Here is a 57,671-nt window from a genome sequence, read left to right on the forward strand (position 1 = left end):
GAAAGTGCAATTCATATTGAGAGAAAAGGTAGAATCCAGACTTTTTTTGCGAAAATATGATATAGTGAAAAGAGTACGGTACACACAAAAAAGGAAAGAAAAGGATTTGTGTATATCTCAATTTTATGTTTTGTGCAGGAGGTATATCGATTGAAGAAATTATTGCGTATCGTAATGATTACATTTTTAATTTTAGCTGTTGATTTATACGGGAAATTACTCGTTTCACAATATATATTAACCCCATCTCAATCAAAGCAAGAAAATAAAATCGTGAAAAAGAAAAAACAAGTAAATGAAGACTCTTCCGATACTGTTTTAAATATGATTGGTGGGGACTCTGAAAATTTATTAGCAAAATGGGGCGAACCATCTCGAATAGAGCCATCTGCTTACGGATATGAATGGTGGGTATATAATCAAGATTTAACTAAGTATGTGCAATTTGGAGTTGCAGAACGAAAAGTTGTAACGGCGTATGTCGCTGGTGAGCAAGTTAAGGTGCCGCCTTATTATATAAATGAAAAGTATGAAGAAGTGTATAAAAAGAATCCACTCTCGCATGAGATTTCGTTAAAAAGAGGGAAAAATAGTTATCAATTTGAGTTATCTGACACGGAAGTGATGGAACAACCATTAATACCTGTAGAAGATGGCTGGGCACAATTATATTTTGATCATTTTACACATGAGCTTGTTGGTGTTCGTTATATGGATGATGAAACGTTATTACGCCAAAGACCGTATCAGCTTGTTTATTCGGGTGAATTACTAGCTGAACAACCATTGACTCCAGATAAAATGAAACAAATAGAGAATGGGAATATGCAACAAATTTTTGATTTAACAAATATTATTCGAAGTCGCCATAAGTTACCGCTGTTAGCTTGGGATCAACAAACAGCAGAGGTGGCTATAGGGCATAGTAAAGATATGAAGGATAATAATTACTTTTCACACGATTCACCTACACTAGGTACGTTAGGAGATCGTTTACAGCGCGGGAAAGTCGGGTTTCAACTTGCTGGTGAGAACATAGCGGCGCAACATAGTGATGGAATTGCGGCGGTGCAAGGTTGGTTAAATAGTGAAGGGCATAGAAAGAATGTATTAAATGAACAATTTACAGGATTAGGTGTTGGGGTATACGATAAGTTTTATACACAAAACTTTATTCGAAAATAAAGTGAAATTTTAAGTTGTGTAGGGGACACCTCACGTTTAAGTACTTCGTATTCACTGAAGTGTAGGTCGGAATCTTACCGTATGCAAATAGCAGGATAAAAAGGTGCATGAATCGTCTAAAAATAGGCGAACCATGTGCCTTTTTTTTCTTACTATATAGTAGATATACATGAAGAGGTGAGGATTATGCCAACAACAAAAGGGCCGTTACATCCATCGGTTCAACAGTTTAAAGAGTTTGTAAACCATCACCCTAAAATGGTTCATGAGGTTAGAAGTGGTCACAAAACTTGGCAACAGTTTTATGAAGAATGGTACTTACTTGGTGAAGAAGATCCGATATGGGCAACTTTTAGGCCTGATGGAGCACCAGCTTTTTCTTCGGTAAAAGAAAATAAACAAGAAAAAGAAAAAGAAAAAGAAAAAGAAAAAGATAATCGAACTGAAGAGGAAAAAACTGCTGATGTGATGGGACAAATGCTTTCTTTCTTTAAAAAGCTAGATGTGGAACAGATGCAACACCATTTAGCTAATGTGACGAGTGCTATTGGTAGTGTGCAACAAGTTTTTCAACAATTTCAAGGGAAGCCCGCGCGGCAAGAAGAAAGTACTTCCGAAAATAATCCATTTTTCTTTCAGAAGGATTAGGGGGAAAGCGGATGAGAGCAGAAATTATGGAGTTTATAAAGGCTGATGAGGATTTATCTCGCTATATTAGGGAGCAACCGTACTGGTATAGAAAACTAACGCGAAACCCTGAAGAAAAAGAGGCATTTGAGTTAGCGGCTATGCAGCATTTCAAAAAAACGATACCAGATAAAGTTGAGAAATTTCAAAACCAATTGGCAGTTGCCTCCATTATGATCGATATGTTTCAGTATATGAAGCAGCAAAATACAACATAATTGGAAGGGAAAACTATGTCCGTCATGCAGAACTTTTGATACAATAGAAGCGGATTATTTAAAAAGGAGTTGCAGCATGAGCATGACGGAAATTTGTTTAGTACGACATGGACAAACTGATTGGAATTTTCAAGAGATTATTCAGGGACGTGAAGATATTCCACTTAATGAAGTGGGAAAGAAGCAAGCAAGTCAAAGTGCAGTTGCTTTGCAAGCGGAAGCATGGGATGTAATTATAAGTAGCCCATTAATTAGAGCGCACGAAACAGCTAAGGAAATTGCAGGGGCTGCAGGATTGCAATCGATTTTATTAGATGAGCGATTTGTTGAACGTAATTTTGGGGAAGCTTCTGGGAAGCCGGTTGCGACTGTTAGGGAGCTAATTGCAGAAGGTAAAGTAGAAGGTATGGAGCAAGATGACGAGATTGTAACTCGTTGCTTTGCTGCTATAAAAGATGTTGCAGAAACTCATTCTGGCAAACGTATTATCATTGTAGCTCATTCACATGCGATAAAAGCAATTTTACATGCAATTGCACCGGAAGATATTTCCTTTAAGACACCATTAAAAAATGCATGTATTAGTTATGTGAAAGAAAATAGTGGGAAATGGGATGTTCTGAAATATAATATTGCGGAACATATTAATGTATAAGTATGTGCTAGGGTTATACGGAAAATAGTTAGAGTGATATCTTTCTGTTTAGTGAGACACTTCAATTAGTAGTTCTATTCTAAATGTGGTATGATGAATACTCGGAGGTGTCTCTCATGATTGTAGCGACGCTGGAAAGCGTATTGATATTAGATAAGGCAGAGCAGCTTGCAAAAGCGATTATCTGTTCAGATATAGCAGAAGACTATCGTAAGTGTTATAAAGAATTGCATGAAGATATGGAAGTTCAGACGTTAATTCAGCAATTTACAGCGATGAAAGAACGATATGAAGAAGTGCAACGTTTCGGTAAATACCATCCTGATTATACTTTCGTTTCGACGAAAATGAGGGAGTTAAAGCGTTCTGTAGACTTACATGATAAGGTTGCAGCTTTTAAACGAGTAGAAACAGCTTTGCAAAAGTTGTTAGATGAAGTTAGTGTAGCAATCGGTTCTGAGGTGTCTTCTTCCATCAAAGTTCCAACAGGAAATCCATTTTTTGATGCTGGTGGCTGTGGTGGCGGTTGTGGTACCGGCGGAGGTTGTGGCTGTAAAACGGGGTAAATTACCCCGTTTTTTAGAAGATAGAAGAAAACGTATACAGAGTTTGTCCTGTAATGTCATAAATTTCTGATTGGTTTTCATAAAATATAAAATATATGTTTTTAAAAGGAGAAGATGGAGAAGATTATGTTCGGGCAACGACAAAGTATGATTGTTTATTTACATTCATTGAAACATGCCAAGATTTTAAGGAAATATGGTAACATACATTACATATCAAAACGCTTAAAATACGCAGTAGTATATTGTGATATGGAACAAATTGAGCATATGATGCAAAAGTTGAACAAACTTCCTTTTGTGAAGAAGATAGAACAGTCGTACCGCCCGTATTTAAAAACGGAATTTGAAAATTCACGTCCTGATCGGGCAAAAGAATACGATTATAGTTAATAGAAAAAATCCCCTGCTAATTTTAGTAGGGGATTTTTTTACTTGAAATAACACTTTATTTCATTGGAGGAATGAAATTATTCATTCGTAAAATACCAATTAAATGATTGAAAAACAGTTCTTTTTCTGGGAAAGTTGTGGATGGTTTTACCGTAAAGGTAGTCACTTTTCTTCCTAGTTGTTCTGCCGTTTCTTCAAATAAAATGACGCGTTTACTTTTTTTATTTTCAAGTACAGGAATGCCTTCACGACATATGTATAATGGTTGGAAATCACCAGTAGTAGTTGGTTTTAATATTACAACAAGTGAGCACACTTTTTTTTCATTTTTAATCGTTTCAAATTGTAACATATGTGTTATACGTTCTTGATTTGCTTTGGCAATTTCAAGTAATTCATATAAATCAGAGTAGCCTTCTCCGAGTTCTATAAAGCGTTGAATCATATTTTTTCCTCCTCTTTCTTTTATTTACTGTACCATCTCACTTTTTAAATGAAAAGTAGACAAAGAAAAAAAACCCTGCAAAGCAGGGCCCTTCTTATACTAGCATGTACTAGTAAGAAGGCAAAGGGAGAGGAGAAACCGGAGGAAGAACTTATGGGGAAACGTAAGTCTTCTCCGCGGTTGGCAACAACATCGAAGGTGATGTTGTTATAATTATTTATGTCCAATCTAAATGAAGATATACATCATGAAATTAAATTTTATGTTTGGCTTTTTATTTTTCTTTTTTTTATTTTATGATAGGATAAAAAAGATAAAGTGAAACGAATATACATAATGGGTTCGTGTTAGCGCATAGTGAGATGAATACATAAAAATGCAGAGCGGTTATTTTAAGCCAAAGTTCTCCTATTGTTCGTTGAGAAATGAATGGAAAATTTCATGGAATAGTATAGTTTGGTAGCGGTTACCGAATGGAGAAAGGTTTTCTATAATTGCTCGATAGATTGAAATAAAGGTAGTGACAACAGATGAGAGTAGTTTCAGGAAAATGTAAAGGGCATCCACTAAAAGCGGTGCCAGGTAATACAACACGTCCAACGACAGATAAAGTAAAAGAATCAATCTTTAATATGATAGGTCCTTATTTTGATGGTGGTATCGCTCTTGATTTATTTGGCGGTAGTGGTGGTCTTGGAATCGAGGCTATAAGTAGAGGGATTGATAAAGCAATTTTTGTTGATCGAGATAATAAAGCGATAAAAGTAATCCATCAAAATTTAGAAAGTTGTCGAATACAGGAACAAGCTGAAGTATATCGAAATGATGCAGAACGTGCGGTAAAGGCTCTTATAAAACGTGAAATATCATTCGATCTTATATTAATTGATCCTCCATATAAAGATCAAAAAATTGTATCTTTAATTAGTGTGATGGATCAACATGGATTGCTACATAGAGATGGATTAATTATGTCAGAGCATGGTAATGATGTAGTTTTACCTGATTCTATAGGGAGTCTTGTAAAAGTAAGAGCTGAAAATTATGGGATTACAGCAATATCGATTTATAAGTATGAAGGTGAGGGGACGGAATGACTAGTATAGCTATTTCTTCGGGAAGTTTTGATCCAATTACCCTTGGGCATCTGGATATTATTAAAAGGGGAGCAAAAGTATTTGATGAGGTATACGTAGTAGTTTTAAACAACTCGTCAAAAAAACCGTTCTTTTCAGTTGAAGAGCGCTTAGATTTAATTCGAGAAGCAACAAAGGATATCCCGAATGTAAAAGTAGATTCACATAGTGGACTACTAGTGGAGTATGCGAAAATGCGTAATGCAAACGCGATTTTGCGTGGGTTACGAGCGGTTTCTGATTTTGAATATGAGATGCAAATTACTTCTATGAATCGAAAATTAGATGAAAGTATTGAAACCTTTTTTATTATGACAAATAACCAATATTCATTTTTAAGCTCGAGCATTGTAAAAGAAGTTGCGAGATATGGAGGAAGCGTAGTAGATCTTGTACCTCCTGTTGTAGAACGTGCTTTAAAAGAAAAGTTTCAAACCCCGTTAAAGTGAACGGGGTTTTTCTTTGTTGCTACGAAAAAATAATAAGATAACATATACATATAAACAAAATAAAGTAAAGATCGGTCCATAGTGTACAAAAGATGTCCAAATTTCTTGCAGTATAGAAGAATGATTCGATAAAAATACGGGGATATCTTTTTGCATAGGTGAAAAAGAGCTTACTTTTTCATAAAATGGTTTCCAAAATATAAAAGTAAAAATAGGAGCCAGAATACTTTGGATAATTCGTGCGAAAAAATAGGGCTTAAATCGGATGTCTGTTTCAGCTAATATGCTAGCAACTTGTGCCTGAATAGAAAGGCCGCTAAACGCTAAAATAAAGCTTGTTACCATAGCTTGCTGCAGGAGGGGTGTTTCATTTATTTGACTAATCATTTGGCTACCGAGTGTCATTTCAAAAATGCCTGATAAGATTGGAATACTAAATTCTGTAGTTAATTGGAAGAATGATAAAATATGTTGCATAATAAAAGAAAGTGCTGCTGTAATATGAAATACAGTAATCATTTTATTTAAAACAGAGAATAAAATAATAAATCCACCAATCATAAGTAACGTTTGAATAGAAGAAACGATAGCGTCCCCAAGTAATTTTCCTAATGGTCTTTTCTCTTGCATGCGCGTCTCGTGTAGGACTGAAAAAGGGTTTTGAAAAGGACGTTTTTTAGTAGGATGTTGATCCTTCGTGGAAATATTGTTATTGCCGTAAAAACGCATCAATAACCCGACGGCAAAGTTACTTAAATAATGTGCAGCAGCTAATACGATTCCTAATTTTGGATTATTGAAAAAACCGATAGAAACAGCTCCAAAAATAAAAAGTGGATTAGATGAGTTTGTAAAAGATACGAGGCGTTCTGCTTCGATTTGTGTTAGCTGATTACTTTTACGTAGTCTAGCGCTTAATTTGGCGCCAGCAGGGAATCCAGAAGCCATTCCCATTGCCCAAACAAATCCGCCTATCCCTGGAACGCGAAAAAGTGGTCGCATGAGTGGTTCTAATATAACACCTATAAATTTTACAACACCAATACTAATTAGAAGTTCCGCAATGATGAAAAACGGTAAAAGTGAAGGGAATACAACTTCCCACCATATATTTAACCCTCGAATGGAAGCTTGCAAAGCAGCTTGGGGGTGAAGTACAAGAGAAAAGGTTAAAAACAGTGTTGATATGGTAAGAAAAGCCGTTTTCCATTTTTCATACATGTAAGTAAATCCCCCTTTGTCCCAAAAAACGTTCATTTCAGTATACGTAGATATGTAGTGTATTTAGACCATAAGTATGAAAAAGGAATGAAAAAAATTAAAGGGTGAGAAAAATGAAAGAACCGAAAATTGGTTTAGCTCTTGGATCTGGGGGCGCAAAAGGGTTTGCGCATATTGGTGTTATAAAAGTTTTAAGAGAAAATGGTATACCGATTCATATGATTGCAGGAAGTAGTATGGGGGCTTTAGTAGGTACGTTTTATGCAGCTAGCTCAAACGTTGAAAGGTTGTATAAACTGGCAAATGTTTTTAAGAGGAAATATTATTTAGATTTTACAGTTCCGAAAATGGGATTTATTGCTGGAAAACGTGTCAAAGATATGATTAAAATGTTTACATATAATAAAAATTTAGAAGAGTTAGATATCCCGACGGCTGTTGTGGCTACTGACATCTTGAAGGGGGAAAAAGTAGTTTTTACAAGTGGTCCTGTTGCAGAGGCTGTGAGAGCTAGCATATCTGTACCTGGAGTGTTTGTACCAGAAAAAATAGATGGACGATTATTGGTGGATGGCGGAGTGATTGATCGCATTCCAGTATCGGTTGTGAAAGAGTTAGGTGCCGATATTGTTATTGCTGTTGATGTATCGCCGATTAAAGTGAATGGAGAGGTTACGTCTATTTATGATGTAATTATGCAGAGTATTGAAATTATGCAACATGAGCTGGTGATGAATCGACAAATTGCATCGGATTTAATGATGCGACCAGCTGTAGAACAATTTAGTTCACGTGCTTTTACAAACATTGAAGACATTATTCGAGTTGGAGAAGTAGAGGCGGAAAAACATGTTGCAAATATTTATTTATTAATTGAGCAGTGGAAGGAGAAACATAATGTTTAAGCGTTTTCGGTTTATATATGCAATTTTAATAGGGGTTATATTGGCGATGTTACTTGTTTACGTACGTTTACCATACTATGTAACAAAACCAGGAATGGCGGCCAAATTAGAGCCTTACGTTCAAGTTGAGGGTGGAACGAAAGAATCCGGTGATTTTATGCTTGTTACGGTTTCAATGGGACCAGCAAATGTGGTGAATTTAATAGCAGCACAGTTTAATAAATATACACATATTTCGAAAGCGGAAGAAATATTGCAAAAAGGTGAGAGTGATGAAGAATATCAATTTCGCCAAAATTATGCGATGAAAGATTCGCAAAATGCAGCAATCTATAATGCGTATAAACGTGCAAACCGTACTGTTTCTTTTGAAAATAAAGGTGTATTGGTTGCAGGAGTAGCGAAAGGGATGCCGTCAGAAGGAAAGCTTAAGCTTGGAGATGTCATCATAGCTGTCGACGGAAAAACATTTGAAAAGACGGAGCAATTTATTGAATATATGACAGGGAAAAAAGAAGGGGAAGCAGTAAATATTGAGTACAAGAGAAATGGAAAACAGTTAAAAGAAAATTTAAATGTAAAGACCATTCCGAATGGAAATGGGCGTGTTGGTATAGGGGTTTCTATCGTTACTGAAAGAGAATTAGTGGTAGATCCGAAAGTGAAAATTGATTCTCATGAAATAGGCGGACCATCGGCAGGCCTAATGTTTACATTAGAAATATATAATCAACTTGTGGAAGATGATTTAACAAGAGGGCATGAAATAGCTGGAACAGGGACGATAAATGAAAAGGGAGAAATTGGCCCGATTGGTGGTATTCAGCAAAAAGTGGTTGCTGCAAGTGATGCTGGTGCTGAAGTGTTCTTTGCGCCAAATGAAAAAGGTGCGGAGAAATCGAATTATAAAGATGCGCTTGAGGCTGCGAAAGATATTAAAACAAAAATGAAAGTTGTACCAGTTGATACGCTGGATGATGCATTGCTGTATTTGGAAAAAATGGGCGAGAAAAAATAAACCTCTCTGAAAAAGAGAGGTTTTTTTATAGAAATTTTGCAGTTGTTTCATCATAACGAATTGGATGGTGTGTTGCATCTTGTTTTAGTAGTTGTGTTCGTAATGGTTCTTGCATGATGGAGAAATATACAGAATTGGCTTTTCGCTCTATATGTAAAGTAGGATGGTCAAATGTTTTTGTATGGGTAAGGATAGGAAGTTCTATTTTTTTCTTGTTTTTTGAAAGGTAAGTTTGTCCTTTTTGTGACATGCCTAGTAGACGAATGTACGGTGCATGCTGCTCTATATTTGCGCTATGTATTTCTTCTTTTGTTGTATTTGTTAAAATGTGTGTACAAGCTCTTTGTAATCTAGTCCATGTATAACGTTTCGTTTTTAATGCTTCCATGAATGAATGGAAGGAGGAACTGTTTTGTATTTTTGATAAAATACGATGCTCTAAACCTTCTTCTATTTCATATATATGTCGTAAGTCTTCTGGAGACATCGTCATGAGTTTGTATTTGAAAAATGAAAAGTATTGTTCCCAATTATGTAATATCCCGTAGTTTTGTTTGTAACTTGCTAAAAGAGAAGCAGTCGCTTTTGGGATAAAAGGCTCAATTTCTGTAAAAGAACTATTTTCGCTAAAAAGTTGTTTACGAATACTAGTTGCGCTTGCAATATGTTGGTCGCTAAATGTTTCATCATGATAATGAGATGCGAATCTTTTTATCGTTTGTGCTTGCATAGAACTATTTTGTAAGAAAATTGATTTCATGTATTGGAATCCTAATATGTTATTCGGTTGTGACATGTCTATGTTTTTTTCGGATGGTAAAATGTGTAGGAAGGCTTCAGATGTAGCTTTTGCGTAACTGTTACCTGCATTCATAAATTGCTTTACAAGATGATTAAAAGTATCTTCTTCATTTTTTTGCACAGAGATGGTGTTATGAAAATTTTCAATCTGCCCATCTTCACTACCGAAACAAATTTCAGAAACACGCAGGGCGTTTAAAATAGAAATAGCGCCATTTGCAAAGGTTTCAGCCTTTTGTGTTGAGAAGGCGTATGGAAGCTCTACAACAAGGTCTACACCGCATGATAAGGCCATTTTGGTACGATACCATTTGGATATGAGTGCTGGCTCACCACGCTGTAAAAAAGGGCCACTCATAACAGCGATTGTAATATCGGCGTGTGTTAACTTTTTTGTTTGTTGCACATGATAATCATGACCGTTATGAAAAGGGTTATATTCAACAACAATACCACTGGCTTTTATGGTAATCTCTCCTTTCGATGTAGCATCTTTTTCAAAAACGTGATACTCTATATATTATTTACTATGATGACTTCATTATAGTGTAAAGAAAAAACATTGACAAATATAAAATGGCTAGCTATAATTTTGTTTGTTGCCTTGAGGTGATATGATATGAAATGGTCCATCCATCAATTGAATAAATTGAGAAATAAAGGATTGACATTGGATGAGATGGTAGATGTAAGTGAGCTACAAGAGGTCGAGAAAGATATTCGTGAAATTAATCCTGCTCATGTAACAGGAAGAGTTGATTTTGGCTCCGGTAAGTTTACGTTCCATCTACATATAACTGGAAGCATGGTTTTACCATGTTCTCGCTCTTTAGTAGATGTGACATTACCATTTGACATTAAAACAACTGAGGTGTTCCAAACTTCACAAGAAGAATTTGAAACTGAAGCTGAAATTCATTGTTTAGAAGGAGAAGTACTTGACTTACTGCCCGTAATCAAGGAAAATATACTTTTGGAGATTCCAATGCAAATTTTCAGTGATGATGTTTCTGGTGGAGCACCGATGCAAGGTCAAGACTGGCAAGTGATTTCGGAAGAAAACAAAGAAAAGACTGTTGATCCACGATTAGCAGGACTTGCAAAGTTTTTTGACAAATAATCGGAAGACTGGTTTAGGCCTTCATATGAAAATAACTATTTCTTTTAAGGAGGTGGGAAGAATGGCTGTACCTTTTAGAAGAACTTCTAAAACAGTAAAAAGAAAGCGTCGTACGCATTTCAAATTATCAGTACCTGGTATGGTAGAGTGCCCAAGCTGTGGTGAAGCGAAATTAGCTCACCGTGTATGTAAAGCATGCGGTACTTACAAAGGTAAAGAAGTAATCAGCAAGTAATTGCGGGAAAATAAACGTAGAAGATATCTTCTGCGTTTATTTTTTTTGTCTTATTCTTTATTTGTTGTATTCTATCTTTTCTAGTAACTGCATATGCTTAATAAAAAATGCATAGGGAGGACTAGAGAGATGGCGACAACAAGACAAGATGCTTGGACTGATGATGAAGATTTGCTTCTGGCAGAAGTAGTACTCCGGCATATTCGAGAAGGTGGAACGCAATTATCTGCCTTTAAAGAAGTGGGAAGACATTTATCTCGTACACCAGCAGCATGTGGCTTTAGATGGAATTCTTACGTTAGAAAGCAATACAAAGAACGTATTGAAGAAGCGAAGCAACTACGTAAAGTAGAAAATTATGAAGTAAAAGAGACAAAGGTAGTAGAGCATACGTCAATTACATTGAATGATGTTATTGATTTCTTGCAAAATTATAAAGATGAAAACTCTTTAATGGTGTTGCAACAGCAAATTGAATCGTTACAAACAGAGAGAGAGAGTCTTTTGGAGCGATTATCAGTATATGAGGAAGAGTATAGAACATTGCTTGATTATATCGACCAAAAAAGAAGTGTAATGGTAGCGGAAAGAAATAGCGCTCGTTCGAATGGGAAATTAGAAAAGTTAAAGAAATAAAAAAACAGCTGCTATGTAGCTGTTTTTTTATTTCTTATGCAGACTCTTCGTTTGTAACCGTATTCAAATTTGTTTCTGGGTTCCAAACATAAAAATCACCATCAGGTACTGATACAGGCTGGAAATTTAATTTATCCCAAAAACCAGCTGAATGGATACGTGCGATCGTTTTAATTGGGAACTGTAGCCCCTTCGCATAATTTACAAGCATTTCTCCGAATCCTTGTTTTTGGAAAGTTGGTAACACTTCAAGTTTATAGAGTTCTAGGTAAGTACCTGTAATTTCGAATGGTTCCCCGCCGTGCCTTTTCATATATAGACTCATACGTGCAATTAGTGATCCGCCATAATAAATACCGTAAAATGGAGATTCACTATCGTTTTCAATAATGTTTGCCTGTAATTCTTCTAACATGGATAGTTCTTGAGCTCCGCAACCTTTAAATTTTTTAAATTCGTCTAATGTTTTATAATTGATGAGCAAGCGCTCAACTTTTGGGAATCCCATAACATCACATCCTTTTCTTGTCTCGTTGAATGCAGAAAAGTAAAAATATTTATAATAATATTATAACTCATTTTTTTATTTTTATGAAGAAGATAGTATATTTCTTTTATTATTTTTTTGAGGATTTGCTAAACTAAGAGTAGAAGCATATTAATAGGTAGTATATACATATTGAAAGTAGAGGTTGCATTTGTTTGTTAAAGAGCAATGAAATTGTAAACTATGTTCATGGAATTGAGAAAGGTAAAGTGAAACTGTAATCGATGGGATTTGTTCACCTTTAGTTAATTATGATTCCGCACCAATCAGGCGTTTGCGGGATAAAAAGGGGGAGGGAAAGGGACTTGTGTAACGTATTTATATGAGTTCCTTGTGTGAAAATGAAAATCGGAGTTGTGGGACCAGGAGCTATCGGTCTGTTATATGCATTTTATTTACAAAAAAGTAATCAAGATGTTACGTTGTTTACAAGGACAGCTAAACAGGCTGAGGAATTGAATAGAACGGGTGTAACTTGTATGAGGGAGGAAAAACGTGAAACCGTATTCCCACCTGTTTTACCAATAGAAAGTATGCTAGACCAGAAGCTAGACTATATATTTATTGCTGTTAAGCAATATCATATAACTGACATACTACCTTTTGTGCGAGGGGAATCCTCATTAATCTTTTTGCAAAACGGAATGTCGCACCTTCATGCTATGCAGCAAATAAGGAATAAAAATATTGCGGTTGGGATTGTAGAGCATGGTGCAAAAAAAGAAGAAAGACATATCGTTTATCATACGGGGATAGGTGTAACGAAGTTTGGAATCGTGCACGGCCAGTCTATACATTTTAAAAAAATATTTAATTGCTTTCCATTTCCTCATTTTCCGATTCAAATAGAAGATGATTGGAAGGATGTCATGCACAAAAAATTAGTAGTTAATGTATGTATCAATCCATTGACAGCATTATTACAAGTCCAGAACGGAGAGTTGATTACGAACCCGTTTTTTTATCGATTGATGGAGCAAGTTTTTCAGGAAGTCGTTTTTCTTGTTAAAGAAGAAAAAGAAATGGTATGGAAAATGGTACATCGCGTATGTGAAAGAACGTCTCGTAATACATCATCTATGCTGGCAGATGTAAGGGCAAATAGACAAACGGAAATCGGTGCGATTGTTGGATATGTAATAGAAGAAGCTAAGAAACAGCAACGATCTGTTCCGACACTGCAATTTTTGTTCGATGCAATAAAAGGATTAGAAGAAAAAGAATAAGTGTAATTCTTTGCTTTTACGTGCAACATTGACTACAATGTGGATTGGTGAGAGAACAGGATACGAAAGGAAGAATTATATGGAGATAAAAGAAATCTCTGTTCCGCAACAAGGTGTTGTAGCGGACTATATGAACGGTAAAAAAGAGATACAGTCGTGTTTTGACTATATGTTAACAGAAGATGCTTTTAAACAGCGTGTACATGATTTGTGTGAGAGGGAGTTTTTCCGCCAAGATTTAGTAGCGCATTTATTAGAATATAATACAAAATTACAAGCGGGAGAAGCTACGATTCAAAATGTAAAAGCGCTTGGAGATGAAAATACATATGTTGTTATAGCTGGACAACAAGCTGGGTTATTAACTGGACCACTTTATACAATTCATAAAATTATTTCAGTTTTACAGCTTGCGAGGGAAAAGGAAGAAAGTTTAGGTGTTAAAGTCGTTCCTGTTTTCTGGATTGCTGGTGAAGACCATGATATGGATGAAATTAATCATACTTTTGTAACGAAGAATAAAAAAATAAAAAAGACTATTTTTCATGACCGTAATCCGAAAGTGGCGAGTGCTTCAGAGTCCGAGCTTTCTTTGGAAGACTGTAGAAAGTGGATTGAAGAAATTTTCAAAACATACCCTGAAACGAATTTTACAAAGGATGTACTGCAATTTATTGATGATTCTTTGGGGAAATCGAATACGTATGTAGATTTCTTTGCCCATCTTATTATGAAAATGTTCGTTAATTCTGGTTTAATTCTTGTTGATTCGCATCATCCTGAATTAAGAAAATTAGAAGTGCCGTTTTTCAAGCGAATTATAGGTAAGTATAAAGAAGTGCAAGAGGGGCTTCATAACCAACAGGAAGTAATTAAAGAATTAGGATATAAACCAATTATTGAAACAAAGTATAATGCAGTACATATATTCATGGAAATTGATAATGAGCGAGTATTACTTGAAGACGATCAAGGGAAGTTTGTAGGGAAGGATGGAGCGTATTCCTTTTCATATGAGGAATTGATGGAAGAGATGGAAAGAAGTCCGGAACGCTTTAGTAATAATGTTGTAACGCGCCCTCTTATGCAAGAGTATCTATTTCCTACGCTTGCGTTTATTGGAGGACCAGGGGAATTAGCTTACTGGAGTGAATTGCAACAAGTTTTCCATACGATTGGTTTCCAAATGCCGCCTGTCGTTCCGCGTATTACAATCACTTATGTAGAGAGGGATATAGCGACAGATTTATACGATTTGCAATTGCAAGACAGTGATCCGTTTTTAAATAACGTAGATAAGTTGCGTGAAGACTGGTTATCTAATCAAATAGAGGAACCGATAGATGATCGATTTGTAGAGGCGAAAAAAGAAATAATTGATATCCATACGTCATTACAACAGTTTGTGAAGAAAATAGATCCTGGATTAAGTGCGTTTGCAGGGAAAAATGAATTCAAAATTAATGAACAAATTGAACTGTTGGAAAGAATGTTGAAAAGAAATGTTGAGAAAAAACATGAAGTACAGCTAAATAAATTCCGTCGCATACAATTTGCACTTCGTCCATTAGGGGCGCCGCAAGAGCGTGTGTGGAATGTATGTTACTATTTAAATCAGTTCGGTTTGGATTTCGTTGATCGTGTAATGGAAAAACCGTTTTCTTGGGACGGAAAACATCATGTTATAAAACTATAGAATCTTGCTCTTAGGAGCAGGATTTTATTTTTGTTCTGTTGAATTTACTGTGAAGTGAATTTTTTCTGAATTATTAATTTAAAAACAGTGAATATCGTAATTATGCAGGATACTTAAATATATGACAAAATAGCACAAAATGTAAACGTATTATCATCTTTTTCGACAGTTTTTTATTTAAATTCCCGCAAAAGATGATAAAATTTAGTATATAATAAAAGAAAATAGCGATTTGTATAGTATGCTGCCTTTGTAGGCAAGTTAAATGAGTCGTTCTTTCATAGTATTTCGTTCTCTAATCGTGAAATATGCGTTTGGGGGAGGAGATGCATTCAACATAATTAATTGGAAAAAGAGTAGGTGCAACAATGTTTAAACATGTAACAGTGCTTTTGAAGGAAACAGTAGACGGCTTAGATATAAAGCCAGATGGTACATATGTAGATTGTACACTGGGGGGAGGAGGACATAGTTCTTATTTATTATCCCAATTAACTGAAGGTGGAAGATTAATCGCGTTTGATCAAGATGAGATAGCGATTCAAAATGCGAAAGAAAAATTCTCTTCATACGGTGAGCAGTTCATAACAGTAAAAAGTAATTTCCGTTATTTATCTGAAAAACTACAGGAATTAGGTATAACAGAAGTAGACGGTATTTTATTTGATTTAGGTGTTTCATCCCCACAATTAGATACACCAGAGCGTGGCTTTAGTTATCATCATGATGCACCGTTAGATATGCGGATGGATCAAGATGCCCCATTAACAGCATATGATGTTGTAAATAGCTGGTCATATGAACAACTTGTAAGAATTTTCTTCCAGTATGGTGAAGAGAAATTTTCAAAACAAATAGTAAGGAAAATTGAGGCGTATCGTGAGAATAAAGCTATTGAAACGACAGGAGAATTAGTAGAACTAATTAAAGAGGGTATTCCAGCTCCTGCTCGTAGAACGGGTGGACATCCTGCGAAGCGAGTGTTCCAAGCAATCCGTATTGCTGTAAATGATGAATTGAAAGTATTTGAAGAAGCGTTGGAATCTGCAATTGACATGGTCAAGCCAGGTGGAAGAGTTAGTGTTATAACATTCCATTCTTTAGAAGACCGTATTTGTAAAACGACGTTTAAGCGAAATAGTACAACGCCACAATTGCCACCAGGATTACCAATTATTCCTGATGAATTTAAGCCGAAATTAAAACTTATTACAAGAAAACCGATTTTACCTTCTGATATAGAGTTAGAAGAAAATAATCGAGCGCGTTCTGCGAAATTGAGAATCGCTGAAAAACGATAAAAAGGGGAGAGAGGTATGAGTAACTTAGCTGTAAAGTACAAACAACAAGCGCAAGAAGAGATACAGATTCAAACGCCCCCACAGCAGATGGTTCAGCCAAAAGCTAAAGCGAAGATTACAAGAATCGAAAAACTGTTGTATGTAGCATTTATTGGCTTTTTATTGTATGCCTGTGTAGCGTTTATTGGAAATAAAGCAGGCCTTTATCAAGTTAATGTAGAAGCAGCGACGATAGAACAAAAAATTGTACAGCAGCAAAAAGAAAATCAAGAGTTACAGGCTGAAGTAGAGAAGTTAAGTCGCTATGAACGAATCGCTGAAGTTGCAAAAAAACACGGGCTAGAAATTAATGCGAATAATGTGAAGGGCCTCAAATAAGGCAATAGGTGTGAAGGGAAAATGAAGAGAAATATGACTAAATTTCATACCAATAAGGGAGCAGGGTATTTTATGATTTTATTCCTCCTGCTCTTTTTGCTATTGTTAGCCCGATTTTTTTACATACAAGCAACAGGAACTGTTCATAATCAAGATTTGGATAAACTTGCTCAGCAAAAACATAGTAAAAAAGGAGTTCTAGAAGCAAATCGCGGGACGATTTACGATCAAAACGGTCATGTACTAGCGCAAGATGCAAACTCTTATAAACTTGTAGCGGAATTAAAAGGTGCGAATTATGTTGAAAATAAAGAGGATACTGCAAAGAAAATTGCGGGAGTACTCGGAAAAGATGAAGAGAAGATTTTAGCCACGTTAAATAAAAAAGATAAAAGTCAAGTCGAATTTGGAACACTAGGTAAAGATTTGACGAAAGAACAGAAGGAACAAATAGAAGCATTGAAATTGCCAGGCATATCTTTTATTACTGAGAATGCAAGAGTGTATCCGAACGGTGATTTTGCATCTTACGTTATAGGCCATGCTAAACCGAATGAAAAGGGGACTTCGGTAGGGCAATTTGGTTTAGAAAAAAGTTTAGATAAATATTTAAGTGCTTCTAACGGCAAAGTAGCTTATACAGGCGATCGTAAAGGAGTGTCTCTTGACGGTGGAAAAGTGAACGTAGAGGCACCTAAAAACGGAGATAACGCGTATTTAACGATAGATCAACGTATTCAAAGTTATTTAGAAGATGCGATGAAAGCTGCAAGTAAGCATTACGACCCAGAAAGTTTAATAGGGATTGTTGCGGATCCAAAAACAGGGAAAATATTAGCGATGTCTAGTAAACCTAGTTATGATCCAAATGATCGTCAAATTAAATATTTCTTCAATGATGCAATTGCAAATGCATTTGAACCTGGATCAACAATGAAAATTTTCACGTTAGCAGCAGCTATTAATGAAGGTGTGTATAAAGGACAAGATTATTATCAGTCTGGTACATATCAAGTCGGGAACCGAAAAATAAAAGATCATAACGGCGGCGCTGGATGGGGATCTATCACATTTGATGAAGGGGTAGAGCGTTCTTCCAACGTAGCGTTTGCAATTTTAGGGGATCAAAAACTTGGCCCCGAACGTTTCCGAAAGTATATTCATAGTTTTGGATTAGATGAAAAAACGAACATTGATTTACCTGGTGAAGGTTCAAATGCAATTGTATTTGATCAACAAATACAGCAAGTAACAACAGCTTTTGGACAAGGTTCTACTGTAACGCCAATTCAGCTTGTGCAAGCTGCAACTGCTATTGCAAATGATGGAAAAATGATGAAGCCTTATACAATTGATAAAATTGTAGATCCAATAACAGGCGAAGTAAAATTAGAACATAAGCCAGAGGAAGTGGGAAAACCTGTTACGAAAGAAACAGCAGCGCAAGTAAGACAGTTATTAGAACGTGTTGTTACATCGCCGAAAGGAACAGGAACTGCTTATAAAGTTGATGGGTATTCAGTTGGTGGTAAAACAGGGACAGCGCAAATTCCGGATGGAAAAGGTGGCTATATGACGGGAAGAGAGAATTATATATTCTCATTCTTAGGGATGGCACCTATGGACGATCCACAACTTGTTGTGTATGTAGCTGTAAAACAGCCGAAATTGAAAGATGATGAGAATGGCGCACAGCCTTTAGCTGATATTTTTAAATATGTAACTAAAAATAGTTTAGAGTATTTAAAGATTAAGCCAAATGAAATAAAAGACCCGAAAAAATATGTGAAAGAACAACAAACTGTCGTTCCGGATGTAACAGGGAAAACGATGGAAGAAGCGAAAAAAGCAATTGATAAAGCAAAACTTCGTCCAATCGTATTAGGTGAAGGGAAAGTGCAGCAACAAGTGCCAAAAGCAACTGAGCAAACATTAAAAGGTGACCGAGTCTTCTTAGTAGGAGATAAACCTACAATGCCAAATATACAAGGCTGGGCACTGCGTGATGTTATGAATTTAGCGAAAACATTAAAGCTTAACCTAAAACCTACTGGTACCGGATATGTAACTGAACAAAGTGTGGCAGAAGGAACATTGTTACAACCTGGTACAGAGTTAGGTGTAACACTTGTACCACCACTTGAACCACAACAAGAAGCAGAAAAACAGTAATGGTAAAAGAGAAGAAGTTCTAATTAAATAAGTACAAGCATATATTGGAACAAGCTAGGCGTAAGGGAGGCTTGTTCCAATATGCGTGTATCAAATGTAACAGTTAGAAAAAGACTTATTTTTATACTCATATCAGGTATACTTATTTTCACTATCATCGATATTCGTCTTGGATATGTGCAATTTTTTCTTGGGAATATGTTAACGGATCGTGCGAAAGATTCATGGAGTCGTAATATTACTTTTGAACCTGAACGTGGGAAGATTTTAGACCGGAATGGTGTGGAACTTGCTACGAATAAAAGTGCCCCAACTGTCTTTGTTGTACCGAGGCAAATTGAAAAACCAGCAGAGACTGCAGAGAAGTTAGCTGCAGTATTAGGTGTGGAAAAAGATGAGGTTTATAAGCGGATTACAAAAAAAGAATCGATTGTAAGGTTAGATAAAGGTGGAAGAAAAATATCACATGATAAAGCGAAAGAGGTACGAGGATTAAGTTTGAAAGGTGTTTATATCGCAGAGGACTCTATCCGGTACTATCCATTTGGCAACTTTTTATCACACGTATTAGGGTTTGCAGGTAGTGATAACCAAGGTCTTATGGGATTGGAAAAATATTATGATAAAGAGCTAAATGGTGATGAAGGTCATGTGCGTTTTTTTGCAGATGCAAAAGGCCAAAGGATGCCTAATGTTGGCGATGATTTCAAAAAACCAGAAGCTGGTTTGAATTTAGGTTTAACAATTGATGCACGTATTAATAGAATTATGGAAAGAGAAATGAATATTGCAGAGTCGACATATAATCCAGATGGTATGATTGCGATTGCAATGAATCCGAAAAATGGTGAAATTTTAGGTATGTCGAGTCGGCCGAGTTTTGATCCAGCAGATTTTCAAAGTGTTTCTCCAGAAGTGTATAATAGAAATTTACCAGTATGGAGTACGTATGAGCCTGGTTCAACATTTAAGATCATTACGTTAGCAGCAGCCTTGAATGAAAATTTAGTAGACTTAGAGAAAGATACGTTTTATGATGATGGAGCAGCTGAGGTGGGTGGAGCTAGATTGAAATGCTGGAAAGCGGGAGGCCATGGTAGCCAAACGTTTTTAGAAGTAGTTCAAAACTCATGTAACCCAGGATTTATTGAACTTGGTGATCGTCTTGGTAAAGACCGATTGTTTAAATACATTCGTAATTTCGGCTTTGGACAGAAAACCGGAATTGATTTGCAAGGTGAAGGTAGTGGGATTTTATTTAATTTAGATAAAGTCGGTCCAGTCGAGCAAGCAACTACTTCATTTGGTCAAGGAGTTTCTGTAACACCAATTCAACAAGTAGCAGCAGTAGCAGCGGCTGTAAATGGTGGGACATTGTATCAACCGTATATAGCTAAGGAATTTATTGATCCGAAAAATAATCAAGTTGTAAGTAAAAAGACACCTGTGGAAAAAAGAAAAGTTATTTCCAAGGAAACTTCAGAAAAAGTTCGGTATGCATTAGAGAATGTTGTAGCAAAGGGATCTGGTAAAGGTGCTTTCATTGATGGGTATCGTGTAGGTGGAAAAACAGGTACGGCTCAAAAGGTGAAAGATGGTAAATATTTAGAGAATAATTATATAGTATCTTTTATCGGTTTTGCTCCAGCAGATGATCCGGAAATTGTTGTCTATGTTGCTGTTGATAATCCGAAAGGTGTAACGCAATTTGGTGGAGTAGTAGCAGCTCCAATTGTTGGGAATATTCTTCGGGATGCACTTCCTGTTATGGGAGTGAAACCGAGAAAAGAACAAGTTGAGAGAGAATATAAATGGGGCGATACACCAACTGTGGAAGTTCCGAATTTAATTGGTATGAAAAAGAAAGACTTACAGACACAACTCGTCGATTTGAAGCTTGATATAAGTGGAGACGGAGAGAAAGTAATTAAACAATCCCCAGAAGCAGGAGCTAAAGTGAAAGAAGGCTCAAAAATTAGAATTTACTTCGGGAATTAAAGGTAACCTAGTACGTTTTATGGTACAATTGGTGGAAGTGAGTTCTTTATAGAAGAGTTACTTAATTTGAGGCTGTAAGAGCCCCAATTATAAATAAGTCTATTTATTAGACACAGTAGCACTTACCTCCTATTTTACATATTTAGGAGGTAACGTGTTGCTTATTAAAAAAGAGATAAATACACAATGTAGAGAGGGTTTAGTGAAATGAAGTTGCATACACTTTTATCATGTTTGCATGATTTTCCAGTTGTTCCAAAAGAAAATCCAGAAATCACATCTATAGAAGCTGATTCACGTAAAGTGAAAGAGGGAAGCTTATTTGTATGTATGAAAGGATATACGGTTGATAGCCATGATTTTGCTAAGCAAGCAGCGGCACAAGGAGCGGCTGCTATTGTTGCGGAAAGACCAATTGATGTTGACGTTCCAGTTGTACTTGTGAAAAACACTTTTCGTTCGTTAGCGGTTTTAGCTGATTATTTTTATGGTCAACCAACACACAAGTTACATTTAATCGGAATTACAGGTACAAATGGAAAGACAACAACATCGCATATTATGGATGAGATTATGCGCGCACATGGTCATAAAACGGGGCTAATTGGAACGATTAATATGAAAATCGGTGATGAAACATTTGAGGTGAAAAATACAACACCAGATGCACTAACACTTCAACAGACATTTTTAAAAATGGTTGAGCACGGTGTAGATAGTACAGTAATGGAAGTTTCGTCACATGCTTTAGATCTTGGTCGTGTACACGGATGTGATTACGATGTAGCAGTGTTTACAAATTTAACACAAGATCATTTAGACTATCATAAAACGATGGAAGAATATAAACATGCAAAAGGGTTGCTATTTGCACAACTTGGCAATAGTTATAACCATGATCGTGAAAAGTACGCGGTACTGAATAACGATGATGCTGTAACTGGGGAATATATGAGAAGTACTGCGGCAACTGTTGTAACGTATGGAATTGATACAACAAGTGATATTATGGCCAAAGATATCGTTATGACGAGTGGTGGAACTACATTTACGCTTGTAACACCGTATGAAAGTGTAAATGTTACGATGAAATTGATTGGGAAATTTAATGTATATAACGTACTAGCGGCAACAGCGGCAGGACTTGTTTCTGGTGTAAGTTTAGAAACGGTTATTGATGTAATAAAGCAACTAGCTGGAGTTCCAGGACGTTTTGAAGTAGTTGATGGTGGACAAAATTATACAGTTATTGTTGATTATGCACATACACCAGATAGCTTAGAGAATGTATTAAAAACAGCAAAACAGTTTGCAAAAGGCGATGTATATTGCATCGTCGGTTGTGGTGGAGATAGAGATCGAACAAAGAGACCAATCATGGCAAGTGTTGCAACAAAATATGCAACTCATGCAATTTACACTTCAGATAATCCAAGAAGTGAAGAGCCAGGGGCTATTTTAGATGATATGGTGCAGGGTGCAAATGGGAATAATTATGAAGTAATTATTGATAGAAAAGAAGCGATATACCATGCAATTGCTAACGCGAAAGCTGAAGATATCATCATTATTGCTGGTAAGGGTCATGAAACGTATCAAATTATTGGTAAAGACGTTCATCATTTTGACGATCGTGAAGTCGCTAAAGAAGCAATTACAGAGCGTTTAAACAACGAAGAGTAACAACGTGAGAGGAGGACTACATGTGCTTGAGCAAGGTTTATTAGTAACGGCTGGGGTAGCATTCTTAATTTCTGTTGCCCTTTCGCCATTGTTTATTCCATTTTTAAGGAAATTAAAGTTCGGACAGAGTATTCGTGATGAGGGACCAAAGTCACATCAAAAAAAATCAGGGACACCTACAATGGGTGGTATTGTCATATATGTATCTATGATGGTAACTTCACTTATTATGGCGATTAAGTTTAATCATTTAGGTGCAGAGGTTTCGTTATTATTATTAGTGACATTTGGCTACGGATTAATTGGGTTTTTAGATGACTACATAAAGGTAGTTAAGAAGAGAAATCTTGGTTTAACATCAAAACAAAAATTAGTAGGTCAGCTTGTTATTGCTATTGCGTTCTTTTTAATTGGAAAAGGGCAAGCGTTCCACACATACATCATGATTCCGGGAACAGATGTTAAGTTTGAACTAGGTTGGGCGTATTTTGTACTTGTATTATTTATGCTTATTGGTGGATCAAATGCAGTTAACTTAACTGACGGTTTAGATGGTTTATTATCAGGAACAGCTGCTATTGCATTTGGAGCGTTTAGTATTATTGCAGTAGCGCAAGAGCAATTTGGAGTAGCGATATTCTGTATGGCAGTTGTAGGAGCTGTACTTGGATTTTTAGTATTCAATGCAAATCCAGCGAAAGTGTTTATGGGAGATACAGGTTCCTTAGCTTTAGGTGGAGCCATTGCAGCTGTAGCGATTTTATTAAAACAAGAATTACTACTTGTAATCATTGGTGGAGTATTCGTAATGGAAACTTTATCTGTTATTATTCAGGTCATTTCTTTTAAAACAACAGGAAAACGTGTCTTTAAAATGAGTCCATTACACCATCATTATGAATTATGTGGTTGGTCAGAGTGGCGTGTTGTTGTGACATTTTGGTCTGTAGGATTTTTATTAGCTGTGTTAGGAATTTATATCGGGGTGTGGATGTAATTGAAAACTGTAACTGAATTTCAAAATAAAAATATTCTTGTATTAGGCATTGCAAAAAGTGGTTATGCAGCAGCTACGCTGTTACAAAAATTAGGGGCAAATGTAATTGTAAATGACGGAAAGCCTTTAGCGGATAATGTACTTGCTGCAGAATTACAAGCAAAAGGAATGGACGTTGTATGCGGTGGTCATCCTTTAGAATTGTTAGAGAGGAATATTTCTCTTGTAGTAAAAAATCCAGGAATCCCGTATTCTAATCCAATATTAGTTGCTGCGAAAGAGAAGCAAATTCCAATTGTTACGGAAGTTGAATTAGCATATCGTATTTCAGAAGCGCCATTTGTTGGGATTACGGGGTCTAACGGTAAAACGACGACGACAATGCTTGCATTTGAAATGCTAAAAGAAGGACAAAAGCATCCTGTAATTGCAGGGAACATAGGAACTGTAGCGTGTGAAGTAGCACAGGATGCAAAAGAAAATGAAGTTGTAGTTACAGAACTTTCATCGTTCCAACTGATGGGAGTAGAATTATTCCAACCTAAAATTGCTGCGTTTTTAAATTTATTTGAGGCCCACTTAGATTATCACGGGACGAAGAAGGAATATGGTTTAGCAAAAGCAAATATTTTTAAAAACCAAACAGAAAATGATTATAGTGTAATAAATGCAGATGATGCAGATGTGATGGCTTTATCTGCTTATAGTAAAGGGCAAAAAGTACTATTCTCGACAACGAAAGAAATTGAAGATGGTGCGTGTATAAAAGAGAATGCTCTTTGTTTTAAAGGTGAAAAAGTTGTTGAAGTAGGCGATATCGTTTTACCTGGTCAACATAATTTAGAAAATATTTTAGCAGCGATGAGTATCGCAAAAATATTGGGTGTTTCTAATGAAGCGATTACGGTGGTATTAAAACGTTTTACAGGTGTAAAACATCGTTTAGAATATGTAACAACTATTAACAATCGTAAGGTTTATAATGACTCAAAAGCAACGAATATGTTAGCGACTGAGAAAGCTTTATCTGCGTTTACACAACCGATTGTGTTATTAGCAGGTGGGCTTGATCGTGGAAATGAATTCGATGATTTAATTCCATATTTCAAAAATGTAAAAGCAATTGTAACATTTGGACAAACAGCTCCAAAACTAGTAAGAGCTGCAGAAAAAGCGGGATTAGATACAATTGAAAGTGTCGATACTTTAGATGAAGCGGTAGTGAAAGCTTATGCTCATTCTACAGATGGCGATGTAATTCTTCTTTCTCCAGCATGTGCAAGCTGGGATCAATTTAAAACATTTGAAGAAAGAGGAGACATTTTTATACAAGCTGTGCATAAACTTATATAAAGTAAATCAAAACATCAGTAGGCTAACACCTACTGATGTTTTGTTACATAGGGCAAAAGTTTCTGCCTAAAGAGGTGGTGTTTATGGGTAATGAAGAAAACGCCTGATTTTATTCTCATCATCGTTACACTTGCGTTGTTAACAATCGGAATGGTTATGGTGTATAGTGCGAGTGCGGTTTGGGCCTCTTATAAAATGGGGGACTCATTCTTTTTTGCAAAAAGGCAATTGCTATTTGCAAGTATTGGTGTAGTGGCTATGTTTTTAATTATGAAAATTGATTATTGGGTGTGGCGTACGTATTCAAAAGTAATTTTGCTAGTTTGCTTCATTCTTCTTATTCTTGTTCTTATTCCTGGGGTAGGACTTGTTCGAGGAGGAGCGCGAAGTTGGATTGGAATCGGGGCATTTTCCATTCAACCGTCAGAATTTATGAAGTTTGCGATGATTATTTTCTTAGCAAAATTTTTAGCGGAACGACAAAAATTAATTACCTCTTTTAAACGTGGTTTACTACCAGCTCTTAGTTTTGTATTTCTTGCTTTTGGGATGATTATGTTACAGCCAGATCTTGGCACAGGAACTGTAATGGTTGGGACATGTATTATTATGATATTTATCTCGGGAGCAAGGGTATTTCACTTTGCAATGTTTGGTTTGCTTGGTGTAGCAGGATTTGTAGGGCTAATTGCATCAGCACCGTATCGAATGAAACGTATTACATCATATTTAGATCCGTGGTCAGATCCGCTTGGAAGTGGATTTCAAATTATTCAATCGTTACTCGCAATTGGACCTGGTGGATTATTCGGGCTTGGACTTGGACAAAGTAGACAAAAGTTTCTTTATTTACCTGAACCGCAAACAGACTTTATATTTGCGATCTTATCGGAGGAATTAGGTTTTATTGGTGGTTCATTTGTGTTATTATTATTTAGTCTATTATTATGGCGTGGGATTCGTATAGCTTTAGGAGCGCCAGATTTATATGGTACGTTTTTAGCAGTAGGTATTGTGGCGATGATTGCGATTCAAGTAATGATTAATGTTGGTGTTGTAACAGGATTGATGCCTGTAACAGGTATTACTTTGCCGTTTTTAAGTTATGGTGGATCAAGTTTGACATTAATGTTAATGGCAGTAGGTGTATTATTAAATATAAGTCGCCATTCTCGCTACTAAACCCTGTTTTATAAGACAGGGTTTTTCGTATGTGCGCGAAGAAACATGATGTATATAGAAATAAATACAACTGAAATAAGAAAAGAGAAGCGGAGGAGTTAGTAGTGCGTGTATTAGTAAGTGGTGGGGGCACTGGAGGTCATATTTATCCGGCTCTTGCTCTAATAAGAGAAATAAAAAAATTAAATCCGGAAGCAAGGTTTTTATATATTGGTACGGAGAGTGGATTAGAGAGCACAATCGTTCCAAAAGCAGGCATACCGTTTCAATCTATTGTTATAAGTGGATTTAAGCGTAAAATATCGTTAGATAACGTGAAAACGGTGATGCGTTTCCTAAAGGGTGTACAAGATAGTAAACGATATATTCGTCGTTTTAATCCGGATATTGTGATTGGAACGGGTGGATATGTATGTGGACCAGTTGTATATGCTGCAGCAAAATTAGGTATTCCAACCATTGTACATGAACAAAATAGTGTACCTGGTGTAACGAATAAATTTTTAAGCCGCTATGTTGATAAAGTTGCGGTTTGTTTTGAAGCGGCTGCAGAACATTTTCCACAGTCAAAAGTGGTGATGACAGGGAATCCAAGAGCATCAGAAGTAATGGATCAGAATGGAATGAAAGGAAAACGTTCAGTAGGTTTATCTCTTCCTAAAAAATCGGTACTTATTTTTGGTGGAAGTCGTGGGGCTAGACCGATTAACGATGCTTTCGTAGAGGCAATTGAACAGTTTGGAAATAAAAGTTACGAAATATTGTATGTAACAGGTGAAGTTCATTATGACAAAGTGATGGAAGCAGTGAAGCAAAAAGGGAATCCGAATAATGTTATTATTAAACCTTTCATTCATAATATGCCAGAGGTACTTACAGGTGTAGATCTTGTTGTTTCAAGAGCGGGGGCAACAACACTTGCAGAATTAACCGCGTTAGGTAAGCCAAGTGTGTTAATACCGAGTCCTTACGTAACAAATAACCATCAGGAAAAGAATGCACGTTCCGTTGTCGATAAAGGAGCAGCAAAAATGTTGCTTGAAAAAGATTTAACAGCAGAAACGCTTATTCGTGATATTGATGAGATTTTATTAGATGCACAAACATTACAAAATATGAAGCTGGCTGCGGGGCAATTAGGTATTCCAGATGCAGCAAATAAGCTGTATGAAGTAATGAATAAGCTTGTAAAAAAATAACGTTAGGTGAACGCCCTGCATACTACTGTAATAAGGATACTTAGTATGGGGGAGATTGTTTATGGAGCAATTAGTAAATGAGCTTATAGAAGCAAATGTTGGTCGCGTGTTAGTGAATGAAGCGTTAGCGCGTTATACCACTATGAAAATAGGTGGACCAGCTGATATTTTAATTGTGCCAAAGCATGTTGCCAGTATTGAAAAAACGTTGCAGTTAGTAAAAAAATATAAAACAAAGTGGACTGTAATTGGTCGAGGTTCGAACCTTCTTGTATCTGATCTAGGTATAGAAGGTGTCGTTATTCGTTTAGGAGAAGGATTAGACCACTTAGAAGTCGAAAAACATAGAGTAAGAGTTGGTGGTGGGTATCCCCTTATTAAATTATCAACTTTACTTAGTCGTCAAGGGTTATCCGGCCTGGAATTTGCCAGTGGTATTCCAGGAAGTGTTGGTGGTGCAGTGTATATGAATGCAGGAGCACATAAATCGGATATATCAAACATATTATCAAAAGCTCTTATTTTGTTTGAAAACGGAACAATTGATTGGTTAACACATGAAGAAATGGAGTTTTCCTATCGTACTTCTGTATTGCAAACGAAACGTCCTGGTATTGTTTTGGAAGCTGAGTTTCAATTGCAGGTAGGGGAGCGTGAGGGAATCGTAAGCGTCATGCAAAAGAATAAAGACTACCGTCGTGAAACACAGCCGTGGAATCATCCTTGTGCAGGAAGCATATTTCGGAATCCAATCCCATACTTTGCAGGAGACTTAATAGAAAAGGCGGGGCTTCGTGGTTATCAAATAGGCGGAGCTCAAATTTCTGAAATGCATGGGAATTTTATTATTAACACTGGGGGAGCCAGTGCGCAAGATGTCTTATCTTTAATTGCATTAATAAAACAAACAATCGAGGATAAATTTGGCGTAGAAATGCATACAGAAGTAGAAATCATTGGAAGATAACGGTTATTCGTTCCGCTCATTATCATTTATGTTATAATAAGAAGATAAGAACGGCATGAGGAACATGCCGTTTTTTATGTTACGTAGGGGGATCGTACATGAAAAATAGTAAAGTGATTAAACTACAGGATCGTGTACCAAAGTTAAAAAATCAACAGAAGAAAAACAAGAAAAATGTTAATCATCGGTTGATTTTATACATATCAATTTTATTTTTATTAGTGCTCTTTTTAATTTATTTTCGGTCTCCGCTAAGCAATATCAAAAAGATAAGTGTGTTTGGAAATCATTATATGACAGATGAACAAGTGATGAAGGAATCAGGTGTGACGTATGATACAAGTTATTTCCGAGTGACAGCACATAAAGCAGAAGAAAACCTAACGAAACGAAAAGAAATTAAAGCAGTAAATGTAAAAAAACGTTTTCCAAATAAAATTGATGTTCATATTGAAGAATATTTAACGATTGGTTATATAAACAAAGATGGGAAATTACAACCGTTACTAGAGAACGGGAAAACACTTGATGTACTTCCGAACGGAAAACTTCCTGTTGCAGCACCAATTTTTGAACCTTTTAAAGAGGAAAAAATGAAGGAGTTAATTGCTGAGCTTGAAAAATTAACACCAACTATTTTAAGGTCTATTTCTGAAATTCGTTATTCACCGACGAATGCGAATGAAGATCATCTTACTTTATATATGAACGAAGGGTACGAAGTGAGCACTACGATTCAAAATTTCGCAAAGCGTATGGAAGCTTATCCGCTTATCTTAAAAACAATTGAGCCGGGTAAAAAGGTATTAATTGATTTAGAAGTAGGGGCATATACGAAAGAATTAGGAGCGGAAGAAAAAAAAGAATAGAACGATAGTTTTTACTACGTTCCTGTAGAAAAAACGAAACGAATGTTCTGTTGAATGCATCTGAATTTACAAGAATGGTTCATTTGATGAAAAAGATGTAAAAATTCTTAGATTCATACTAGGATTGGTACAAGTTTCACTTTTCTATGAGTACATCTTAGTGTAGACTTATACTTGGCGGTAATCTTTACACTTGAAATAGAATTATTTCAAGATAAGCAGTTATTCACAGTTTACTGCGATATTCTTAAATGAATGTTAAATAAAAATAAGAAAAATATAGGGTTAAAAAAGGGAAACGTATAAAGACGTTGAATATTTTTCTTATAAATAGTAAAGTTGCGATTGTTGTTCCATATATTGAGTTGTATGGTATAAATAAAGAAGGAGGTGCCAAAGAATGAACAGCAATGAAATATATGTTAGTCTTGACATCGGTACATCCAATGTTAAAGTCATCATTGGTGAAATGGTTAATGACAGCTTAAACATTATTGGTGTTGGAAATGTAAAATCAAATGGTTTAAAGAAGGGATCGATAGTTGATATAGACGAGACTGTTCGATCAATTAAAAAAGCAATTGAACAAGCTGAGCGCATGGTGGGAATCCACATTGAGCAAGTTGTAGTAGGTGTCAATGCAAACCAGGTACAGCTACTTCCTTGTCACGGAGTAGTCGCTGTTTCAAATGAAGATCGTGAAATCGGGAATGAAGATGTCTTACGCGTTCTAGATGCAGCACAAGTTGTGTCAATTGCTCCAGAGCGTGAGTTTATTGATGTGGTACCTCGACAGTTCATCGTAGACGGTCTTGACGAGATTAACGATCCACGCGGGATGATCGGTGTAAGATTAGAAATGGAAGGTACACTTATAACAGGCTCGAGAACTTTACTACATAACCTACTTCGTTGTGTAGAAAAAGCAGGTCTTGAAATAGTTGATATTTGTCTTCAACCTTTAGCGGCTGCAACAGTTGCTATATCTTCAGATGAGAAACATAGAGGAGTAGCCCTTGTTGATATGGGGGGAGGATCTACAACTTTATCTATTTTTAAAGATGGAGAGTTACAAGCGACGAGCGTATTACCGTTAGGTGGAGACCATATAACGAAGGATATTGCGATTGGGTTGAAAACTTCAACAGACAATGCAGATCAAATAAAGTTGAAATATGGACATGCTTTTTATGATACAGCATCTGAAGAAGAGATGTTTACGGTTCCTATTATGGGAAGCGATCAAACAGAACAATATTCTCAGTTGGAATTATCGGATATAATAGAGGCTCGTGTAGAGGAAATTTTAATGTTTGTTCAAGATGAAGTGCGTAAGTTAGGAGTAAAGCAAGTAGCTTCTGGCTATGTACTAACTGGTGGAATTGCTTCTATGCCGGGTGTTCTTGATCTTGCATATGATATTTTACATGAAAATGTTCGTATAGCGACTCCTGATTATATTGGTGTGCGTGAGCCCCAATATACAAGTGGAGTAGGATTAATTAAACATTCTTATCAAAAAGCTAAATTACGTGGGAAAAATGTGCAGGAAAAGCAAGAACATTTTGAACCAGTACCAGCACCAGCACCAACGCCGGTACAACAGCAACCTGCGAAACAAAAAACTCGTAATCAAAACAATAATAATCAAAGTGATGAACGTATGATGTCAAAAGTAAAACGTGTATTCCGTTATTTATGGGATTAAAATTGGACACGAAAAATGAGGTTCTAGGGGGATTTCGACATGTTAGAGTTTGATACTACTCAAGATCAATTAGCGAATATAAAAGTTATCGGTGTCGGCGGTGGCGGAAACAATGCTGTAAACCGTATGATTGAACACGGTGTACAAGGTGTAGACTTTATCGCTGTGAATACTGATGCACAAGCATTAAATCTATCAAAAGCTGAAACAAAAATGCAAATTGGTGGAAAATTAACACGTGGACTTGGTGCAGGTGCAAACCCTGAAGTAGGGAAAAAAGCTGCAGAAGAAAGTAAAGAACAGATCCAAGAAGCACTTCGTGGTGCGGATATGGTCTTCGTAACTGCTGGTATGGGCGGCGGAACTGGAACTGGTGCAGCTCCAGTTGTTGCTCAAGTTGCAAAAGAATTAGGTGCATTAACAGTTGGTGTTGTGACACGTCCATTTACATTTGAAGGACGTAAACGTGCAACGCAAGCAGCATCTGGTATTGCGGCATTTAAAGAAAATGTAGATACGCTTATTGTAATTCCAAACGATCGCTTATTAGAGATTGTTGATAAAAATACGCCGATGTTAGAAGCATTCCGTGAAGCAGATAACGTATTACGTCAAGGTGTTCAAGGTATTTCTGATTTAATTGCAACACCAGGTTTAATTAACTTAGACTTCGCAGACGTAAAGACAATTATGTCTAATAGAGGTTCTGCTTTAATGGGTATTGGTTCTGGTAATGGAGAAAATCGTGCTGCTGAAGCTGCGAAAAAAGCGATTTCTAGTCCATTATTAGAAACATCTATTGATGGAGCTCAAGGTGTTATCATGAACATTACGGGTGGAGCTAACTTAAGCTTATATGAAGTACAAGAAGCGGCAGACATTGTAGCTTCAGCTTCAGATCCAGAAGTAAATATGATCTTCGGTTCTGTTATTAATGAAGGATTAAAAGATGATATCGTTGTAACTGTAATTGCAACTGGTTTTGATGATAGTGCTTCGACGCAGCCACCAAAACCAATTATCCGTCCGACTGCGAATCACACGCAACAACAGCAACAGCAAGTAGCTCAACCTTCAAAACAACGTGAAGTTAAGCGTGAAATGAAACGTGAAGAGCCGGTTGTGCATGAGCGTCATACAGATTCAGATGACATCGATATTCCAGCATTCTTACGTAACCGTCGTAGACGATAAAAGAAAAGGAGTTTTTATGCTCCTTTTTTGTTTTATATAGGGAAAAGATCTGCTAAGCAGGTCTTTTTTTATTTTATATATTTCGATTTATCCCGCTATTTGCTGGGCAGCCTGATTGGTGCGGGGTGATTAAAGTTTCACTTAATATATAAGTAAAAAGATATAGTATTCTATGAAACATATACTTTTATTTTTTACCGACAGATTTTGTCTAGAAAGCACAAAATAACAAAAAAACACCTCCGCAAATTGACACACTTTCCTATTGGATATGCATTATACTAGTCTCAACTTAAAAAAAGAGGTGAATTGTTTGGTTGTTTACGCCGACGTTGTTTGGTTGTTAAACGCCTGCATTGATTTTCTTTTACTTTTATTAACAGCAACCGTGTTAAAAAAGAAGATCAAAAGATGGAGGCTTGTGTTAGGGGCATTTATAGGTTCAACCATTGTTATTTTTGCCTTTACTCCTTTTGCTTCTATGATGACACATCCAATTATGAAACTACTGTACTCGTTACTTATTGTGTATACAGCATTTGGGTTTACAACGTTTAGAAACTATGCACAAACTGTTTTTACTTTTTACTTTGTAACCTTTATGGTTGGCGGAGGGTTAATTGGGACTCATTTCTTTTTGCAAACGAATGAAATGGTAAATGGATTGGTTCAATCTCAATCAATTTCTTACGGTGATCCAATTAGCTGGTTGTTTGTTGTTTTTGGTTTTCCAGTAATTTATTATTTTTCTAAAAAACGTATTGAAAGCGTAGAGGTTACAAAAATACACTATGACCAAATTGTGAAATTGAAAATTCAATTAGCTGAAGAGGAACTAGAACTCGCAGGTTTAATTGATAGTGGGAACCAACTTTACGACCCGTTAACAAAAACACCCGTTATGATTATGCATATTTCATCATTAGAGCATTGCTTGCCAGCTTGGTTAACAGAACAAATTTATTCCAAAACAGAGATTCCTCAAATACCAGAAAATGATTCTGGCTGGGCAACAAAATTACGCTTAATTCCTTTCAGAGCAGTAGGAGTAGAGAATCAATTTTTATGGGCAATTAAGCCAGACAGTGTGCAAATTTATCATGAAGGTAGTTCTATTGTAGTCAGCAAAGTATTGATTGGATTAAATACACAACAGTTGTCAACCAATGGAGAGTATCAATGTATTGTGCATCCGAAAATGTTAATTTCGCAAAAAATGGTAATTGCTTAATAATGGGAGGCGGGATAATATGATGAAATTAAAATTTTATTTAGTATACCTTTGGTATAAAGTATTGTTGAAATTAGGAATTAAGACCGATGAAATTTATTATATCGGTGGAAGTGAAGCGTTGCCACCACCGTTAACGAAAGAAGAAGAGGAAGTTCTTTTGAATAAATTGCCAAAAGGAGATCAGGCAGCAAGATCGTTACTGATTGAACGCAACTTACGCTTAGTTGTATATATAGCAAGAAAGTTTGAAAATACAGGGATAAATATTGAAGATTTGATTAGTATAGGAACAATCGGCCTTATTAAAGCAGTGAATACATTTAATCCGGAAAAGAAAATAAAATTAGCGACATATGCCTCACGTTGTATAGAAAATGAAATTTTAATGCATTTGCGTCGGAATAATAAAAATCGTTCAGAAGTTTCTTTTGACGAACCGCTTAACATCGATTGGGACGGGAATGAACTTTTGTTATCAGATGTATTAGGTACAGATGATGATATTATTACAAAAGATTTAGAAGCTACTGTAGATCGTCATCTTCTAATGAAAGCATTGCATCAATTAAATGATCGTGAAAAACAAATTATGGAACTTCGGTTTGGGCTTGCTGGAGAAGAGGAAAAGACGCAAAAAGATGTGGCGGATATGCTTGGGATTTCACAGTCATACATTTCGCGTTTAGAAAAAAGAATCATAAAAAGATTACGAAAAGAATTTAATAAAATGGTGTAAAGAATAAGACCAGCCGTTATCTAGGCTGGTCTTATTCTCTTTCGTTGTATGAGAAGAGACAACGAAAATGAAAAATGAAGAGAAAACCGCATGCATAAAATCCCCTTCAAAGGAAATACTTTACACTGTACAGCAACTCCCGATAGGAGGGAACACTTTGACGAGAAACAAAGTAGAAATTTGCGGTGTTGATACAGCTAAACTTCCCGTACTAAAAAATGATGAAATGCGTAAATTATTTCGTGAAATGCAAAGTGGAGAGATAAGCGCAAGAGAGAAATTAGTGAATGGAAACTTACGTCTTGTACTGAGCGTCATCCAAAGATTTAATAACAGAGGAGAATATGTTGACGATTTATTTCAAGTTGGTTGCATCGGACTTATGAAATCCATTGATAACTTTGATTTAGGCCAAAATGTAAAATTTTCAACGTATGCTGTGCCGATGATTATTGGGGAAATACGCAGATATTTGCGTGATAATAATCCGATTCGCGTATCTCGATCATTACGAGATATTGCGTATAAAGCGTTACAAGTAAGAGAGAAATTGATTGCAGAAAATTCAAAAGAACCAACAGCAATGGATATTGCAAAAGTGCTTGAAGTGACTCATGAAGAAATTGTTTTTGCATTAGATGCGATTCAAGATCCAGTTTCATTATTTGAACCGATTTATAACGATGGGGGAGATCCTATCTTTGTTATGGATCAGTTAAGTGATGAAAAACAAAAGGACGAGCAGTGGGTTGAAGAGTTAGCACTGAAAGAAGGGATGAAGCGTTTAAATGATCGTGAGAAAATGATTATTCGAAAACGTTTCTTTCAAGGAAAGACACAAATGGAAGTTGCAGAAGAAATTGGGATTTCTCAAGCACAAGTGTCACGTTTAGAGAAATCAGCTATTAAACAAATGAATAAGACGATTCAAGGATAAGGTTTCACCATTTATGGTGAAACCTTTTTATATGTAATATAGTTTGTCTTCGCTCATAGTAGGGAAGCTGTGTTCATATAATGAAAATAATATGGGATTAGTAGAGGGTGCTTCCTGTTAATTTGAGAAACAGTGTTTTTTCAATTCGTCATATATAAGGGAGAGGATGAAAATGATAAGAATTTCGGAGTTGCAGATGAAAGAGATAATAAATGTTTCAGATGGAAAAAGGCTTGGGAATATTGGAGATATTGAAATTGATATGAACACAGGGAAGATCGGGTCTATTATTATTTCCAAACAGGCACGTATGTTAGGGATCTTTGGGAAGGATGTAGAAATTGTAATTCCTTGGGAGGAAATTATGAAAATTGGGGAAGATGTCATACTTGTTAGAGTAAATCCTGTTAATTCTGTAACAGAATCAATACAAACACCGACAATTTCATAAAGAATATTACAAATTCCTCTTTTTTTTCTGTTGGCATTATGAAAAAATAAAAGTATGGTAAAATAGACAGGAAGTACCATGCTTTTTTATGTTATTTTAATTAAAAGGAGTCACTTTATGAGACAACCATTTAAATATGTGGACGGTATACTGTATTTACAAGCGTGGAAAGAACTTGGAAACATTACTGCTGGATTTACGACAAAAGATGGTGGGGTAAGTACGGGCTCCTTTCATGCGATGAATTTAGGATTACATGTGAATGATATCGTGGAGAACGTTCATGAAAACAGACGCATTTTAGCAAATAAGTTACAAAAACCATTAGAAAACTGGATTTGCTCTGAACAAGTTCATGATCATCATGTTGAAAAAGTAGGACAACAGGAAAAAGGAAGTGGCGTCTATTCATATGAAGACGGCATTTCAAAAACAGATGGCATTTATACGACTAATAATGATGTTCTTCTAACATCATGTTACGCGGATTGTGTTCCACTCTATTTTTATGCACCATCACATGGTATGATAGGACTTGCGCATGCTGGATGGAAAGGGACTGTAAAAGAGATTGCAAAGGAAATGATTCAAAAATGGAATGCAGAAGGGATTTCAAGTGATGAAATTCATGTTGCAATTGGACCAGCAATTGGATCTTGTTGTTACGTTGTTGATGATCGAGTGTTAACAGCAGCAGAGCAAGTAGTAAACGGCTCTGTCCCTTATAAAAAAATTTCTGATGGGCAGTACGCAATTAATTTAAAAGAAATTAATCGTATATTATGTGTACAATCAGGCATAAAAGAAGAGAATATTGTAATGTCATCTCTTTGTACAAGCTGTGAAGAACAACTATTTTTCTCTCATCGTCGTGATCAAGGTAAGACAGGAAGAATGTTGAGTTTCATAGGTTTTAAGGAGGAAGAAAGCAAGTGACAGTACAAAAAAATTTAACAACTGTAAATGAAGCAATTAAACAATCTTGCGTACGAGCGGGACGTTCGTTGCAAGATATTAAACTCGTTGCGGTTACAAAAACGGTAGGAATTGAAAAAACAAACGAAGTAATTGAAGCTGGAATTATCGATTTAGGTGAAAATAGAAATGAAAGTTTCTTACAGAAGTACGAACATTTCGGTTCAAAAGTGAATTGGCATTTTATTGGATCATTACAAACGAGAAAAGTAAAAGAAATCATTAATGAAATTGATTATTTACATTCGTTAGATCGTCTTTCACTTGCAAAAGAAATTCAAAAACGTGCTGATAAGAAAGTGAAATGTTTTGTTCAAGTGAAAACATCATCTGAAGAATCAAAGCAAGGATTGGCAATAGAAGAAACCGTTTCTTTTATTCAAAGTTTGCAAGAATTGGATAAGATTGAAGTGGTAGGACTAATGACAATGGCTCCGTTTACAGAAGAAGAGGAAGAAATCAGACGCTGTTTTAAGGAGTTGTGTATGCTACAAACAGAGGTGCAGGAGCTAGAATTATTACATGCGCCATGTAAAGAATTATCAATGGGAATGTCTAATGATTACACGATTGCAATTGAAGAAGGTGCTACATATATTCGTTTGGGGACGATTTTAGTAGGAAAAGCGTAAAAGGAAGGAGAATCTTATTATGAGTTGGTCAAAAGTAAAATACTTCTTTTTTGATACACCGGAAGAAAAAGAAGCAGCTCAATATAGTTATGAAAAGGAGCAAACAGACATGAAGAAGCAGCAAGATCCGCCAGAACAACAAGATGTTGCGTTTCCAAAAGCGCAACCGAAACAAAATGTTGTGAGCATTGAAACGGCAAAGCAATCTTCAAAAGTTGTTTTATTAGAACCACGCACATATTCGGAAGCACAAGGGATTTCGGACCATTTAAAAGGTAGACGAGCTGTTGTGATTAATTTACAACGAATGTCTACTGATCAAGCTGTACGTATCGTTGACTTTTTAAGTGGTACTGTATACGCTATAGGCGGGGACATTCAAAAAATAGGACCGAAAACATTTATGTGTACCCCTGAAAATGTAGATATTGTTGGTGCAATTTCAGAGTTATTCGGTGAAGAAGAAGACACAAATATAAAGAGGTGGTAATACGCCATGGTAACAGTTTTAAACGTTTTAATTACTGCTATCGAGATCTACTCGTGGGCACTTATTATTTACATTCTTCTATCATGGTTCCCTGGTGCAAAGGAATCAACTTTTGGAGAAATTCTTGCGCGTATTTGTGAACCGTATTTAGAACCATTTCGCAGATTTATTCCGCCGCTTGGTATGATTGATATCTCTCCACTCGTTGCGATTTTCACGTTAAAGCTTGCTACGAATGGTTTAATAAGTATATTCAACTATTTCTTATAGTAAGAGGTTAAATACATGAGCATCTATGAACATTTCAGACCCGATGAAGAGGTCTTTGTGGATAAGGTGTTAGAGTGGAAGCGAGCAGCGGAGTACCATCAAGTGAAGTTAACAGACTTCCTTGATCCAAGACAACAACAAATTGTCACTATGGTAATAGGACAAGGGGATGTTGCTGTACAGTTTGATGGTGCAACGCCTCATGCAGAGCGTAAGAGAGCACTCATTTATCCGGACTATCTAGTAGTGAATGAAGAGGAATTTCAAGTAGAAGTATTGGAAATTGACTATCCTTCCAAGTTTTATACGCTAGAACATAGGCAAATATTAGGTACATTTATGTCTCTTGGTTTAACGAGAGAAAAATGTGGTGATATTTTGCTTCAAGAAGATCGTGCCCAAATTGTAGTCGCGAAAGAAGTTGTATCTTATATTGAGATGAACTTACAATCTATAGGGAAAGTGAAAGTCTCCTTATCACCAGTGCAAGGAGAAAAAATTCTACAGATGCAAGAAACGTGGGGAGAGAAATCTGGAACGGTTTCTTCACTTCGTTTAGATGTTATGTTAGCTGAAATGTTACATATATCCAGACAAAAAGTACAACCTTTCATAAAAAATGGTTTAGTAAAAGTTAATTGGAAAACAGTGGAGCAAACTTCTTATGAATGTTATCCAGGAGATGTTTTTTCAGTGAGAGGATATGGACGAAGTAAATTGTTTTCTGTAGAAGGTAGAACAAAGCGCGACAAATGGAGAATTTTGTATGGTATACTAAAATGATTGGTTTTTTAGAAGGAAATCCTCCTATTTTGTCGAAGAAAAGATATAATTGAAATAGGAAATTTAGATAACTACTTGGAGGTGGCGTTGTGCCGTTAACACCATTAGATATTCATAACAAAGAATTTGGTCGCGGATTCCGTGGCTATGATGAAGATCAAGTAAATGAGTTTCTTGATCAAATTATCAAAGATTATGAATTAGTCATTCGTGAGAAAAAAGCTTTAGAAGAAAAAGTTGCGCAATTAGAAGGGAAGTTAGATCATTTCTCTAATATTGAAGATACGTTAAACAAATCTATCATCGTTGCACAAGAAGCAGCGGAAGAAGTAAAACGTAATGCGCAAAAAGAAGCAAAATTAATCGTACGTGAAGCTGAAAAGAATGCAGACCGTATTATTAACGAAGCGTTAGTAAAATCAAGAAAAGTTGCCTTTGATATTGAAGAGCTAAAGAAACAAGCGAAAGTATTCCGCACTCGTTTCCGTATGTTATTAGAAACACAGCTTGAAATGTTAAACAACGATGATTGGGATAAACTAATTGAGTTAGAAGACGAAGTAGATGAACTGTTGAAAAAAGAAGAAACAGTGTAAGCTTGACGTTTTTCTCATTATTACATATAATTTTAAACAACATATTTATTAAGAAAAACGAAGATAGGGATAAGTACCTTTTTCATACCTTATATAGCGAACTGAGGATGGTGTAAGCTCAGGATAAGGAGATAATGGGAATATCACCCTGGAGTTCCGCGCTGAACAAATAGAGTAAGCGTAGGCGTATATTCGCGTTAAGAATATAAAGAGGATTGTATACATACGTATAGGATCTACTAGGGTGGTACCGCGGGAGACTTTCTCGTCCCTTTTTGGGATGAGAAGGTCTCTTTTTTATTCCGTTTTTTAAGTGTTTCTTTTATACATGTAAGGAGGAATTGAGCATGGAGTACAAAAATACATTACTAATGCCAAAAACAGAGTTCCCAATGCGTGGGAATTTACCAAAACGTGAGCCTGCAATGCAAGAACAGTGGGCTGAAATGAATATTTATGAAAAGGTACAAGAACATACGAAAGGTCGTCCTTTATTTGTACTGCATGATGGACCTCCATATGCGAATGGTGACATTCATATGGGACATGCATTAAATAAAGTGCTAAAAGACTTTATTGTTCGTTATAAATCAATGACAGGTTACTGCGCACCATATGTACCGGGTTGGGATACACACGGTTTACCAATTGAGCAAGCTTTAACAAATAAAGGTGTAAAGCGTAAAGAAATGACAGTTGCTGAGTTCCGTAAGTTATGTGCAGAGTATGCATATGAACAAGTAGAACGTCAACGTGAACAATTTAAGCGTTTAGGTGTACGTGCAGATTGGGATAACCCATATATTACTTTAGAGCCGGCTTATGAAGCGCAACAAATTAAAGTGTTCGGTGATATGGCGAAAAAAGGTTATATCTATAAAGGACAGAAACCAGTTTACTGGTCTCCAACGAGTGAATCAGCTTTAGCAGAAGCTGAAATTGAATACCAAGATAAAAAATCAGCATCTATTTACGTAGCATTCCCTGTAAAAGACGGAAAGAACGTATTAGAAGGTGATGAGAAATTTATTATCTGGACAACAACACCTTGGACGTTACCTGCAAACTTAGGTATTTCTGTTCACCCAGAACTTGAATACGCTATTGTAAAAGTAAATGATGAAAAATATATTATTGCTTCTGAACTATTTGAGACAGTTGCAAAAACGTTAGAGTGGGAAAATGCTGAAGTTGTGAAAACGGTAAAAGGTAGCGAACTTGAGTATACAGTTGCAAAACATCCATTCTACGATCGTGATTCATTAGTTATGCTAGGAGATCACGTAACAACAGATGCAGGTACAGGTTGTGTTCATACAGCACCAGGACACGGGGAAGATGACTTCGTTGTTGGTAAAAAGTATGGATTAGAAGTACTTTGCCCAGTTGATGATAAAGGTGTATTAACAAATGAAGCACCTGGATTTGAAGGCTTATTCTATGATAAAGCTAACAAGCCAATTACAGAAAAATTAGAAGAAGTAGGCGCGTTACTGAAACTAACATTCATTACGCATTCATACCCGCATGATTGGAGAACGAAAAAACCAATTATTTTCCGTGCGACAGCACAGTGGTTTGCATCTATTGAAGCGTTCCGTAAAGAATTATTAGAAGCTGTTGCGGAAACAAAATGGGTACCAGCATGGGGAGAAACTCGTCTTCATAATATGGTTCGTGACCGTGGTGACTGGTGTATTTCTCGTCAGCGTGCATGGGGTGTGCCAATCCCTGTATTCTATGCAGAGAATGGTGATCCAATTATTACAGATGAAACAATTAACCATGTAGCAGATTTATTCCGTGAGCACGGTTCTAACGTATGGTTTGAGCGTGAAGCGAAAGATCTATTACCAGAAGGATTTACACATACAGGTAGCCCAAATGGTGAATTCCGTAAAGAAACAGACATCATGGATGTATGGTTCGATTCAGGTTCTTCTCACCAAGCAGTATTAGAAGAGCGCGAAGACTTACAACGTCCAGCTGATTTATATTTAGAAGGATCTGACCAGTATCGTGGTTGGTTTAACTCTTCATTATCAACAGCAGTTGCTGTAACAGGTAAAGCTCCATATAAAGGCGTACTAAGCCATGGTTTCGTATTAGATGGTGAAGGACGTAAAATGAGTAAGTCGATTGGAAACATCGTCGTACCGAAGAAAATTATGGATCAATTAGGTGGAGATATTTTACGCTTATGGGTATCTTCTGTTGACTATCAATCTGATGTACGTATTTCAGATGATATTTTAAAACAAGTAGCAGAAGTGTATCGTAAAATCCGTAACACATTCCGTTTCTTATTAGGAAACTTAGATGACTTTAAGCCAAGTGAAAATACAGTAGCTGTAGCTGAACTTCGTGAAGTAGATCGTTACATGTTAGTGAAATTAAATGACTTAATTACAAAAGTAAAAGAAGCATATGAAACATACGACTTCGCTGCTGTGTATCATGCAATTCATAACTTCTGTACAATTGATTTAAGTTCATTCTACTTAGACTTTGCAAAAGACATTTTATACATTGAAGGTGCAAACCATGAAGATCGTCGTGCAATTCAAACTGTATTATATGATGTTCTTGTTGCATTGACGAAACTTGTAACACCAATCTTACCGCATACAGCTGATGAAGTATGGCCATACATTCCGGGTGTAACAGAAGAAAGTGTACAATTAACTAATATGCCAGAAGCTGTACAATTAGATGGTGCGGAAGCATTAAAAATAAAATGGGATGCATTTATGACGCTGCGTGATGACGTATTAAAAGCGTTAGAAGTAGCTCGTAATGAGAAAGTAATCGGTAAGTCATTAAATGCAAGTATTACGCTATATCCGACTGTAGAAATGAAAACTATGTTAGAGTCTATTAGCGAAGACTTAAAGCAATTATTCATCGTTTCTGAGTATAAACTGGGTGGTATGATGGAAGAAGCGCCAGCAGATGCGCCGAAGTATGAGCATACAGCGGTTGTTGTTGCTCAAGCAACTGGTGAAACATGTGAACGTTGTTGGGTAGTTTCAGAAACAATTGGTAAAGACGCTGAACATGAAACATTATGTGATCGTTGTGCAACAGTTGTTAAAGAAAACTATGTAAAATAATAAAAAAACTGACTGTGCGTAAGTACAGTCAGTTTTTTTATTGATGATATATTAAAATAACTTTCACTCTCTTTCCTATGAAGGAAAAATGTGTGTGAGGTAAGCATAGAAATTTCGGACACACTAATCGTACATTGCAGCTGGGAGGAATGTACACGTGAATGAAATGTATATGGAAATCAAAGAAGAATTGCAATTGATGCGAAAAGAGTTACAAGAGAGGCTAGCTAAAGAGGTCATGCACAAATATGATACAGAGTTTAGCGAAGAGCTTGGATATGAAATTAAGGAAGAGATAAAGAAAAAACTCCTATTACATGATATAAAAGAGGACTTAAAAGATGTAGAACGTGCATTATTTAAAATGGAAATAGATATGTATGGTATTTGTGAAGAAACGGGGAGAGCAATTTCGGTAAAACAAATGAAGACGATGCCGACTGCCCGTACCATTCATGAATTTTTCTATGAAAAAGTAAATGTATGAATGCGCACAACGATATTATGTTACCTTTTTTTAATTTATTTTATTCTTCTATAAAGGTTCATTGTGAAAAGGTTGCAGCTATGCTAAAATTTTGAGGTACACTGTCTTTGTGGGGGAAATGAAAATGATATATTATGTAATAGCGTTATTTGTCATTGCCATCGATCAAATATCGAAATGGCTAATTGTAAAGAACATGGAATTGGGTACGAGCATTCCGATTATCGATAATGTATTATACATAACATCACATCGAAATAGAGGAGCTGCCTGGGGGATTTTAGAAAATAAAATGTGGTTTTTCTACATTATTACAGTCGTTTTTGTAGTATTTATCGTAATTTATATGCAAAAATATGCGAAAACAGACAAACTTCTAGGGATTTCATTAGGTCTAATATTAGGCGGAGCAATTGGTAATTTCATTGATCGTGTATTTAGACAAGAAGTAGTGGATTTCATTCACGTGTATATTTTCTCGTACAACTATCCAGTATTCAATATAGCTGATTCAGCATTATGTATTGGTGTTGTATTAATTATTATTCAAACATTATTAGAAGGCAAGAAAACGAAGGAGTAATTGAATGAGTGAAGTAGTACAAGTAACAGTTGCAGAAGAACAAAAAAGTGAGCGAATTGATAAATTCGTTGCAGAAATAAACAGTGAATGGTCACGTTCACAAGTACAACAATGGATTAAAGATGATGTCGTTACAGTTAATGGAAAATCGGTAAAAGTGAATTATAAAGTTAAAGAAAACGATGAAATTACAGTAACGATTCCTGATCCAGAAGAGTTAGATATCCAAGCAGAAGATATGGGCTTAGAAATTTATTATGAAGATGCAGATGTACTCGTTGTAAATAAGCCACGTGGTATGGTTGTACATCCAGCTCCAGGGCATACAAGCGGTACGCTTGTAAACGGACTTATGCACCATTGTACAGACCTGTCAGGTATTAACGGTGTAATGCGTCCTGGTATTGTGCATCGTATTGATAAAGATACATCTGGACTATTAATGGTTGCTAAAAATGATGTGGCGCATGAGTCACTTGTAAATCAACTTGTAGCAAAAACAGTAACAAGACGTTACAAAGCGATTGTACACGGTGTGATTCCGCATGATAAAGGAACGATCGATGCGCCAATTGGTCGCGATAAGAAAGAACGTCAAAGCATGACAGTTGATGAAAATGGTAAGAATGCTGTTACACACTTCCAGGTGTTAGAACGCTTTAAAGATTTTACACTTGTAGAATGTCGCTTAGAAACGGGACGTACGCACCAAATTCGTGTTCATATGAAATATATTGGCTATCCACTTGCAGGAGATCCGAAGTATGGTCCGAAGAAAACATTAGACATGAATGGACAAGCACTTCACGCAGGTATTTTAGGGTTTGACCATCCTCGTACTGGTGAATATATTCAGTTTGAGGCACCGATTCCAGAAGTGTTTGAAGACGCATTAAATATTTTACGGAAATAGTATTGACAAATCATAAGAAAACTGAGATACTGACAACAGTTAAATAATGATCCTTTAACACAGCCCCGTGAGGTTGAGAAGGTAACGGTTTGAAATACATAGGGTATGCTGTACCCTTTTTTCAAAAGTCCTCTCGCACACGCTGAGAGGACTTTTTTTATACCATTACTCTCACGCAAGAAAAAAGCTTGGAGGTGTAGAGCATGCAAGAGAAAGCTGTCGTTTTAGATGACCAAATGATTCGCCGCGCTTTAACACGAATTAGTCATGAAATCGTGGAACGAAATAAAGGTGTCGATAATTGTGTTCTTGTCGGAATTAAAACTCGTGGAATTTTTATTGCACAACGTTTGGCAGAACGAATTGGTCAAATTGAAGGAAAAGAAATGGAAGTTGGAGAGCTAGATATTACGTTATATCGTGATGATCTAACACTACAATCGAAAAATGAAGAACCACTTGTAAAAGGTTCTGATATCCCTGTAGATATTACGAAGAAAAAAGTTATCCTTGTGGATGATGTATTATATACAGGAAGAACAGTTCGAGCGGCAATGGATGCTCTTATGGATTTAGGTAGACCATCACAAATCCAACTGGCGGTTCTTGTTGATAGAGGTCATCGTGAACTACCAATTCGCGCTGATTATGTAGGAAAGAACATTCCAACATCAAGTGAAGAGCGTATCGAAGTTGATTTGCAAGAGACAGATCAACAAGATCGAGTAAGCATATACGATAAGTAAAGCCCTTTTAAATGTAGTCCTGTGAGGCTGCCAAAGGGTCTTGGCTTTCATATGTCAAATTTGGCATACGAAAGTGTAGGACTCTTTGTGCACAGGCACAAAGAGTTTTTTTATTGCAAAGATTTAAACTGAAGGAGGATGTAACAATGGAACAAAAGCCAGTGTTAGACGTTAATGAAGTACCGAAACCGGGAAAATGGTTATTTTTAAGTATACAACATTTGTTCGCGATGTTTGGATCAACAGTGCTTGTTCCGTTTTTAACAGGATTGAATCCGTCAGTAGCATTAATATCAAGTGGATTAGGAACGCTAGCGTTTCTTCTTATAACGAAAGGTCAAGTACCTGCCTATCTAGGATCATCATTCGCCTTTATCGCACCGATTATAACAGCGAAAACAGCAGGTGGACCTGGAGCAGCAATGCTCGGTGGTTTGTTTGCAGGACTTGTGTACATCTTAATCTCACTCGGAATTAAGAAGTCAGGATCAGAGTGGATTATGAAATTACTTCCGCCAATCGTAGTTGGTCCAGTCGTAATGGTAATCGGTCTAGCTTTAGCACATACAGCAGTTAACATGGCGATGAACGGTGTGGATGGCAAATATAGCTTTACACACTTTTCAGTAGCATTAGTAACATTAGCAATTACAATTATCTGCTCTATATTCGGAAGAGGATTTTTCAGTATCATACCAGTGTTACTGGGCATTATCGGCGGATATATCTTTGCTTACTTCCAAGGGCTAGTAAACTTAAAGCCGGTAGCTGAGGCAAAATGGTTTGTTGTACCAGATTTCACAGTACCATTTGTAACATATACTCCGGAGTTTTCGTGGAAGATTGTACTCTTGATGGTACCAGTTGCACTAGTAACAATTTCAGAACATATCGGACATCAAATTGTACTTGGAAATGTTATTAAAAGAGATTTAATTGAAAAACCAGGTTTACATCGCTCAATCTTCGGTGATGGAATAGCAACATTGATTGCATCACTAATAGGTGGACCACCGAATACAACGTATGGTGAAAATATCGGTGTGCTAGCAATTACGAGAGCTTACAGCGTATACTTATTCATCGGATCAGCAGTATTCGCAATTATGTTTGGTTTTATCGGTAAGATTTCCGCGCTGATTCACTCCATACCAACACCGGTTATGGGCGGAGTATCAATCTTACTATTCGGTGTAATCGCATCAAGCGGATTACGCATGATGGTAGATGATAAAACAGACCTAAGTGACAAACGAAACTTAATGATTGCATCAGTAATACTAGTAATCGGTATTGGTGGAGCGGTACTTCATGTAGGAGAATCGTTCCAAGTAGAAGGAATGGCACTAGCAGCAATTGTAGGTGTACTGTTAAATCTACTACTACCGGAAACGAAACAAATAAAACAAGCTAAGCAGATTGCTTCATAATAACAACCTTTTAATTCAGTCCTGTGAGACCGGAAAGGGTGGCTTCTTCCTTGCACCCTAGTCTCACACGACTAGGGTATTTTTATGCGAAAGTTGTTATAAAAATACAAAAGTGGTAACATAAAAATCAGAAAGATGAGGGATGACGATGAGCCATTTGTTAACGATGAGTGAATTATCGGAAGTAGAAATTTCAGAAATCCTAAAAGACGCAGAAGATTTCGCGAATGGAAAAGAGAGCAAAACGACAGAGCAAACTTTTGTTGCGAACTTGTTCTTTGAGAATAGTACGAGAACGAGATTTAGCTTTGAAGTTGCTGAGAAGAGATTAGGACTTGAAGTTTTAAACTTTTCAGCGGATGCATCTAGCGTACAAAAAGGAGAAACTTTATACGATACGATAAGAACACTAGAATCAATCGGAACAAAAGCGGTGATCGTCCGCCATGAGCAAGATCGCTACTTCGATGAACTAAAAGAACAGGTAAATATCCCAATCTTAAACGCTGGAGATGGATGTGGAAACCATCCAACGCAGTGCCTACTCGATCTTCTTACAATTAAACAAGAGTTTGGAAGATTTGAAGGATTAAAGATTGCGATAGTAGGAGATGTTCGTCATAGCCGAGTAGCACGTTCTAATGCAGAAGCATTAACGAAACTGGGTGCAACAATTTACTTTGCAAGTCCAGAAGAGTGGAAAGATGAAGACAGCACGTTTGGAACATACAAACCATTAGATGAACTTGTTCCAGAAGTGGATGTAATGATGTTACTTCGTGTACAACATGAGCGTCATGATCATTATGAAACAGACATTATGAAAGAGTATCATGAGAAACACGGATTAACAGTGGAAAGAGAAAAGCGTATGAAAGAAGGAAGCATTATTATGCATCCAGCTCCTGTAAACCGTGATGTTGAAATTGCAAGTGAACTTGTTGAGTGTGAGCGTTCACGCATATTTAAACAAATGGAAAATGGAGTTTACGTAAGAATGGCTGTACTAAAACGCGCCTTACCAAATGTATTAGGAGGAATGAAACATGAATTACTTGTTTAAAAATGGTCGTTATATGAATGAAGAAGGAAAAATCGTAGCAACAGATCTTCTCGTACAAGACGGTAAAATCGCTAAGGTAGCAGAAAATATTACGGCAGATAATGCTGAAGTAATCGATGTGAACGGAAAGTTAATCGCACCTGGATTAGTAGATGTACACGTACATCTTCGTGAACCAGGTGGTGAACATAAAGAAACAATTGAAACAGGTACACTAGCAGCGGCAAAAGGTGGATTCACTACAATTTGTGCAATGCCAAATACACGCCCAGTACCAGATTGCAGAGAACATATGGAAGACTTGCAAAATCGTATTAAAGAAAAAGCGCATGTCAACGTACTACCATACGGAGCAATTACAGTACGCCAAGCTGGTTCTGAAATGACAGATTTCGAAACATTAAAAGAACTTGGAGCATTTGCTTTCACTGATGACGGTGTAGGCGTACAAGATGCTAGCATGATGTTAGCTGCTATGAAGCGTGCAGCGAAATTAAATATGGCAGTAGTTGCGCACTGTGAAGAGAATACTCTTATTAATAAAGGTTGTGTACATGAAGGGAAGTTTTCTGAGAAACACGGATTAAACGGTATCCCATCAGTATGTGAATCTGTACATATTGCAAGGGATATACTGCTTGCTGAAGCGGCAGATTGTCACTATCACGTATGTCACGTAAGTACGAAAGGTTCTGTACGCGTAATTCGAGATGCGAAACGCGCTGGAATTAAAGTAACAGCAGAAGTAACACCTCATCACTTAGTGTTATGTGAAGAGGATATCCCATCAGCTGATCCTAACTTTAAAATGAACCCACCGCTTCGTGGAAAAGAAGATCACGCAGCACTAATTGAAGGATTACTAGATGGAACGATCGATATGATCGCAACTGACCATGCACCGCATACAGCGGAAGAGAAAGCGCAAGGAATTGAAAGAGCACCATTCGGAATTACTGGTTTTGAAACAGCATTCCCACTTCTATACACAAACCTTGTGAAAAAAGGAATTATTACATTAGAGCAGTTAATTCAATTCTTAACAGAAAAACCAGCTGATACATTCGGCTTAGAAGCAGGTCGCCTGAAAGAAGGTAGAACAGCTGATATTACAATCATTGATTTAGAACAAGAAGAAGAGATTGACCCAACAACATTCTTATCAAAAGGAAAAAATACACCATTCGCAGGTTGGAAATGCCAAGGATGGCCGGTAATGACAATCGTTGGTGGTAAGATCGCATGGCAAAAGGAGAGTGCATTAGTATGAAAAGACAACTTATCTTAGAAGATGGAACAGTATTAATTGGAAAAGGTTTCGGAGGAGAAATTGAAAAGTCAGGTGAGGTTGTATTTACAACAGGAATGACTGGATATCAAGAAACATTATCTGATCCATCATATTGCGGTCAAATCGTAACATTCACGTACCCATTAATCGGAAACTACGGCATCAACCGTGACGATTTTGAATCGATTCACCCATCTGTAAATGGTTTAATCGTAAACGAAATTTGTGATCATCCATCAAACTTCCGTAATGAAATTTCGTTAAATGATTACTTAAAAGAAAGAAATATCCCAGGGTTAGCAGGAATTGATACAAGAAAATTAACGAGAAAAATTCGTCAATACGGTACATTACGTGGACGTCTATGTAACATGGATGCAGATGTAGAATACATCGTGAGCCAATTAAAAGCGACAGTATTTACAGATCACGTGAAACGCGTATCAACGAAAGATCCATACCCAAGCCCAGGCCGTGGACACCGAGTTGTACTTGTAGACTTCGGAATGAAACATGGTATTTTACGAGAATTAAATAAACGTGACTGTGATGTAATTGTAGTACCTTACAATACAACAGCAGAAGAAATTTTACGTCTTAGCCCAGATGGAATTATGTTAAGTAACGGACCTGGAGATCCAAAAGATGTACCAGAAGCAATTGAAATGTTAAAAAACATTATCGGTAAAGTTCCTTTATTCGGAATTTGCTTAGGACATCAACTATTCGCTCTAGCATCTGGTGCGAATACAAGTAAGTTAAAATTCGGTCACCGTGGTTTAAACCATCCGGTAAAACATCTTGCAACTGGAAAAGTAGCAATTACATCTCAAAATCATGGTTACGCAGTAGAAGAAGAATCAGTTAAAAATACAGAACTTGAAATTACACATGTTGCTTTAAATGATGGAACAGTAGAAGGTCTTCGTCATACGAAGTTCCCAGCATTTACAGTACAATACCATCCAGAAGCTTCTGCAGGACCAGAAGATGCAAACGATTTGTTCGAAGATTTCTTAGCAATGATTGAAAACTTCAAGAAAGAAGGGGAAGAGTTATGCCAAAACGCCTAGACATTAACACAATTTTAGTAATCGGATCAGGACCAATTGTAATTGGGCAAGCAGCAGAGTTTGACTACTCTGGTACACAAGCTTGTCAATCTCTTAGAGAAGAAGGTTACAAAGTAATCCTTGTTAACTCTAACCCAGCAACAATTATGACAGATACTGCAACGGCAGATAAAGTATATATAGAACCATTAACACTAGAATTCGTAAGCCGTATCATTCGTAAAGAACGTCCAGATGCAATCTTACCAACATTAGGTGGTCAAACAGGCCTGAATATGGCTGTTGAACTTGCGAAATCAGGCATACTTGAAGAGTGCGGAGTTGAAATTTTAGGAACAAAATTATCAGCAATCGAGCAAGCGGAGGATCGTGATTTATTCCGTACCTTAATGCAGGAATTAAATGAACCAATTCCATCTAGTACCATTATTCATACGCTAGAAGAAGCACATGAATTTGTAAAAGAAATTGGATATCCAGTTATTGTTCGCCCAGCATTTACAATGGGGGGGACAGGTGGCGGAATCTGTAGTAATGAAGAAGAACTAATTGAAATCGTATCAGGTGGATTAAAACATAGTCCGGTAACACAATGTTTATTAGAAAAGAGCATTGCTGGTTGTAAGGAAATTGAATATGAAGTAATGCGTGATTCAAATGATAACGCGATTGTAGTATGTAACATGGAAAATATCGATCCAGTTGGGGTTCACACAGGTGATTCTATCGTTGTAGCACCGAGCCAAACATTAAGTGACCGTGAATATCAAATGTTACGAAACACTTCATTACGAATTATTCGTGCATTAGGAATTGAAGGTGGATGTAACGTTCAGCTTGCACTTGATCCACATAGCTTCCAATACTATGTAATCGAAGTAAACCCGCGTGTAAGTCGTTCATCTGCACTAGCATCTAAAGCAACTGGATATCCAATTGCGAAGCTAGCGGCAAAAATTGCAGTCGGTTTAACATTAGATGAAATTATAAACCCAGTAACACAAAAAACATACGCTTGTTTCGAACCAGCATTAGACTATGTTGTTTCAAAAATTCCGCGCTGGCCATTTGATAAGTTTGAATCAGCAAACAGAACACTGGGTACACAAATGAAGGCAACTGGTGAAGTTATGTCAATCGGACGTAATTTAGAGCAATCATTATTAAAAGCGATTCGTTCTTTAGAACTTGGTGTTTATCACTTAGAGTTAGAGCATTTAAAAGAGCTTGATAAAGAGACAATGAAAAAACGCATTATAAAAGCTGATGATGAGCGACTGTTTATTGTAGCAGAAGCAATTCGTCAAGGTGTAACGAAAGAAGAAATCAACAATTGGTGTGAAATGGACTTCTTCTTCTTACAAAAAGTTGAAAATATCGTAAATATGGAACGCGAAGTAAAAGCAAATGTAGGAAATATGGAAGTATTACAATCAGCGAAAGAAATGGGCTTCAGTGACCATTACATCGCCAATGCTTGGAACAAAACAGAGCGTGAAATTTACGATATGCGTAAAGAAAGCAATATAACTCCTGTTTATAAAATGGTAGATACTTGTGCGGCAGAGTTTGAATCTGCAACACCATACTACTACAGCACATATGGTGACGAGAATGAATCGGTTAGAACAGATCGTAAGAGTGTAGTAGTTCTAGGATCTGGTCCAATCCGTATCGGTCAAGGTGTTGAGTTTGACTATGCAACAGTTCACTCTGTATGGGCAATTAAAGAAGCGGGATATGAGGCAATCATTGTTAATAACAATCCAGAAACAGTTTCAACAGACTTTAGTATTTCTGACAAATTATACTTTGAACCATTAACAATCGAAGATGTAATGCACATTATCGATTTAGAAAAGCCAGAAGGTGTGATCGTCCAATTCGGTGGACAAACGGCAATTAACTTAGCTGCTAAATTAGAGGCTCACGGTGTGAAAATCTTAGGAACATCACTTGAAGATTTAGACCGTGCAGAAGATCGTGATAAGTTTGAAGCAGCACTAACACAACTTGGTATCCCGCAACCAGTTGGTAAAACAGCAACGACTGTAGAGCAAGCGGTAGCAATCGCTGACAAAATTGGTTACCCAGTATTAGTAAGACCATCTTACGTACTAGGTGGACGCGCGATGGAAATCGTATATCGTCAAGAAGAACTGCTGCACTACATGAAAAATGCGGTTAAAGTTCACGCAGATCACCCAGTATTAATCGATCGTTACATGGTTGGTAAAGAAATTGAAGTAGATGCAATTTCAGACGGTGAGAATGTATTCATTCCAGGTATTATGGAACATATTGAACGCGCTGGAGTTCACTCTGGTGACTCAATCGGAGTATATCCACCGCAAAGCTTATCTGCAAAACTGAAAGAACAAATTATTGAACATACAATTGCACTTGGAAAAGGTTTAAACATTGTTGGATTACTAAACATTCAGTTTGTAGTATTCAAAGATGAAGTGTATGTAATTGAAGTAAATCCACGTGCGAGCCGTACAGTACCATTCTTAAGTAAAATTACAGGCGTACCTATGGCGAATGTTGCAACGAAAGTTATTTTAGGTCAAGATCTTGTAGAACAAGGATATGGAACTGGTTATCACCCAGAAGAGAAAGAAGTGTATGTAAAAGCACCGGTATTCTCATTTGCGAAGCTACGTTCAGTTGATACAACATTAGGACCTGAAATGAAATCAACAGGGGAAGTAATGGGTAAAGACTTAACACTTGAAAAAGCATTATACAAAGGGTTAGTTGCTTCAGGAATTAACATCCCAACGCACGGATCAGTAATCATCACTGTAGCGGATAAAGATAAAGAAGAAGCAATGGAAATTGCAAAACGTTTCCACGAAATCGGCTATAACTTATTAGCAACAGCTGGAACAGCACAGTCGTTAGCAGAGCAAAACATTCCAGTGCAAGTTGTAAATAAAATTGATTCTGAAGAATACAACTTACTTGATATTATCCGTCAAGGAAAAGCACAGTTTGTAATCAATACATTAACAAAAGGCAAACAACCAGCGCGTGATGGTTTCCGCATTCGCCGTGAATCAGTAGAAAATGGTGTGGCTTGCTTAACATCACTTGATACAACGAGAGCAATCTTACGAGTACTAGAATCTATGACATTCTCAGCTCATTCAATGAAAGAAATTACGCAAACGAAGCGTCACGAGGTGGTACATGCATGATGCAAAAGCAAAATATGATCGTCGTTAACCAAAAAGAAATCGCAAAAAACATTTACGAATTAGTGCTTCAAGGGGATCTAGTGCAGCAAATGAACGATCCAGGGCAGTTTGTACACATTAAGGTAGCAGAGGGCATTACGCCCCTTCTGCGCCGCCCAATTAGTATTTGTAATGTCGATCAAGACAAGAACGAATTTACAATGCTATATCGTGCGGAAGGACAAGGAACAAAAACATTAGCGAAAAGAAAACAAGGCGAACTTGTAGATGTGTTAGGACCACTTGGACATGGTTTTCCTGTAGAAGAAGCGGAAGGTGGACAAACGGCTCTATTAGTTGGAGGGGGAATTGGTGTACCACCACTATATGAATTGTCACAGCGTCTTGTAGCAAAGGGAGTACGCGTTATTCACATCTTAGGTTTCCAAACGAAAGATGTTGTCTTCTATGAAGAGAAATTCTCAGAGCTTGGTGATACGTATGTTGCAACAGTTGATGGTACGCATGGTACAGAAGGCTTTGTAACAGATGTAATTGATAGCTATGGAATCGACTTTGACATTCTATACTCATGTGGACCTTTAGCGATGCTTCGTGCATTAGAAGGACGCTATAAAGAGAGAAAAGCCTACATTTCATTAGAAGAGCGTATGGGCTGTGGCATTGGAGCATGTTTCGCATGTGTATGCCATTTACAAGCAGATCCGAGTGGACATTCTTACAAGAAGGTGTGTAGCGACGGACCAGTATTTCCAATCGGGGAGGTTGTACTATGAACAGATTGCAAGTTGAATTACCAGGGTTATCATTAAAAAATCCAATCATCCCAGCATCTGGTTGCTTCGGATTTGGTCGTGAGTATGCACAGTTCTATGATTTAAGTGTACTTGGATCAATTATGATTAAAGCGACAACAGAACAGCCTCGTTACGGAAACCCAACGCCTCGTGTTGCGGAAACACCAGGCGGAATGCTAAATGCAATCGGGCTTCAAAATCCTGGATTAGAAAAGGTAATGAATTCTGAATTACCTTTTCTCGAGCAATTTGATCTTCCGATTATTGCGAATGTTGCTGGCTCACAAGCTGAGGATTATGTAGCAGTTGCGAAAGAAATTTCAAAGGCACCTAATGTTCATGCGCTAGAATTAAATATTTCTTGTCCAAACGTAAAAACGGGTGGTATCGCTTTTGGTACGAATCCTGAAATTGCTGCTGATTTAACGAAGCGAGTAAAAGAGGTTTCTGAAGTACCGGTATATGTGAAATTGTCACCGAACGTGGCAAACATTGTGGAGATTGCAAAAGCAATTGAAAATGCGGGTGCGGACGGTTTAACGATGATTAATACATTGCTTGGTATGCGTCTAGATTTAAAAACAGCTAAACCAATTTTAGCAAACCGTACAGGCGGATTATCAGGTCCTGCGATTAAGCCAGTAGCAATTCGTATGGTACATGAAGTAAGCCAAGCGGTTAACATTCCGATTATCGGAATGGGTGGTATTGAAACTGCGGAAGATGTAATTGAATTCTTCTATGCTGGCGCAAGCGCGGTTGCAGTTGGAACAGCGAACTTTATCGATCCATTCGTATGTCCGACAATTATTGAAGAATTACCAGCATTACTAGATGAATTAGGATTTGATCACATTTCGGAATGTCAAGGAAGGAGCTGGAAGCAAACATGTCACAGTCGTTAATCGTTGCACTAGATTTTCCAGGGAAACAAGATGTAGAACAATTCTTACACCACTTTGAAGGGGAAGAGTTATTTGTCAAAGTTGGTATGGAGTTATTCTACAAAGAAGGACCTGCGATTATTACGTACTTAAAAGAAAAAGGGCATAAGATCTTCCTAGATTTAAAACTTCATGATATTCCGAATACAGTAAAAAGCGCTATGCGTAGCCTAGCTAGTCTAGATGTTGATATGGTAAATGTTCATGCTGCTGGGGGAAGCAGTATGATGAAAGCTGCGATTGAGGGATTAGAGGAAGGTAAGCAAGAAGGAAAAGAGAGACCGATTTGTATTGCAGTTACACAACTAACAAGCACTTCGGAAGCTATGATGAAAAAAGAGATTGGCATTGAGAAAACGTTAGAAGAAGCGGTTGCTCATTATGCAAAACTAACGAAAGAAAGTGGACTTGATGGTGTTGTTTGTTCAACACTTGAAGTTCCGAAATTACGTGAAGTATGCGGAAATGAATTTGTAACAGTAACACCGGGGATTCGTCTTGCAAGCGATGATGTAAATGACCAGGTGCGCGTAGCAACACCGAAACGTGCGAGGGAACTTGGCTCAAGCTACATCGTAGTTGGACGTAGTATTACAAAAGCGGAAAATCCGCTTGAAGCGTATAAAACAGTAAAACAACAGTGGGAAGGTGTAACAGTATGAAAAAAGAAATCGCATCGCATTTATTAGAAATTGGAGCAGTATTTTTACAACCGAATGATCCATTCACTTGGTCTTCAGGTATGAAATCACCAATTTATTGTGATAATCGTTTAACTTTATCTTATCCAAAAGTACGTCAAGCGATTGCAGCTGGATTAGAAGAGTTAATTAAAGAGCACTTCCCAACTGTAGAAGTTATTGCAGGAACAGCAACTGCTGGTATTGCGCACGCTGCATGGGTAAGTGATCGTATGGATTTACCAATGTGCTACGTACGTAGTAAAGCAAAAGGTCACGGTAAAGGGAATCAAATCGAAGGAAAAGCTGAAAAAGGTCAAAAAGTTGTAGTAGTAGAAGACTTAATTTCAACTGGCGGTAGTGCAATTACATGTGTAGAAGCACTTCGCGAAGCTGGCTGTGAAGTATTAGGAATCGTATCAATCTTCACATACGAGCTAGAAGCAGGAAAAGAAAAGCTAGAAGCGGCGAACGTAGCATCATATTCTTTAAGTGATTACAGTGCATTAACTGAAGTTGCAGCAGAAAAGGGTATGATCGGACAAGCTGAAACGAAGAAATTACAAGAGTGGCGTAAAAATCCAGCTAACGAAGCTTGGATCACAGCGTAGCACGAAAAAAGACGGCCGCGGGGGAACGCGGTCGTTTTTTTTATAGTATTGTTAAAACTTCATGTAAAGTCCTATCGATATCAAAAAAAATCATATTATAATCTCTTTACTAAATACTACTTAGTGCTTTCTGCAATCTCATATCCTCTCACAAACAATAGAGTCATATAAGAAACAATAAATGAGAAGATGCTGTACATACCAACCCAAAAGAAAAATTTTGGAGTAAAGGCGATAACACCTATTATTAAAAAAGTAGCAAACGTTACAATAGGCATTACGTAATACGTTTTCGTCTTGCGCGTTCCAATAACAGAAACGATAAAGATAAGTAATGGACAAATTAATAAGAAGAAAATCAATTCATTCATAGTTATGTCCCCTTTTCTAATGGAAGTAATCTGTTTCTCGTAAACGTTTTGGAATAAATACTCTCTTAATATAATTTCGCTAACATATACATAACTCCTTTTGAAAGCCAGTAATTCATGATGAATTTTACAATAAAAAAACATAAGCAAGAGAACACTTGCTTATGTTATAGGATAAACATCGCAACGATTGTGGTGACAATTAAGCCAATCACAACCGGTAAAAAATTTCGTCTTGCAAGTTCAAATGGATCCACTTTACAAATGGCAGCGGCAGGAATAAGCGCCCAAGGAATTAAAGTCCCGCCTCCGGTCCAGATTGCAGCAATTTGCCCGAGTGCTGTTAATGTAGCTGTTCCATGCCCAAGTGCTGTTCCAAAAAGGTTAGCAATCGAACCAGCAAGTGAAATGCCGGAAAATCCAGATCCATCTAAACCAGTAATGACACCAACGATAGTTAATGTTCCCGCCGATACATATTGGTTTAAAGGAACAGTTTGAGATAAGGCGATCCCTAAGTCGTTAATGATTCCATGTGAACCTTTCGGTAAATAGTCTCCGATAATTTTTACAAAACCGCTATCTCCTAAATAAAAGAGTGCGGCAATTGGAATAACTGGGCCGAAAATTTTAAATCCAAATTGGAGCCCTTCTATAAAATAATCGGTCGTTTTATTCAGTCCATTTCCTTTGTAAGCGATGAGGGAAATAATGATAATCATAATAACAGTCGTCCCGCCGATAAGTGCAGTTGCGTCGCTTCCTTGTAGTTTAAATTGCATCATGCAAAGGATATCGATGGCATATACGATCGGAATACAAATAGCGAGCCATTTTTTTGTCCGAGGAGATAATGAAGTGAGTGTTTTAGAAGACTCAGTTGATGGGATAGATTCTTGTATAGATAAGCCTGTATGGAATTCTTTTCGTAAGAAGAAAAATGCGACGGAAGTTGTCACAATGCCCATAACGATAACGAGGGGAACACTGGCAGAAACAACGCTGGAAACAGGGAGACCAGCAGCATCCGCTGTTAATTTCGGTGCACCTTGAATAACGAAGTCACCAGATAAGGCGATGCCGTGTCCGAACAAGTTCATAGCAATGGCAACTCCAATTGGC

The 57,671-nt window shown here is 36.9% G+C and carries 58 protein-coding genes and 1 other annotated feature (1 of these 59 running past the window's edge); of the genes, 52 read left to right on the top strand and 6 right to left on the bottom strand.

The features are described from left to right. Nucleotides 1-150 precede the first annotated feature (150 nt). From DN394_RS03905 to DN394_RS03930, 6 genes are all read left to right on the top strand, one after another. Nucleotides 151-1,185 (top strand): CAP domain-containing protein, encoded by a 1,035-nt coding sequence (locus tag DN394_RS03905; protein ID WP_000735384.1) that lies wholly within the window; start codon nucleotides 151-153, stop codon nucleotides 1,183-1,185. A gap of 186 nt (nucleotides 1,186-1,371) precedes the next feature. Continuing rightward, nucleotides 1,372-1,833 (top strand): YlbD family protein, encoded by a 462-nt coding sequence (gene ylbD, locus DN394_RS03910; RefSeq protein ID WP_098115132.1) that lies wholly within the window; start codon nucleotides 1,372-1,374, stop codon nucleotides 1,831-1,833. Nucleotides 1,834-1,844: 11 nt separating this feature from the next. After that, entirely contained in the window at nucleotides 1,845-2,090 is a 246-nt protein-coding gene (locus DN394_RS03915) for a YlbE-like family protein (RefSeq protein ID WP_001200991.1), read from the top strand. A gap of 82 nt (nucleotides 2,091-2,172) precedes the next feature. After that, on the top strand, nucleotides 2,173-2,745 hold the full coding sequence (locus DN394_RS03920; RefSeq protein ID WP_002008391.1) for a histidine phosphatase family protein: 573 nt from the start codon (nucleotides 2,173-2,175) through the stop codon (nucleotides 2,743-2,745). A 116-nt stretch (nucleotides 2,746-2,861) separates the two neighbouring features. Next, nucleotides 2,862-3,311 carry a YlbF/YmcA family competence regulator gene (locus tag DN394_RS03925; protein WP_000634355.1) on the top strand — a complete coding sequence of 150 codons (450 nt, stop codon included), beginning with the start codon at nucleotides 2,862-2,864 and terminating at the stop codon, nucleotides 3,309-3,311. Between the two features lie 126 nt (nucleotides 3,312-3,437). Continuing rightward, a complete protein-coding gene (locus tag DN394_RS03930) occupies nucleotides 3,438-3,704 on the top strand; it encodes a YlbG family protein (RefSeq protein WP_002080814.1) in 267 nt (88 codons plus the stop codon). Between the two features lie 55 nt (nucleotides 3,705-3,759). Here the strand turns inward: DN394_RS03930 and DN394_RS03935 are convergent, their stop codons facing one another. Continuing rightward, nucleotides 3,760-4,149 carry a DUF7147 family protein gene (locus DN394_RS03935; protein ID WP_000616012.1) on the bottom strand — a complete coding sequence of 130 codons (390 nt, stop codon included), beginning with the start codon at nucleotides 4,147-4,149 and terminating at the stop codon, nucleotides 3,760-3,762. A 530-nt stretch (nucleotides 4,150-4,679) separates the two neighbouring features. Here DN394_RS03935 and rsmD point away from each other — a divergent pair. Both rsmD and coaD read left to right on the top strand, forming a co-directional pair. After that, nucleotides 4,680-5,246, top strand: coding sequence for a 16S rRNA (guanine(966)-N(2))-methyltransferase RsmD (gene rsmD / locus DN394_RS03940; protein ID WP_001266975.1), 567 nt, complete (start codon nucleotides 4,680-4,682; stop codon nucleotides 5,244-5,246). After that, complete coding sequence (gene coaD / locus DN394_RS03945) at nucleotides 5,243-5,734, top strand: pantetheine-phosphate adenylyltransferase (protein ID WP_016086539.1); 492 nt, start codon at nucleotides 5,243-5,245, stop codon at nucleotides 5,732-5,734. The genes rsmD and coaD overlap by 4 nt, the downstream gene beginning before the upstream one ends. Here the strand turns inward: coaD and ylbJ are convergent. Further along, the gene (gene ylbJ / locus DN394_RS03950; RefSeq protein ID WP_000273093.1) at nucleotides 5,726-6,955 is read right to left on the bottom strand and encodes a sporulation integral membrane protein YlbJ; all 1,230 of its coding nucleotides are present in this window, start codon (nucleotides 6,953-6,955) and stop codon (nucleotides 5,726-5,728) included. The genes coaD and ylbJ overlap by 9 nt on opposite strands. Nucleotides 6,956-7,068: 113 nt before the next feature. On the opposite strand from ylbJ, the gene DN394_RS03955 reads away from it, so the two are divergent. Next, on the top strand, nucleotides 7,069-7,860 hold the full coding sequence (locus tag DN394_RS03955) for a patatin-like phospholipase family protein (RefSeq protein WP_000662602.1): 792 nt from the start codon (nucleotides 7,069-7,071) through the stop codon (nucleotides 7,858-7,860). After that, nucleotides 7,853-8,878, top strand: a complete 1,026-nt coding sequence (locus tag DN394_RS03960; protein WP_000476312.1) for a SepM family pheromone-processing serine protease — start codon at nucleotides 7,853-7,855, stop codon at nucleotides 8,876-8,878. Before DN394_RS03955 ends, DN394_RS03960 begins: the two co-directional genes overlap by 8 nt. A gap of 25 nt (nucleotides 8,879-8,903) precedes the next feature. On the opposite strand, the gene DN394_RS03965 is transcribed toward DN394_RS03960, so the two are convergent. Beyond that, nucleotides 8,904-10,145 (bottom strand): nucleotidyltransferase, encoded by a 1,242-nt coding sequence (locus DN394_RS03965; protein WP_164085692.1) that lies wholly within the window; start codon nucleotides 10,143-10,145, stop codon nucleotides 8,904-8,906. Between the two features lie 153 nt (nucleotides 10,146-10,298). Between DN394_RS03965 and DN394_RS03970 the strand changes: the two genes are divergently transcribed. From DN394_RS03970 to DN394_RS03980, 3 genes are all read left to right on the top strand, one after another. Further along, on the top strand, nucleotides 10,299-10,799 hold the full coding sequence (locus DN394_RS03970; RefSeq protein WP_000872150.1) for a YceD family protein: 501 nt from the start codon (nucleotides 10,299-10,301) through the stop codon (nucleotides 10,797-10,799). 61 nt (nucleotides 10,800-10,860) lie between these two features. Then, nucleotides 10,861-11,034 (top strand): 50S ribosomal protein L32, encoded by a 174-nt coding sequence (rpmF, locus tag DN394_RS03975; RefSeq protein WP_001984764.1) that lies wholly within the window; start codon nucleotides 10,861-10,863, stop codon nucleotides 11,032-11,034. A 129-nt stretch (nucleotides 11,035-11,163) separates the two neighbouring features. Continuing rightward, a complete protein-coding gene (locus DN394_RS03980; RefSeq protein WP_046957422.1) occupies nucleotides 11,164-11,670 on the top strand; it encodes an RsfA family transcriptional regulator in 507 nt (168 codons plus the stop codon). A gap of 34 nt (nucleotides 11,671-11,704) precedes the next feature. Here the strand turns inward: DN394_RS03980 and DN394_RS03985 are convergent, their stop codons facing one another. Next, nucleotides 11,705-12,178 (bottom strand): N-acetyltransferase, encoded by a 474-nt coding sequence (locus DN394_RS03985; protein WP_000506689.1) that lies wholly within the window; start codon nucleotides 12,176-12,178, stop codon nucleotides 11,705-11,707. A 374-nt stretch (nucleotides 12,179-12,552) separates the two neighbouring features. Between DN394_RS03985 and panE the strand changes: the two genes are divergently transcribed. The 39 genes from panE (at nucleotide 12,553) to pyrE (ending at nucleotide 56,178) form a co-directional block, all read left to right on the top strand. Continuing rightward, nucleotides 12,553-13,443, top strand: coding sequence for a 2-dehydropantoate 2-reductase (panE, locus tag DN394_RS03990; protein ID WP_149293638.1), 891 nt, complete (start codon nucleotides 12,553-12,555; stop codon nucleotides 13,441-13,443). 79 nt (nucleotides 13,444-13,522) lie between these two features. Next, nucleotides 13,523-15,139 (top strand): bacillithiol biosynthesis cysteine-adding enzyme BshC, encoded by a 1,617-nt coding sequence (bshC, locus tag DN394_RS03995; protein ID WP_097917864.1) that lies wholly within the window; start codon nucleotides 13,523-13,525, stop codon nucleotides 15,137-15,139. Nucleotides 15,140-15,507: 368 nt separating this feature from the next. Further along, the gene (gene rsmH / locus DN394_RS04000; RefSeq protein ID WP_000472509.1) at nucleotides 15,508-16,440 is read left to right on the top strand and encodes a 16S rRNA (cytosine(1402)-N(4))-methyltransferase RsmH; all 933 of its coding nucleotides are present in this window, start codon (nucleotides 15,508-15,510) and stop codon (nucleotides 16,438-16,440) included. Nucleotides 16,441-16,455: 15 nt separating this feature from the next. Next, nucleotides 16,456-16,818, top strand: a complete 363-nt coding sequence (gene ftsL, locus DN394_RS04005; RefSeq protein ID WP_000067079.1) for a cell division protein FtsL — start codon at nucleotides 16,456-16,458, stop codon at nucleotides 16,816-16,818. Nucleotides 16,819-16,839: 21 nt separating this feature from the next. Further along, nucleotides 16,840-18,990: a penicillin-binding protein gene (locus DN394_RS04010; RefSeq protein WP_097917865.1), complete on the top strand. Its 2,151-nt coding sequence runs from the start codon at nucleotides 16,840-16,842 to the stop codon at nucleotides 18,988-18,990. A gap of 81 nt (nucleotides 18,991-19,071) precedes the next feature. Further along, nucleotides 19,072-20,988 (top strand): stage V sporulation protein D, encoded by a 1,917-nt coding sequence (locus DN394_RS04015; protein WP_001266244.1) that lies wholly within the window; start codon nucleotides 19,072-19,074, stop codon nucleotides 20,986-20,988. A gap of 207 nt (nucleotides 20,989-21,195) precedes the next feature. Further along, nucleotides 21,196-22,671 carry a UDP-N-acetylmuramoyl-L-alanyl-D-glutamate--2,6-diaminopimelate ligase gene (gene murE, locus DN394_RS04020; RefSeq protein ID WP_149293639.1) on the top strand — a complete coding sequence of 492 codons (1,476 nt, stop codon included), beginning with the start codon at nucleotides 21,196-21,198 and terminating at the stop codon, nucleotides 22,669-22,671. Nucleotides 22,672-22,693: 22 nt separating this feature from the next. After that, the gene (gene mraY, locus DN394_RS04025) at nucleotides 22,694-23,668 is read left to right on the top strand and encodes a phospho-N-acetylmuramoyl-pentapeptide-transferase (protein WP_000893058.1); all 975 of its coding nucleotides are present in this window, start codon (nucleotides 22,694-22,696) and stop codon (nucleotides 23,666-23,668) included. Continuing rightward, nucleotides 23,669-25,021 carry a UDP-N-acetylmuramoyl-L-alanine--D-glutamate ligase gene (murD, locus tag DN394_RS04030; protein WP_097917866.1) on the top strand — a complete coding sequence of 451 codons (1,353 nt, stop codon included), beginning with the start codon at nucleotides 23,669-23,671 and terminating at the stop codon, nucleotides 25,019-25,021. Nucleotides 25,022-25,111: 90 nt separating this feature from the next. Then, nucleotides 25,112-26,203, top strand: a complete 1,092-nt coding sequence (spoVE, locus tag DN394_RS04035; RefSeq protein WP_000753516.1) for a stage V sporulation protein E — start codon at nucleotides 25,112-25,114, stop codon at nucleotides 26,201-26,203. Between the two features lie 104 nt (nucleotides 26,204-26,307). Further along, a complete protein-coding gene (murG, locus tag DN394_RS04040) occupies nucleotides 26,308-27,402 on the top strand; it encodes an undecaprenyldiphospho-muramoylpentapeptide beta-N-acetylglucosaminyltransferase (RefSeq protein WP_001265424.1) in 1,095 nt (364 codons plus the stop codon). A gap of 61 nt (nucleotides 27,403-27,463) precedes the next feature. Further along, nucleotides 27,464-28,369 carry a UDP-N-acetylmuramate dehydrogenase gene (murB, locus tag DN394_RS04045; protein WP_048546089.1) on the top strand — a complete coding sequence of 302 codons (906 nt, stop codon included), beginning with the start codon at nucleotides 27,464-27,466 and terminating at the stop codon, nucleotides 28,367-28,369. A 98-nt stretch (nucleotides 28,370-28,467) separates the two neighbouring features. Continuing rightward, nucleotides 28,468-29,238, top strand: coding sequence for a cell division protein DivIB (gene divIB / locus DN394_RS04050; RefSeq protein ID WP_000798232.1), 771 nt, complete (start codon nucleotides 28,468-28,470; stop codon nucleotides 29,236-29,238). A gap of 400 nt (nucleotides 29,239-29,638) precedes the next feature. Then, entirely contained in the window at nucleotides 29,639-30,946 is a 1,308-nt protein-coding gene (gene ftsA, locus DN394_RS04055) for a cell division protein FtsA (RefSeq protein ID WP_046957417.1), read from the top strand. 39 nt (nucleotides 30,947-30,985) lie between these two features. Next, nucleotides 30,986-32,140, top strand: coding sequence for a cell division protein FtsZ (gene ftsZ, locus DN394_RS04060; RefSeq protein WP_000888983.1), 1,155 nt, complete (start codon nucleotides 30,986-30,988; stop codon nucleotides 32,138-32,140). 313 nt (nucleotides 32,141-32,453) lie between these two features. Continuing rightward, nucleotides 32,454-33,371, top strand: a complete 918-nt coding sequence (spoIIGA, locus tag DN394_RS04065) for a sigma-E processing peptidase SpoIIGA (protein WP_000261976.1) — start codon at nucleotides 32,454-32,456, stop codon at nucleotides 33,369-33,371. 19 nt (nucleotides 33,372-33,390) lie between these two features. After that, the gene (gene sigE, locus DN394_RS04070) at nucleotides 33,391-34,110 is read left to right on the top strand and encodes an RNA polymerase sporulation sigma factor SigE (RefSeq protein WP_000976947.1); all 720 of its coding nucleotides are present in this window, start codon (nucleotides 33,391-33,393) and stop codon (nucleotides 34,108-34,110) included. A gap of 157 nt (nucleotides 34,111-34,267) precedes the next feature. Beyond that, the gene (gene sigG, locus DN394_RS04075; protein WP_000197753.1) at nucleotides 34,268-35,047 is read left to right on the top strand and encodes an RNA polymerase sporulation sigma factor SigG; all 780 of its coding nucleotides are present in this window, start codon (nucleotides 34,268-34,270) and stop codon (nucleotides 35,045-35,047) included. Nucleotides 35,048-35,219: 172 nt separating this feature from the next. Continuing rightward, nucleotides 35,220-35,498: a YlmC/YmxH family sporulation protein gene (locus DN394_RS04080; RefSeq protein WP_000619414.1), complete on the top strand. Its 279-nt coding sequence runs from the start codon at nucleotides 35,220-35,222 to the stop codon at nucleotides 35,496-35,498. A gap of 117 nt (nucleotides 35,499-35,615) precedes the next feature. Further along, nucleotides 35,616-36,434, top strand: coding sequence for a peptidoglycan editing factor PgeF (pgeF, locus tag DN394_RS04085; protein WP_046956465.1), 819 nt, complete (start codon nucleotides 35,616-35,618; stop codon nucleotides 36,432-36,434). Then, nucleotides 36,431-37,105 carry a YggS family pyridoxal phosphate-dependent enzyme gene (locus DN394_RS04090; RefSeq protein ID WP_098208796.1) on the top strand — a complete coding sequence of 225 codons (675 nt, stop codon included), beginning with the start codon at nucleotides 36,431-36,433 and terminating at the stop codon, nucleotides 37,103-37,105. Before pgeF ends, DN394_RS04090 begins: the two co-directional genes overlap by 4 nt. A 19-nt stretch (nucleotides 37,106-37,124) precedes the next feature. Next, entirely contained in the window at nucleotides 37,125-37,595 is a 471-nt protein-coding gene (locus DN394_RS04095; RefSeq protein WP_000119131.1) for a cell division protein SepF, read from the top strand. A 6-nt stretch (nucleotides 37,596-37,601) separates the two neighbouring features. After that, complete coding sequence (locus DN394_RS04100) at nucleotides 37,602-37,865, top strand: YggT family protein (RefSeq protein ID WP_000259082.1); 264 nt, start codon at nucleotides 37,602-37,604, stop codon at nucleotides 37,863-37,865. Nucleotides 37,866-37,880: 15 nt separating this feature from the next. Then, nucleotides 37,881-38,648 (top strand): YlmH family RNA-binding protein, encoded by a 768-nt coding sequence (locus DN394_RS04105; RefSeq protein WP_000029706.1) that lies wholly within the window; start codon nucleotides 37,881-37,883, stop codon nucleotides 38,646-38,648. 89 nt (nucleotides 38,649-38,737) lie between these two features. Next, nucleotides 38,738-39,244, top strand: coding sequence for a septum site-determining protein DivIVA (divIVA, locus tag DN394_RS04110; RefSeq protein ID WP_001131609.1), 507 nt, complete (start codon nucleotides 38,738-38,740; stop codon nucleotides 39,242-39,244). A 51-nt stretch (nucleotides 39,245-39,295) separates the two neighbouring features. Then, nucleotides 39,296-39,520 (top strand) — a binding site (T-box leader). Between the two features lie 71 nt (nucleotides 39,521-39,591). Then, a complete protein-coding gene (gene ileS2 / locus DN394_RS04115; RefSeq protein WP_098953648.1) occupies nucleotides 39,592-42,357 on the top strand; it encodes an isoleucine--tRNA ligase in 2,766 nt (921 codons plus the stop codon). Nucleotides 42,358-42,514: 157 nt separating this feature from the next. Next, nucleotides 42,515-42,844, top strand: coding sequence for a TraR/DksA C4-type zinc finger protein (locus tag DN394_RS04120; protein ID WP_001004658.1), 330 nt, complete (start codon nucleotides 42,515-42,517; stop codon nucleotides 42,842-42,844). A gap of 124 nt (nucleotides 42,845-42,968) precedes the next feature. Further along, nucleotides 42,969-43,427, top strand: coding sequence for a lipoprotein signal peptidase LspA (gene lspA / locus DN394_RS04125; RefSeq protein ID WP_000642186.1), 459 nt, complete (start codon nucleotides 42,969-42,971; stop codon nucleotides 43,425-43,427). Between the two features lie 4 nt (nucleotides 43,428-43,431). Further along, nucleotides 43,432-44,340 carry an RluA family pseudouridine synthase gene (locus DN394_RS04130; protein WP_000005846.1) on the top strand — a complete coding sequence of 303 codons (909 nt, stop codon included), beginning with the start codon at nucleotides 43,432-43,434 and terminating at the stop codon, nucleotides 44,338-44,340. A 203-nt stretch (nucleotides 44,341-44,543) separates the two neighbouring features. Continuing rightward, the gene (pyrR, locus tag DN394_RS04135; RefSeq protein ID WP_001156490.1) at nucleotides 44,544-45,086 is read left to right on the top strand and encodes a bifunctional pyrimidine operon transcriptional regulator/uracil phosphoribosyltransferase; all 543 of its coding nucleotides are present in this window, start codon (nucleotides 44,544-44,546) and stop codon (nucleotides 45,084-45,086) included. Between the two features lie 146 nt (nucleotides 45,087-45,232). Continuing rightward, on the top strand, nucleotides 45,233-46,516 hold the full coding sequence (uraA, locus tag DN394_RS04140; protein ID WP_149293640.1) for a uracil permease: 1,284 nt from the start codon (nucleotides 45,233-45,235) through the stop codon (nucleotides 46,514-46,516). Nucleotides 46,517-46,664: 148 nt separating this feature from the next. Further along, nucleotides 46,665-47,579 (top strand): aspartate carbamoyltransferase, encoded by a 915-nt coding sequence (gene pyrB / locus DN394_RS04145; protein ID WP_000018865.1) that lies wholly within the window; start codon nucleotides 46,665-46,667, stop codon nucleotides 47,577-47,579. Beyond that, nucleotides 47,563-48,849, top strand: a complete 1,287-nt coding sequence (gene pyrC, locus DN394_RS04150; RefSeq protein WP_098208799.1) for a dihydroorotase — start codon at nucleotides 47,563-47,565, stop codon at nucleotides 48,847-48,849. Before pyrB ends, pyrC begins: the two co-directional genes overlap by 17 nt. Continuing rightward, nucleotides 48,846-49,943 carry a carbamoyl phosphate synthase small subunit gene (locus DN394_RS04155; RefSeq protein WP_000828673.1) on the top strand — a complete coding sequence of 366 codons (1,098 nt, stop codon included), beginning with the start codon at nucleotides 48,846-48,848 and terminating at the stop codon, nucleotides 49,941-49,943. Before pyrC ends, DN394_RS04155 begins: the two co-directional genes overlap by 4 nt. After that, a complete protein-coding gene (gene carB / locus DN394_RS04160) occupies nucleotides 49,928-53,146 on the top strand; it encodes a carbamoyl-phosphate synthase large subunit (protein ID WP_046957415.1) in 3,219 nt (1,072 codons plus the stop codon). The genes DN394_RS04155 and carB overlap by 16 nt, the downstream gene beginning before the upstream one ends. After that, entirely contained in the window at nucleotides 53,143-53,922 is a 780-nt protein-coding gene (gene pyrK / locus DN394_RS04165) for a dihydroorotate oxidase B electron transfer subunit (protein ID WP_097917871.1), read from the top strand. The genes carB and pyrK overlap by 4 nt, the downstream gene beginning before the upstream one ends. Further along, nucleotides 53,919-54,848 carry a dihydroorotate oxidase B catalytic subunit gene (gene pyrD / locus DN394_RS04170; protein WP_001081053.1) on the top strand — a complete coding sequence of 310 codons (930 nt, stop codon included), beginning with the start codon at nucleotides 53,919-53,921 and terminating at the stop codon, nucleotides 54,846-54,848. Before pyrK ends, pyrD begins: the two co-directional genes overlap by 4 nt. Then, nucleotides 54,833-55,549, top strand: a complete 717-nt coding sequence (pyrF, locus tag DN394_RS04175; RefSeq protein ID WP_000083488.1) for an orotidine-5'-phosphate decarboxylase — start codon at nucleotides 54,833-54,835, stop codon at nucleotides 55,547-55,549. The genes pyrD and pyrF overlap by 16 nt, the downstream gene beginning before the upstream one ends. After that, nucleotides 55,546-56,178, top strand: a complete 633-nt coding sequence (gene pyrE, locus DN394_RS04180) for an orotate phosphoribosyltransferase (RefSeq protein WP_000711449.1) — start codon at nucleotides 55,546-55,548, stop codon at nucleotides 56,176-56,178. Before pyrF ends, pyrE begins: the two co-directional genes overlap by 4 nt. A gap of 116 nt (nucleotides 56,179-56,294) precedes the next feature. Here the strand turns inward: pyrE and DN394_RS04185 are convergent, their stop codons facing one another. Together DN394_RS04185 and DN394_RS04190 are read right to left on the bottom strand one after the other, a co-directional pair. Next, nucleotides 56,295-56,549, bottom strand: a complete 255-nt coding sequence (locus tag DN394_RS04185) for a YbeF family protein (RefSeq protein WP_097917872.1) — start codon at nucleotides 56,547-56,549, stop codon at nucleotides 56,295-56,297. Nucleotides 56,550-56,716: 167 nt separating this feature from the next. Continuing rightward, nucleotides 56,717-57,671, bottom strand: partial view of a membrane protein gene (locus tag DN394_RS04190; RefSeq protein ID WP_046957413.1) — the 3' portion only. Its footprint extends 431 nt past the window's final position; only the last 955 of its 1,386 coding nucleotides appear in the window; its start codon lies off the right edge, out of view; its stop codon occupies nucleotides 56,717-56,719.

The sequence above is a fragment of the Bacillus sp. BB081 genome (assembly GCF_008368895.1).
Classification (GTDB): Bacteria; Bacillota; Bacilli; order Bacillales; family Bacillaceae_G; genus Bacillus_A; species Bacillus_A wiedmannii.

Excerpts from the sequence above, each read along its gene's own strand:
- ylbJ (WP_000273093.1), bottom strand. The coding sequence starts at position 6,955 with ATGTATGAAAAATGGAAAACGGCTTTTCTTACCATATCAACACTGTTT.
- ftsA (WP_046957417.1), top strand. The coding sequence starts at position 29,639 with ATGAACAGCAATGAAATATATGTTAGTCTTGACATCGGTACATCCAAT.
- rpmF (WP_001984764.1), top strand. The coding sequence starts at position 10,861 with ATGGCTGTACCTTTTAGAAGAACTTCTAAAACAGTAAAAAGAAAGCGT.
- DN394_RS03960 (WP_000476312.1), top strand. The coding sequence starts at position 7,853 with ATGTTTAAGCGTTTTCGGTTTATATATGCAATTTTAATAGGGGTTATA.
- rsmH (WP_000472509.1), top strand. The coding sequence starts at position 15,508 with ATGTTTAAACATGTAACAGTGCTTTTGAAGGAAACAGTAGACGGCTTA.
- pyrR (WP_001156490.1), top strand. The coding sequence starts at position 44,544 with ATGCAAGAGAAAGCTGTCGTTTTAGATGACCAAATGATTCGCCGCGCT.
- DN394_RS04080 (WP_000619414.1), top strand. The coding sequence starts at position 35,220 with ATGATAAGAATTTCGGAGTTGCAGATGAAAGAGATAATAAATGTTTCA.
- pyrF (WP_000083488.1), top strand. The coding sequence starts at position 54,833 with ATGTCACAGTCGTTAATCGTTGCACTAGATTTTCCAGGGAAACAAGAT.
- pyrD (WP_001081053.1), top strand. The coding sequence starts at position 53,919 with ATGAACAGATTGCAAGTTGAATTACCAGGGTTATCATTAAAAAATCCA.
- murE (WP_149293639.1), top strand. The coding sequence starts at position 21,196 with ATGAAGTTGCATACACTTTTATCATGTTTGCATGATTTTCCAGTTGTT.
- DN394_RS03980 (WP_046957422.1), top strand. The coding sequence starts at position 11,164 with ATGGCGACAACAAGACAAGATGCTTGGACTGATGATGAAGATTTGCTT.
- DN394_RS03955 (WP_000662602.1), top strand. The coding sequence starts at position 7,069 with ATGAAAGAACCGAAAATTGGTTTAGCTCTTGGATCTGGGGGCGCAAAA.
- DN394_RS03920 (WP_002008391.1), top strand. The coding sequence starts at position 2,173 with ATGACGGAAATTTGTTTAGTACGACATGGACAAACTGATTGGAATTTT.
- pyrC (WP_098208799.1), top strand. The coding sequence starts at position 47,563 with ATGAATTACTTGTTTAAAAATGGTCGTTATATGAATGAAGAAGGAAAA.
- sigE (WP_000976947.1), top strand. The coding sequence starts at position 33,391 with ATGATGAAATTAAAATTTTATTTAGTATACCTTTGGTATAAAGTATTG.
- DN394_RS04010 (WP_097917865.1), top strand. The coding sequence starts at position 16,840 with ATGAAGAGAAATATGACTAAATTTCATACCAATAAGGGAGCAGGGTAT.
- pyrE (WP_000711449.1), top strand. The coding sequence starts at position 55,546 with ATGAAAAAAGAAATCGCATCGCATTTATTAGAAATTGGAGCAGTATTT.
- DN394_RS03985 (WP_000506689.1), bottom strand. The coding sequence starts at position 12,178 with ATGGGATTCCCAAAAGTTGAGCGCTTGCTCATCAATTATAAAACATTA.
- bshC (WP_097917864.1), top strand. The coding sequence starts at position 13,523 with ATGGAGATAAAAGAAATCTCTGTTCCGCAACAAGGTGTTGTAGCGGAC.
- lspA (WP_000642186.1), top strand. The coding sequence starts at position 42,969 with ATGATATATTATGTAATAGCGTTATTTGTCATTGCCATCGATCAAATA.
- ileS2 (WP_098953648.1), top strand. The coding sequence starts at position 39,592 with ATGGAGTACAAAAATACATTACTAATGCCAAAAACAGAGTTCCCAATG.
- DN394_RS03970 (WP_000872150.1), top strand. The coding sequence starts at position 10,299 with ATGAAATGGTCCATCCATCAATTGAATAAATTGAGAAATAAAGGATTG.
- murB (WP_048546089.1), top strand. The coding sequence starts at position 27,464 with ATGGAGCAATTAGTAAATGAGCTTATAGAAGCAAATGTTGGTCGCGTG.
- DN394_RS04095 (WP_000119131.1), top strand. The coding sequence starts at position 37,125 with ATGAGTTGGTCAAAAGTAAAATACTTCTTTTTTGATACACCGGAAGAA.
- spoVE (WP_000753516.1), top strand. The coding sequence starts at position 25,112 with ATGAAGAAAACGCCTGATTTTATTCTCATCATCGTTACACTTGCGTTG.
- ftsZ (WP_000888983.1), top strand. The coding sequence starts at position 30,986 with ATGTTAGAGTTTGATACTACTCAAGATCAATTAGCGAATATAAAAGTT.
- DN394_RS04015 (WP_001266244.1), top strand. The coding sequence starts at position 19,072 with ATGCGTGTATCAAATGTAACAGTTAGAAAAAGACTTATTTTTATACTC.
- pgeF (WP_046956465.1), top strand. The coding sequence starts at position 35,616 with ATGAGACAACCATTTAAATATGTGGACGGTATACTGTATTTACAAGCG.
- ftsL (WP_000067079.1), top strand. The coding sequence starts at position 16,456 with ATGAGTAACTTAGCTGTAAAGTACAAACAACAAGCGCAAGAAGAGATA.
- uraA (WP_149293640.1), top strand. The coding sequence starts at position 45,233 with ATGGAACAAAAGCCAGTGTTAGACGTTAATGAAGTACCGAAACCGGGA.
- DN394_RS03925 (WP_000634355.1), top strand. The coding sequence starts at position 2,862 with ATGATTGTAGCGACGCTGGAAAGCGTATTGATATTAGATAAGGCAGAG.
- divIB (WP_000798232.1), top strand. The coding sequence starts at position 28,468 with ATGAAAAATAGTAAAGTGATTAAACTACAGGATCGTGTACCAAAGTTA.
- rsmD (WP_001266975.1), top strand. The coding sequence starts at position 4,680 with ATGAGAGTAGTTTCAGGAAAATGTAAAGGGCATCCACTAAAAGCGGTG.
- coaD (WP_016086539.1), top strand. The coding sequence starts at position 5,243 with ATGACTAGTATAGCTATTTCTTCGGGAAGTTTTGATCCAATTACCCTT.
- DN394_RS03915 (WP_001200991.1), top strand. The coding sequence starts at position 1,845 with ATGAGAGCAGAAATTATGGAGTTTATAAAGGCTGATGAGGATTTATCT.
- pyrB (WP_000018865.1), top strand. The coding sequence starts at position 46,665 with ATGAGCCATTTGTTAACGATGAGTGAATTATCGGAAGTAGAAATTTCA.
- carB (WP_046957415.1), top strand. The coding sequence starts at position 49,928 with ATGCCAAAACGCCTAGACATTAACACAATTTTAGTAATCGGATCAGGA.
- pyrK (WP_097917871.1), top strand. The coding sequence starts at position 53,143 with ATGATGCAAAAGCAAAATATGATCGTCGTTAACCAAAAAGAAATCGCA.
- DN394_RS03935 (WP_000616012.1), bottom strand. The coding sequence starts at position 4,149 with ATGATTCAACGCTTTATAGAACTCGGAGAAGGCTACTCTGATTTATAT.
- DN394_RS04185 (WP_097917872.1), bottom strand. The coding sequence starts at position 56,549 with ATGAATGAATTGATTTTCTTCTTATTAATTTGTCCATTACTTATCTTT.
- DN394_RS04130 (WP_000005846.1), top strand. The coding sequence starts at position 43,432 with ATGAGTGAAGTAGTACAAGTAACAGTTGCAGAAGAACAAAAAAGTGAG.
- DN394_RS04155 (WP_000828673.1), top strand. The coding sequence starts at position 48,846 with ATGAAAAGACAACTTATCTTAGAAGATGGAACAGTATTAATTGGAAAA.
- DN394_RS03930 (WP_002080814.1), top strand. The coding sequence starts at position 3,438 with ATGTTCGGGCAACGACAAAGTATGATTGTTTATTTACATTCATTGAAA.
- ylbD (WP_098115132.1), top strand. The coding sequence starts at position 1,372 with ATGCCAACAACAAAAGGGCCGTTACATCCATCGGTTCAACAGTTTAAA.
- DN394_RS04105 (WP_000029706.1), top strand. The coding sequence starts at position 37,881 with ATGAGCATCTATGAACATTTCAGACCCGATGAAGAGGTCTTTGTGGAT.
- DN394_RS04100 (WP_000259082.1), top strand. The coding sequence starts at position 37,602 with ATGGTAACAGTTTTAAACGTTTTAATTACTGCTATCGAGATCTACTCG.